The sequence below is a fragment of the Pedobacter humicola genome (genome assembly GCF_056490705.1).
The window spans coordinates 288,358-346,028 of the sequence record NZ_JBWJIG010000002.1; the positions used below are offsets into that span (position 1 = coordinate 288,358).

Consider the following 57,671-nt stretch of genomic DNA (forward strand, 5'->3'; position numbering starts at 1 on the left):
CCGAAAGCTTGATCAGGCAGATCCTTTAAGCTTCGTGAGCTTCCAATTAACCTTAAGGAAATGCATGATGCATTATGAGCAAGAACAAACCGCCTTAAGATCAGCAAAGTATCCGCATGCCAGGTATGACACCACACCATTGAGCTTAACTTGATTACGATTTGTATTTGTAAAGGAGCATTGAGTGTCAACTTACCTGGTTTTTATAAGCCTGCTTTACCCCAGGCTTTTTAAAAAACTAAACTAACAATAACCTATTTAACATTTGATTACATGTACAGGAAATTTTTACTGTTGCTTGGGGTATGCTCACTTTTGTGTGTACTCGCATTTTCAGCAAATGCCCAAACCAGAACCCTATCCGGAACGGTAACCGATATAACCGACAATTCGACACTCCCTGGGGTGAATATAACGGATAACACCAAATCATCAACTGCAACCACAAACGCCAAGGGAATGTATTCCATTACCATTCCCACAAATGCCAAAACCATTACATTTTCATTCATCGGTTACAGTTCCAAAACATTGCCGGTTCCGGCAGAAAATACACTTAACGTCACATTAAGTGCGGCTTCTAATACCCTGGATGAAGTTGTAGTGGTGAGTGTAGGTTATGGAACGCTTGATAAACGGGAAGTATCGAGTGCCATTACACACGTTTCATCGAAAGATCTGCTTGCCGTTGCCTCTAACAATCCACTGATGTCGTTGCAGGGAAAAGTCCCGGGATTGAATATCACCAATACGGCTGGCGCCGACCCAAATTCCAGCCCGAGTATCCAGCTTCGTGGTGTTTCTTCACGTAACGCAGGATTAGGTCCGCTTTACGTAATCAACGGCGTACCTGGCGGAAACATTGACAACATTAACCAGAATGATATTGAGAGTATCGATGTTTTAAAAGGTGGTGCTGCCTCTGCGATTTATGGCACAAGGGGAAGTAATGGGGTAATTATCATTACTACCAAAAGAGGAAGTTCACAATCTCGGATGTTCTATGATGGTTACGCCAGTTTTGACTACCTGACTAACCGATTGGAGAACCTCTCAGCCGATGAATTTATCACAAACCGCGTTCAGAACAAACAGGGACAGGATTATAAAGCAAAAACGAACTGGCTGGATGAAGTGACCAATTCTCCTGCTTTTGCACAAAAGCATACCGTTCAGTTTTCGGGAGGCTCTGCCAAAACAAACTATTTTGCCTCAGGAGATTACCGTGATGCCGATGGTATTGACCTGCGTGCACATAAGCGGGAATATGGGGCCAGATTAACGATAAACCATGCAACCGACAACAATATGTTCGTTGCCTCACTCAGCGTAGCACCAAGGATGATGAAGACGAATAACGCTGATCAGGGGAATTTCAACAATGCACTCACACTTAACCCCACTTATCCCATCTTCGACAGTGCAGGAAAGTATAACTATATCAATACAGGCTTTTTTTCAAGCAATCCTGTTGAAAATGCAAACCTGATCAAATCCCAGGCGGAAATAAAAGAACTGGATATGAACGGTTCCCTCAAGATGAACATTCTTTCCAACTTGAGTACTACGGTAACGATATCAGAAATTAGCCGTTCACTGAAGAATCTGGATTTTTCTCCCTCTACACTCTCATCAATTGTTCACGACAATAAGACCACGCAGACGAATTTCGGCAAGCAGGAACAGCAGGAAAACGACCAAAAGAACCTTGAGTGGACTGGAAACTACGCTTTAGATCTAGGAAAAAATCATTTTAAAGTGCTTGGGGGTTACTCTTATTCACTCTACAACTACAAACAGTTTTCTGCCCAGAACTACGATTTTCCGTTTGACACCTACGAATGGAACAACCTGGGTTCGGGACTTTACAATGGCGGCGCTGCAGGTCAGGGCCAATCGGCAGTAGGTTCTACCCAAAACGGATCGACGCTTATTTCTTTTTTTGGCAGGGTAAACTACGATTTCAACAACCGTTATATCCTTACCGCGAGTTTACGCCGTGAGGGTTCATCAAAATTTGGCACGAACAACAAGTGGGGAAACTTCCCTGCAGTATCTGCCGCATGGCGCCTGTCGGAAGAGGCTTTTATCAAAGACAAACTTCCCTGGGTTAACGAACTGAAGATCAGGGCTGATTATGGGGTAACAGGAAACCAGGATTTCGACAACTACAAATCCCTTTTGTTATATGGGGGTGCAGGGTATTTCCCATACAATGGTCAATATTACCAGGTGTACGGCCCTGCTTCGAATGTCAATCCAGACCTGAGCTGGGAAAAATCGGAAAATTTTAATGTTGGTTTAGACTTTTCGATCTTAAAAAACCGCATTAGCGGCTCCGTGGATTACTACATCAGAACCAATAAGGATCTGTTGGCAGACTATAGCGTACCTGTGCCGCCCAACCCTCAGGGAACAACCTTTGCAAATGTTGGCACCATGAAAAATTATGGTATCGAGCTTGCCCTTAGCGGAGAGGTAGTTAAACAGGAAGATTTTGGTTACAATGTTAACCTTGCCTTTTCTTATAACCGCAATAAATTCATTTCTTTTTCAAATGAACTTTACAATGGTGGCACTTTTCAGGATGTTGCCGGACTTCCTGCCCCAGGGTCCCCGGGTAATATTCAGCGCATCCAGGAAGGACGCAGTATAGGTGAGTTCTACACCCTCCGCTCAGCTGGCGTAAACGATGCCGGGGCATTGTTGGTCTACAAAAAGGACGGTTCTATTATCCAGGCAAACCTTGCCTCCAATGACGACAAACAGTTTGTAGGTAACGGACTGCCAAAATTTATCGCATCGATGGGCAATACCTTGCGTTATAAACGTTTCGATCTGAGTGTTTTTCTCCGCGGTACCTTTGGATACAAAATATTCAATACTTCCGCCTTTTATCTCGGTACTCCGTCCAGCCAGACTGATGCAAATGTGTTAAAATCTGCTTATGACAGCAGCAGTAAATATTCGCTTTTAAAAAGCGGTGCAACAACATCGATCGCCTCAGATTACTTTCTTGAAAACGGGTCGTTCCTAAAAATCGACAATGTATCGCTCGGCTACAGGCAGCCCCTTAAAACGAAATACCTCAATTCCCTGAGGATCTATGCTACCGGAAGGAACCTCCATACGTTCACCAAATTTACGGGTGGTGATCCGGATCTTATCCAGGTAAACGGGTTAACACCCGGCGTAAACACTTCGCTCAATTATTATCCTTCAACACTTCAGCTGATTTTTGGCTTACAGGTAACATTTTAAAACTGGAAAAATGAAAAATTATAAATTATTTATGTTTGGCATCCTATCGTGTTTTATGATCATCGCAGGATGTACAAAACTAGACGAACAGGTGTATGACAAGGTTGATGCGGCCAACTTTCTTACCCGCAGGGATGATGTGATCAGGGATTTTCTTCGCCCGTTTGAACATGCCTACTGGAGCATACAGGGGAACGATGTATATGCCGTTGGTGAAAATGCTACAGATGAAATCGGCACTTACAACCGCCAGGGCGACTGGCAGGACGGCGGATACTACCAGCGGATGCATTACCACACCTGGACATCACAAGACGGTTTTACCAACGGTGCCTGGCGAAATTTTTATCAGGGCATTGTACTCTCTACCAACTCCCTTCAGGATATGGAAGGAATCACCGATCCAGCCAAACTAAATGTTACGGTTGAAGAACTGAACGATTTTAAGGCAGAGCTCAGAACCCTCAGGGCCTGGTTCTATCTGCGTGCATTTGATTTTTACCGGAACATTGAAATTGTAAAGGATGTAAAAAACACAACCCAGGGCGGTGTGCAGGCACCCCCACAGGAAACCTTCGCCTATATCGAATCGGAATTAAAAGCAGCAATACCCTTTCTTCCCACCCGCGAGCAGCTCGGTGCAAACGGCATAGGCCGGTGGACCAAGGCAGCAGCAGCTACTTTGCTTTCGCGTCTTTACCTCAATGCCAAAGTTTATATCGGTACGGAAAGATACAGCGACTGTGAAACCATCTGCCGTGATATCATCAGTGGCAAATACGGCGCTTATACCCTGGATACGCGCTGGGACGCACCCTTCGATTATACCAATAAAACACTGAACTCGGAGGTGATCTACGGATTTCCGGGCACCCTTGCCAGAACACACTGGCAATATGATGGGGGAATGTTTTTCTGGGGCATGACTTATGATGCAGCCACCCTTTATTGCGGTTTTACGGATCTGGGAAAATCGAACCCCCGGTATGCCTTGCAGCCTGGCCGTGATGTGGATAGCGTAGAATATACCCATGCTTTGGGGAAACCCTTTGTAAAATTCCAGAAGTATCCTGATGATCTGCGTCTGAAAAAATACAAAAACCTTGGCGATAGTAAACGTGAGGGGATGTTTTTATATGGTTACCTTCCGTACACCGCAACTGTCAACGGCACACCAAAGGCTGATACCGTGAGGGGAAATAAAGGCCCTTATGCGCTTTTTATCCGCGATCAGGTAGGTATGTTCCTCGGAACCAAACCAGGCACCAGGATTGCCGATAAGGAATCCAACATGAACCATGCAGACCACAACTCAGGTGTTTTTCTGGTGAAATACCCATTCTATCCCACTCCAGATCCCAACCGTATTACCTCTGCATATGCAGAAATCCGGTTGTCTGAAGTCTATTATACACTAGCCGAGTGCCGTTACCGTAGTGGAGACAAAGCTGCGGCGGCAGGTTACCTGAACCAGGTAAGACAGCGAAACTATCCTGCCGGCTCACCAAGTTTATATACCCCGGGTGGCGAGCAGCTCAGCGATCAGGAAATGCTGGATGAATGGGGAAGGGAATTTATCGGTGAAAACCGCCGTAGAACCGACCTGATCCGCTGGGGCGTTTTTAGCAAGGGGACATGGTGGGATAAAAAACCAGATGCCGATGACCATACGGAGATTTTTCCATTGGGAAGGGAGATCCTGAATTTAAATTCTAAATTAAAACAGAACCCAGGATATAATTAAATAATATAAGTTTGGTTTAGTTAGGGTGTTTCCGGTAAAAGGGAAGCACCTTTTTTATTCTGGTACAATCCTGATTACCGTATGCATAGATATTTAATAAAAAAATGCAATTTAATGGGTGATATTCCGTACCCAAAATACACCTAGTAATAAACAACATGATGGCAGAAGATCACAACAGATTATTGACGGTCGAAATGCGTGAAGCATTTTTTATGGCACTTTATAAAAAGGCTTTTTCTCCCGTTGCCCATTATATAGCAAGGATGGGTGGCAGCATCGAAGAAGCACAGGATATTTTCCAGGATACGCTAGTGATCTATTACGAAAAAGTATTGTCGAACGGGACTGTAACCATTATAAACGAAAAAGCCTATTTGCTGGGTATTGCAAAAAAACTATGGTTGCAGCACTATAAGGTAAGTCACAAGAACCAACCCTTAAACGATTTTGACACAGAAGTGGTAGCTGATGAACAGCTTGCCAGCGGCAAAATACTCCACTACCTGGAAACTGCCGGTAAGCGGTGCATGGAATTACTACAAGCTTTTTATTACGATCATTTACCGGTTGGTAAGCTTGCCAGCCACTTTGGCTATTCGGGCACACATTCGGCAACAGTGGCCAAATATAAATGCCTGGAGAAAGTAAGGGAAACCGTTAAACAAAACTCATTAAACTATGCGGACTTCATTGAATAACATCAAAAAGATAGAGGATTACCTTTTAGGCCGCACCACACCGGAAGAGGCACTTTTGTTTGAGGCTAACATGTTATTGGACACAGGCTTGGCAGAGGATGTCGCCCAACAGCGCATCACCTACGAAGTGATCAAACACTATAGCCGCAAGAAGATCAAGGCAGAAATCATCGCCACACAAGAAAAATTGACTGCTGTACCAGAATACCAGGGTTTTATACAGCGCATGACCAAATTATTTAAAAAGTATTAGCTATGAATATCAACCGTAATGAATTTAGAAAATATGCGGTAAAACACCACCGTATTGGCAGTCAGTATGTAGACCGTTATCTCAACCGTTCGATAAACCTTCCAAAAAACATGACTCCCTATATCACCGAAGAACGCCAGCTGAACGTTGCACAAATGGATGTTTTTTCGCGGTTGATGATGGACAGGATTATATTTTTGGGCGAACCTGTTGCAGACCGCATGGCCAACATTATTCAGGCACAGTTGCTTTTTCTCCAGTCGGTAGATGCGAAAAAAGATATCCAGCTTTATATCAATTCGCCTGGAGGTGATGTGTATTCGGGTATGGGCATTTATGATACCATGCAGTTAATTACACCTGATGTAGGCACCATTTGTATTGGGATGGCTTTTTCGATGAGCGCTGTTTTGCTCTGCGCAGGCCAAGCAGGAAAGCGTGCTGCCCTGCAACATTCGCGGGTGATGATCCATCAGCCTTCGGGCGGGGTGCAGGGCGTTTCGGCTGATATTGAGATTACTGCGCAACAGGTGGTAAAGGTAAGGCAAGATCTGTATGGTATCATCGCGAAGCATAGCGGCCAGAGTTATGATTGGGTACACCGCGCATCCGACAGGGATTACTGGATGACTGGCCCTGAAGCCAAAGCACATGGAATTGTAGATGAGGTGTTGGGAGATACAGATTAACCATGAAAGAAATATGATAAATGAAGAAAAAATGCACGGCAATGAGACCTTAATTAAAAATGCTTATACTGCTTTTAACGCAAGAGATATTGAAGCAATACTCCAGGTGATGCATCCGGAAGTTAAATGGTCGAAGGCATGGGAAGGCGACTATGCCGTCGGGCACGAAAACGTTAGTGCTTACTGGACCCGACAGTGGAAAGAGATTAACCCAGTTGTAACCCCTCTTGGCATCCGGGAAAGAGCAAACGGAACCTTCGAAGTTGAAGTAGATCAACTGGTAAAGGATTTGGAGGGCAACATTTTATTTGACGGCAAAGTAAAACACATCTACACCATCAACGATAACCTGCTACAACAAATGGATATTGAATTAAGTTAACAGATTAGAGAATGTATAACCCTTTAATTTAAACTAAAAAACCCAAAACATAGCTTACCATGTTTTGGGTGTAATCTGATTAACAGTTCTCTCGATGATTTTACTTTAATCGTGTTGATGGGATCGTGTCAGTCCGCACGTATTCTCCGGTAACAGCATTTGCGATTTTGATCAAAGATGTACCTTCAATATCTTCTATGGTTGATGAGGTATTCAGGTCAATATTCGATTGGCTCCTGGCCTTTACCCATTTTCCCAAAGCCGGATTATAAACCCCTCCGAGCTTATTCCAGAAACCCTGATCGGCAGGTAGCTGGTAGCTAAAACTCAATGTATTCTCTCCACTTCTGTAATAAGGTTGAGGTACAAGTGTGATTGGATTAACCTTATCGTAAAAATCGGTATTGGCGATCTTGTACCCTACTGAAGGCGCATTGTATAAACTTCCGCCGCCGCCGATAAATATCACATCGATCGGTGCACTATTTACATCAACTGTTGTGCCTTCGAAAATCGCAAAGCCTGATGCATTTCCCGAATTGGCGAATAAGCCGGTGGTGTATAAACCAAAGCCATCACCGTTTCCAGCAGGTGCCTCTGCCGGAGTTGCCGTAGTGTAGTTTTTAGACCTGATCCATTTAGATGAAGCAATGGATTTTGATTTTGGACCATTGATCATTTTAGATGAACCGCCCACATAAAAGAATTCGCCCTTGGAAACCTTGCCCGAAGTTAAATTGAATTTATAGGTCCTGGCAACTAATCCCGCAGGCGTAATTAAGGCATCGGCACCAGTTGCCCATCCTTTGGTAGGGAAAACCCCTGTAGGTGTCGAAGCCCCCGCATTGTTGGTTACCACCACCGAGAATGGGGTTACAGCGAAATCAATATCTCTGGTGGCCATAAACTGCATGTATTCGTAATTTCCATCGCCTCCTTCGGCATCTGCCATATAGCCCGTGATAATTGCCGAGGCAATATCAGGTGTGGAACTCAAAGCTACCGCGTCTTTAATGGTGCGCATTCGCTGGTGTGGCTTTAGCTGGCCATTTGCACCTACAGTATTAAATATGATCCCATAATAATTTCCATTAAAATTAAGTCCTCCGGTGGATGCGAAAGTTGCCTTTGGTTCAGTGTGCAAGGTAAAATTATCGAAACCGTCATTAATCACTTTATCACCACCATAGGTCTCTTCGGGTGCAACCGCGGGCTCAAAACCTGCCTTTACAATGGCTACAAGTGTACTCTCATAATCGTTGGGTTTGGCTAAAATAAAGCTGCTCCCCACCCGATTAGGAGGTATAGTTACATTAGAGGCAATTTTGGTAACCGCACTGGCCGGAACACCAGTAATCTGCAAAATCCCATCTACTCTTTTTAACACCGCTCCAACTACTTTTATGCCAACAGAATCTCCTGGAACATATTTTGCCGCATCAGGGCCGATTGGAATGGAAATACCCCTGATCAAACCTAAACGGCGCCTATCCTGGATAATGAGCAAACCTGCAGGTAAATTATTACCAGAGTGGTCTGAAATGACCACACCGGTAACACTGCCCGAACCGAACATGTTCTCATCGTTCAGGGTAACATCAGTACCTTTATATAAGTTTCTTAAATCATACAGGGGCACATAGTCTCCTATCATACCGCCCGGATAATTAGACTTTTTGCATCCCAACCATGCCAGCGACATTGAAAGGAAAACTATACTGTAAAATATTATCTTTTTCATCTTAATCATTTTAATGGTTACTGGTTATGGTTTTTGCCACCACACATTTGTATTGATCGCATCGGCTCCCTGACCTGCTACCGCCAATTGGTAACTTGTTGGATTTGCAGACTGCACATAAACCGGATAGGTCATCCGCGCCGGCATTACACCGCCATTTCTCAAACCCGCTCCTTTTGGTAAGACCGGATGTCCGGTACGGCGGTACTCGAACCACTGTTGCATATCGACAAGAAACAGCGAGAAGTATTTCTGCAGGTGGATCTGCTCCATTTTACCCTCGGTGGATTGTGTATTGTCCCAATCGATATCGGCCCCTGTAACATATTTGCTAAAAGCATCCGATGAGGTTGAAGTCGTAAATGCCGGAACCCAGTAATTAATGGCATTGGCGATACCTGCATGATAGTAGTCGGCCGCAGATCCATTGATCCAGCCTTTTACCGCAGCTTCGGCCAAAATAAACTGAAGCTCTGCATAATTCATCAATATCCCGGTTTTGGCCGATTGCTGAAGCGATTTCGCTCCATAGGTACCACTTCCCAATGCCTGGTCGTAGGAATAAAAATAAGCCTGTTTTACTACGCCGGCCCCTACGGCATAACCACTTGGCACACCTGAATAACCCTGCGATCCCTGGGCAATCCCCAACCTGTTTACACCGCCATCTCCATTTGGTGCATTTGCATCAATCCTGGGGTCGGCCCAATCTCTTAAATGCTCAATAAAAAAGCTCCCGATGGCCGGAGACCTGAAATCCTGCACCCTTACACCGTTTACATAGGGATTAACAAAAGGATCTGTTCCGGTTAAACCTGTCCAGGTTAAAGTGGCCGATTCGCTGTTTTTGGTCATCGTGGGATAAGCGGTCGGGTTGGTATCCACAATTTCTTTAATTTTCGCGATTACCTGTGCAGAGATTTCAGATTTTCCCGACACGCGGAGCAGTAATCTCAAATATAAAGAGTTGCAGAACCTGCGCCACTTGGCGATGTCGCCTTTAAATACCGGATCGCTCGACGGGGTAATCGCTGTTCCTGCGCTCAATAGGGTATTGGCCGCTTCAAGCTGTTTGAACATATCCAGATAAATATCCTTCTGTTTATCAAAATGGGCTTCTAAAATACCGGTACTGCCCTGATTGGAATTAAAATAAGGGATATCGCCATAGGTATCCGATAACATGGAATACACCCACGACTGGCAGACCAATGAAATACCCTGATAGGATTTATTGGCTGTTTCGGGTTGCCCCGCCAGCTTGTAAAGATCTTTAAAATTGGTCAGCTGAACATACCATGCGTTCCATAAATAATCAGAAAAGGTACTCCTGTATTCGTATCTGAATACTGTTCCATCCCCATCACTTATGCTTACGGTAACTTGCATCAGTTCATTATTGAAGTTACGGTTACGGGTCATGCCGGCTGTAAGGGTATTTACCAAAGCAGGGGCCAGCAGTTTATCCGGTGTTGTTTTGATGATATTGATCGGGTCGATATTGATTTCCTCAAAATTTTTATCACATGAAGAAAGCGTTGTAATGGACAGCATCAAAATGCCGATAATTGTATATAGGTTCTTTTTCATTTTTTAAAAGATTATATGCCTATTGATAAATTGAAACCAAAAGTTCTTGTTGAAGGAAACTGACCGATCTCAAACCCGGTAACGATATCGGAACCGCTAAGTGTTCCAAATTCGGGATCGAACATTGGCCACGGCGACCAGATGAAAAGGTTACGTCCGTAAATTCCAAAGGTTACTGAAGAAAGACCCAGTTTTTTAACAAAGCGTGGATTGAACTTATAGTTTAAAGCGGCTTCCCTGAATTTGATAAAATCGGTACTGAAGGTGCTGCCCTCCGCATTATCGGCACCCATGTGCGAACGGTAATATTCATCAATATCGTAAGCAACGGTGGTGTTTTTTACATAAGAGCCATCAGCCAGCTGCACTACTCCTTCGCCCACGATACCATTATACCTACCTGGCAAAGTACTGGTGAGCTTACCCTGTTCAACCATTTTGTAGTTCAGCAAAGAGTGTGCAACCGCACCAACCTGTGCATCAAAAAGTACATTTAAATTCAGGTTTCTATACGCAAAGGTACTTCCGATACTGAATTTGTATTTGGCCATGGTATTGCCCAGGTAAACCACATCGTTGGTAATCTTCGCAAAACCTGTAGTGGCATCGTACACCACATTCCCCTGAGGGTCGCGTACATAGCCCCTGCCATATAAATCGCCCATACTGCCGCCAACTTTAGCAACAATCTGCCCACCTGCGACAGGGCCTGTCCTCAGGATAATCGAACTATCGGTCAGGGCTTTAATTACATTTGAGTTAGAAGCGAATGTTGCGTTTACCGTCCATTTAAAACCACCTTTTGTGGTGATTGGCGTTCCGTTAAGTGCGATCTCCACACCCGTGTTATTTACCTGCCCGGCATTGATGAGAGCCTGGTTATAGCCCGAAGAGCGGTCGACGATCCTGGTTAAAATCTGATTTTTGGTATTTCCGGCATAAACGGCTACGTCAAGGCCTAACCTTCCCTTGAATAAACTGATCTCAGTACCCACCTCATAAGTAGTTGTTTTAAGCGGTTTCAAATTCTCGTTTGGCAAAATAGTTGGGTTTACCAGTGAACTATCGGGATAGGTGCCGTTTGCAGCCAATGAATAGGTATAGGCCGTACGATAAGGTGTTGTGCCACCGCTACCCACTTGCGAGACAGAAGCCCTAAGCTTGGCAAAGCTGATTACCTTCGGCAGTTTAAAAAACTCTGACAGGACAAAACTTGAACTGATTGCGGGATAGAAAAACCCAACGTTATCTTTTCTGGTAGCGGTTGCCAATACACTGCTCCAATCTTTACGGCCGGTGAGTTCTACATAAAAATAGTTTTTATAGTTGGTAGATAAAACCCCGTAAAAACTATTGATCCTGTATCTACTGGTATCGGGAATGGAAATCAATGGATATAAATTATTATCCAGTTCGTATATGTTTGGGATCGCCAGACCATCAGCACGCAGATCCGATTTATTGTACTTGTTCCTTAACTCACTTCCGCCCAATGTGGCATTGATGCTGAAATCCTTGGTTATCTTTTTATCATACCTCAACAGGAAATCGATATTGGTTTCCTGTGCATTGATGTGCTGTTTACGTACCGAGCCTTGTGGCAGGCGGCTTCCAGCATCGTACGGACGTTCCTGTGCACGTCTCTCTTCAGAATAATCGATGCTTGACCTCAGCAAAAGGCTTAACTCTTTATTAAACTGATAACTGGCCTGAATATTTGCCGTGACGTTATTACGTCTGGTTTTATTGATAAACTCGTCGACTACGGCGTAAGGATTTTCGGGAAAAGAACTAAATGGGTATTTGATGGATATGTTTTCTTTACCAAGTGCCCAATAATTTTTGATCATATCCAGGCTGGCGTTTGGTTGCCAGAAAATGAACCAGTACATCAAGGATTGGTTACCATAACCCGCACCCGGCAGGTTATCGCTAAATCTGTTACCATAATTAACCTTGGTTGTAATTTTTAGTTTTTTGGTAACGTCAGTATTGGTTGATAGGGTAATAGTGGTACGCTCTACCCCTGTGTTGGGAATAATCCAGGTATTGTTCTGATTGGTGATCGAAAAACGGGCAGTTGTATTTTTATATCTGCCATCCAGACTCAAAGAGTTGGTTAAATTTTCGCCGGTACTGAAGAAATCCCTGATCTGATTTTTATAAGGCACCCAGGGTGTTCTGGTCTTGCCTACCGTTTGTGTAACCGGATCATACTGGAAGAACAGCTGTCCATCAAAACGCGGACCGTACGCAGAGCTGGTTCCACTGGTACTTGCCCCATCGGCACTTGCCCCATACGAATAATAGGATGCACCATCTAAACCCTGACCGTACTCATACTGCAGGTCGGGCCAGCGGTTAACCTCTTCGAATGATCCGTTGGATGTAAATTTTATGTTTACTTTTTTATGTTTGGAATTGCCCGATTTGGTAGTTACAATAATGGCACCGTTCGCCCCTCTCTGCCCATATAATGCCGCGGCACCCGGACCTTTTAAAACCGTTACGCTTTCAATATCTTCCGGATTGATATCATTAATCGTACTGCCATAATCGGCCGGCATATTATCACTTCCGGTACCATAAACACCGTCGGATCCGTTAGCCGTACGCCTGCCCCCACTGTTATTGATTACAACTCCATCGAGCACAATCAGTGCTTCATTGTCGCCTGTCAGGTTATTTTCACCCCTTAAAATAATCTTGTTGGAACCCGCCGGGCCACTGTTAGATCTGACCAGGTTTAAGCCGGCCACTTTACCCGAAAGCGCATCCGTCCAGTTGGTAGAAACCGCGTCCGTTAACTGGTTACTATCAATCTTGGTTACCGCATAACCCAAAGCTTTTTCCTGTCTCTTGATGCCCAGCGCGGTTACAACGACCTCATCAAGCGAATTATCCGCTGGCACGAGTTTAAGATTAACACTGGTGGTAGTGCCATTGCTCACTTTAACCTGTTGCCTTTTGGCAATTTCATAAGAAATAAACCTGGCCTCAACCGTGTAGGTACCTTGCGCCAAGTTAAAATTATATTCTCCGTCGTTATTGGTCTGGCCAATGACATTCAATTCTACAATTTTAATTGTTGCAGCCGGGATGGGTTGGTTGTTTTCATCCAAAACCGTCCCTTTAAGTCTGCCTGTTGCTGTGTTTCTGGCCGTGATGAGGATATTGCCGGCATCGTTTGATTTATAGGTGAAGGGCAGACCCTTTAAAAGCAGGTCGAGGATTTCGTTTACCGATCGGAGCCCACGGGAAACGTACACTTTCTTTTGGTCGTCAAGCTGGGTATTATTATACGCGATAGTATTGCCACTGAGTTTTTCTAAGCTTTCGAAGGCTTTTTTAAGGGTTATCCCATCAGCTTCGAATAAAATTTTCTTCCCGCTCTGCGCATTGGCGTAATGCTGGAAAGAAAGCAGGTTCAATAGTACTATGGCAATAAACACCATAACTTTTGAGGAATACTGATGGACAATTTTGATCCACCGGTTATTAATTTTCATATCTTTACTAAGTTTTGCTTTGTCAAATGAGTTTAAACAGTTTTTAGGGCTTGAGATGTGTCGAGCATTTCGAGCCATTTTTCGTTCCTGGTAAGTTTACTTCATATCTATCTTATCGTTTATCGTTCATAAATGATTACCTTATTTTCATAGATTTTGTATTTTGAGCCGGTCAGTTTAGCTATGGTTTCCATAATCTGCTTTGCCGAACATTTATCAAATTTTGCAGTAAGCTTCATGTCTTTTAAAGCTTCGGTTTTGATTAAAATATCAAGGTCGTACTCGCGTGCAATTACTTCTGCAATTTCACTTAGGGGTTTATCGTAAAAGAAAAGCTTGTATTCCCGCCAGCTGTCAAAGTCAATGGCATTAACAGACTTTTTTACTGCAGGCCAACCGCTTTTGTTAATAGTGAGCTGTTCGTTGGGCAAAAGAAACTGAGCTGGTGCTGTTTTGCCCTTATTTTCAATCAGCACACCTACCTTACCGCTATGCACGGTGATGGTGATATCTTTTAAAGACGGATAAGCATTGATATTAAATGAAGTACCTAAAACCGTTGTGCTCACCTTTCCGGTATAAACGGTAAAGGGCTGTTTGCTACGGTGCTGGACATCGAAAAAGGCCTCACCTTCCAGGTAAACTGTTCTCTTACCGGTATTAAAATCCTGGGCGTAGCGGATCTTACTGTCGCCGTTGAGATAGATATTGGAACCGTCGGGCATGGTTACCAGCCTTTTCTGACCCTTTGGGTTATAGATTTCATTGTAGGCAACACTGTTCTTTTCCGAACGGAGTTGCTTAAAATATAACAGTGGCAATAAAGCTATAACAGCTATTGCAGCCACTATTTTTAAATAATTGCGGTAATTGATCCTCCTAACCACCGGTGATTTCTCAGTGCTGTTTTTTTCAATATGCTTTTGAATGGCTGACCAACTTTTTTGCTGATGTACAGGTCTGTTCACGTAATAATCTGCGGCTTCGAGTGCCTTCAAGGTTTCCCTAAAAATCTGTTGATTCTGTTGGCTGCTATCCACCCAGATCAATAGATCAGTTAAATCTTCATTACGAATGTTTTTTTTACTGTAATCTTCTGTTAATTTGTAGTAACGTTCGTCCATTTAAATACTGTTCTACGGTAAAGACAGCATAAATGGATTCGATACGTAGCGGAAAACGTTAAGTTTTGGTTAACAAAATGTTAAACAAGCGGGGTAAAAAAAAGAATTAGTTAGTTGGCCGGTCGGTGGTTGATGACCTGAAATTTTTTACAGCCTGGTAGAGCAGTGTTTCTACCGTTCTTACGGATATACCCAAAAGATCGGCAATGATATCTTTTCCCAACAGATCGATCCGGCTCATTAGAAGGACCTCCCGCTGCCGATCGGGCAACTGATCAATCATACCTATAATTTCGGCATAAGATTCCCTGCTGGTTAATAATTCCTGTGGATTTAAATGGCTATCAGGATAATCGAGGACATCCACATGGTCATTTAAGCTAAGGAGCGTTAATTTTGCACGCTGGATTTCATTAAAAGACAGATTTTTGGCCGCAGTAAAGAGATAACTTTTGATTGATTTGATTTGAAGTTCTTTCCGTTTATCCCACAATCTCATGAACAGATCGGCAATCAGTTCTTCAGCTTTGCTGTAATCTTTAATATAAATGGAGGTAAACCTGCAGAGGGCAGGGTAGTAACGGTTGAAAAGGGTTTCGAGTGCAAGGCTGTCTTCATTGATCAATAAAGACATTAAATCTTCATCACTTTTACTTAAATATACATCCTTCATCTTGCATGCAAAATTAGCCTGCCATCGTTAGGTTAATATTAACACAGTTTTGCCTTTAAGTTACGGACGTATTAATTTGATTATAAAGGGTGCAGCAGAAGGTTAATTTCAAGTATTTAGCTACCTACCATGTGATTAAGTAAATGTTGTTAACCACACCTGCTCGACATTCACACGGGGATGCACACAAATAAAAAACAGATATTGTAATCTGTGTGCATTTATCTCCGAAATTGGTACAAATCGTAGATAAATAATGTTTGCCAGTACTTATACCTTAACTATTCCATAAATACCATTGTTGGGTCTATATCTTTAAAAAGGTAGGGTTTATGACCGGGCAGTTTATCATGGCTTATTGTAGAAGGCATATCTTCTTTCATCGTATTGATATCCTCAACGGTTACTTTACTGTTTAAAACATCATATTCAGCCCTGGTTTGCTGTCCGGCGCCCACATTATAAGTTTCCATATAGGTAAATACCAGCTCATGATCGATAAAGCGGTACCTGGTTTCGCGGTTACCTACCGGGCCGCTGCCAAAAGTAGAGATGATTAAATTTCTTTTTTGATCTATCTTGATATCTTCACTATCATATTGCTGATAATCGCCATTGATATACGCAGCACCAATGGCCTGCCAGGAGGCCGCATATAATTGGTATCCACCTTCTGGCCGCTTTAATAAGATCAAAGTTGGCCGTAAATCAGTACTGTCTGTTTTGTTCTGAAGCACTAAAACCACGTCTTCCAGATCGTCCTCATCTAAAAGCCCCTTTGTATCCATCGCAATTTCATAGGTTCCGGATACAAAATCTTCAACCGTGTTTCCCTGCTGTGGAAATTCAACTTCTGGTATTGCCCTGGGCTCGTCGGTTTTGGGCAGGGATGTTGCTTCAGGTGTATCGGCTACTGCCTGAACAACGCTATCGGGATGACTGATTGCCGCCTGCTGAGGTTTCATCCCAGCACCAAACCAATGTAATTTATACACAAACGCCATGGCGAGTACAAGCACAACTGCTAAAACGGCAACAATAATTTTGGTCTGTTTCTTCATCGCTTATCTGTTTTTGATCAGGTCTTTTGGTTTAAACCGTAAAGGCAAATAAATGTTGATTAAATTATTCAATTTTCTATTCAAATGGATATTATTTTGATTAAAACGGATTTTCAAATCCGATTAACATCCATAGCCCGAGGCATTATCTGTAAAATCAATTCTAATCCTTATTTTTGCCCCATCAGTTCCTATATAGGAGATATCCAATACTTTTTAAAACCTAATGATCACAAGAAATTTTTTCTCCATAACCATCCGAAACCTATTACCGCTACTTTTCATCCTGTTTTTTACGCGCAATACCTTTGCACAAAAGGATAAACCTGTGGATAAGGGCCAGGATGTATCTATTCTTTCAGATTCGGCCACCCTCACCAAAGGCGATTATCTGACCCATTTAGAGAAGGTATTCGAAATGGTGAATAAAGTTCCGGTTACGGTATCTTCTTTTAAAAAGTTAAAACCGATTGAAGCACATTTAACACAAGATGAAGCTGCACTGGCACTGCTAAAAAGCCGCTTAACGCAAAGCGACCGTACCATGAACCTGCAGAATTTGCAGATGGACGAAACCTTGCTCGAAGAACTCCGCAGCAACAATAAAGACTGTTTGGCCGACCTTGATGAATATGAAAAAGAACTACGGGCACTGAAAACAGAAATCCTCAACCTGCGAAAAGATACCGTACTGATCAAGGTATTTACCTTACCTGCCATGCGCATCATGTTTAAAGCTGAGTTTACCGAGTTACAGAAGAAGCGTATCGTGATGGACAGCCTGCTTAAAACCACCACCTTAACGATCAATAACTTACAGGCCAGAACATCAGCCAATCTGATCAACATTAAGGAACTGATGTACCTTACCGATAACCAGCTTGATGCGGTGAGCATTAAAGCTTTTGGCAAGGAACGCCGTTACCTGTGGGAATCGGTAAACCGCCCCGCCAATAAAAGCATGGGGTTCCGCAGGTTTATTAAAGGTGAACAGGAAATATCGGGTTATTATTTTGTGTACACCAGAAGCAGCCGCTTGCTATTGCTTTTTACCTGCGCGGTATTTTTCTTTTGGGTATTCTTCAATTTCAGGAGCGTAAAACAACGTGGCCGTTTAGAAACCCTCGATGGTTTTTCGTTGATCAGTCCACAGCCCTACCTGATTACTTTTATCATGCTTTTCGCACTGGCGCCAATCTTCGATCTGCGGGCCCCGGCACTCTACATAGAAGCCGTTCAGGTGTTACTGGCCATATTGCTCACGGTATTTTTGCGTAAAAAACTGGGGCCAAAGCTATTTTACTACTGGTGCATATTCGTGGTGCTGCTCCTTGCCCCGGTTTTCCTTCGTTTATTGGGCATGCCTCCCCGATACCAGCGCTGGCTTTTACTTGTATTAACGGTAAGCTCAGTAGCTTATGGTGTGATGGTGTGGAGAATGCTTGATGAGAAAACCAAAAGGTTTAAGATGATCCTGGCCACAGGCTTTATCTATACCATTTTTGCCATTATCGCGATCTTTTGTAACCTTTTTGGCCGTTTTACGCTTACGCAGATTTTTTATTCTACGGGGGTAAGTTCACTGCTAAATGCCATCTCGTTAACCATACTTGCCAAAGTTCTGGTAGAGGCTTTCCTCCTCCAGATGAAAAGCAGCAGGATCAGAAAAGGATTTCCGGAACATTTCGACTGGCAGCCGGTAATTGCCGGTCTTAAGCGACTTACCGGGATTGGAGCCACAATCATCTGGTTCGTCATTTTTACCACCAACCTCAATATTTTTAACGGTCTTTACGAATCGGTAATGGAAATCCTTACCGAAAAAAGAATCATCGGCAGTTTCTCTTTTACCTTCGGTGGCATTGTCCTTTTTCTGGGCATTATCTGGATTGCCAACTTTTTACAGAAATACATCGCTTACTTTTTTGGCGATACAGGAGATGACAGCTTTGACGACAACAAAGGAGAGCGTTCGAAATTATTGGTTACCCGTTTGGTATTGCTGATCGGCGGCTTTTTGATCGCCGTTGCGGCATCAGGACTTCCTATAGATAAAATCACCGTTATTCTGGGTGCACTGGGTGTGGGAATTGGGTTGGGGCTACAGAATATTGTAAGCAATTTCGTTTCGGGGATCATCCTTATTTTTGACAAGACCATCCGTATCGGCGATATCGTAGAATTAAGCAATAAAAAAGGACGTGTAAAAGAAATTGGGGTGCGTGCCAGCACCTTGCTTAGTGATGAAGGTGCCGAAATTATTATTCCTAACGGATCTATCCTTTCCAACAACATCATCAACTGGACGCTGAGCAACAACCAGATGCGCGTAGATATTACCTTATCCGTTGCCAAGCCATTTAGTTCCAGCGAAGTGGCTGGCCTGATCAGGGAGATTATTGCGGCAAACACGAACGTTTTCATCAGCAAGGAGCCGATTGTGATGATCAGTCCGGTGAGTAAGCTGAACAGCACCATCAATATCTATTTCTGGTGTAAGGATATTTCCAAAGCTGATTTAACCCGCAGCATGATCAACGAACAGATTTTTGAAGTGTTCGAACAGAAGGGAATTGAAATTTTGTAATTATATACGCTACTGACAATGACGATCTAAGTAAGCAATAAAAGTAAAACCTTAACAATCCTACCAAATATGTTCAATTTTAAAAAAAAAATGAACATATCATTCTTTAGTATTGATAATATTTTCATAATTTTATAACATGTTCACTTTTTCAGCAAATCTGAACATATAGTGGTCATATGTTCAGATTTAATGCAGATCTATAGCATTTGTCCAATTAGGGGAAAAAATATGATATGACTTACGATAGAACACGCCCTTTTAATAACCTCCCACTCTTACCTCCTTCAGAAAATGTGGAAGATGATATAGATATTTTAAAAAAATTAGTGACAGCATCGAGGGCATTAGCAACAACAGACAGTAGCCTTCACCGCTTACCAAACCCGACAATGTTGATCAATACCATTGCCCTACAAGAAGCGCAAACTTCAACCGCAATAGAAAATATATTCACTACTGAAGATGAGCTATACAAGGCGGTTGCGGATACACTAAGGGAAGAAAACATTAAGCCGGCGACAAAAGAAGTATTAAGGTACCGTGAAGCGCTCTGGGAAGGATACAAACTGATTTTAGTGAGTGGGAAAATAGATAAAGAATGTATTATTAGCACATTCAGGCAGATTAAAAATACAACAGCAGGTTTCCGCCCGCCTCAGAGCCTAACTGTAATTAGAAGGGGGCAAAGCGAATTTAGATCAGGTGAAATTGTATATACTCCACCTAGAGGAGAAGGAATCGTTGAACAAAAAATAGACAACCTCATAGAATATTTGAACGACGATATTAAGTATCCATCAGATCCACTAATAAAAATGTGTATCGCCCATTATCAATTTGAAGCAATACACCCGTTCTCTGACGGAAATGGAAGAACAGGAAGGATTTTAAATCTCCTATATTTGGTAAACAAAGATTTATTACGACAACCTGTATTATATTTATCTAAATATATTATTTTAAATAAGGATGATTACTACTATCACCTAGGAGCAGTTGCTCAACGGAATTCATGGAAACCCTGGTTATTATATATGCTTGATGCGGTAGAGAAAACCGCAGCACTAACTAACCAGCTCGTTATAAGCATACTGAATCAAATGGAAGCTACCCTAATCCATGGAAAATCCAAAATCAAATGGTATAACAAAGAAATAAACGAGGCTATTTTCAGTCAACCTTACATTCGACCAAAATTTATAGGAGACTTGCTCAAAGTTACCTCAAGAACCACCCTTACTAAATATTTCAGAGAGCTGGAAGATGCCAAAATATTAAGTGTTACCAAAGATGGCAGGGAAATCTTTTATATCAATGACGATCTTATTCAGATATTAAAAGGGTAAATATTTTCAAATAAACCGATGGCACTATAAATATCTGACTACACCTTAAATTTTCAAATACATGAAATAGGTAAATCAAAATGTGTTTTTTATCTTTAAAGCATGAATCATCTTGTGCTTTCTGAGATCAATATCTACCCCATCAAATCGCTGGGCGGCATTATCCTTACCAAAGCACAGCTCGAAGACAGAGGGCTGCAGTACGACAGAAGGTGGATGCTTGTTGATGAAGAAGGTATCTTTATTACCCAACGGAAACACTTTGAACTGGCCCTGCTGGAGGTAAGCATTACGGAAGGCAAATTAGTAGTATCACATAAAACTTCACCTGAACAGACGATTTCTTTTGCTTTGGATGAAGATAACGGCGTGCAGATTCCTGTGATAATTTGGAATGATACCGCAACCGGGCTTGAAGTGAATAAAGCCGTGAGCAAATGGTTTTCTGATTTCCTAAAGTTCAGTGTAAGATTGGTCAAAATGCCACTGGCCGAAAAAAGACTGGTAGATCCGAGGTATGCGTCCAATGAGGAAGTGGTAAGTTTTGCCGATGGCTACCCCTGCCTGCTCATTGGCCAATCCTCTCTTGATGGTCTGAATGAAAAACTCCGGGATCCAATCCGCATGGACCGTTTCCGCCCAAATTTTGTATTTACAGGCGGTGTACCGCATATTGAAGATACTTTTAAAACATTTTATATCGGAGAGACTCTATTCTCTGCTGTAAAACCTTGTGCCAGGTGCGTACTCATTACCATCGATCAGCAAACAGGCGAGAAAGGACAGGAACCCTTGAGAACACTGGCGAGCTATCGCACCATAAATAAAAAAATCATGTTCGGACAGAACCTGCTGCATCAGCACAATGGAGTAATTGCTGTTGGTGATCAGTTAAAGGTGATTGATTGGAAAACAGCAGATTAGTTTCGCGATTTCTTTCCATTCAGCATCATATAAGGAAAAACAACTCATTCGAAAACATTTCTGAAAGTCTGTACGTTTACAAATTGCTCTCACTCTTTTATTGTAGGGCGTAAAATAATTTTTCACTTGATTATTGCTCCATGACCAAAAAAATTATTATCGCAGTTCTTGCGATCTTTATTATTTTATCCGGTGTAACCTTCTGGATATTCAACACTTTTGATGAGACGACCAACGAGGCCAAAAGCCGCAGTGAAGCAGATTTTACTACCACGAAGTTTGTGGTAAAAGAGCTTTGGGTAATGCAGCAGAAACAGAACGACCGTGTATTGGTTTCTTACCTCTTCATCAAACCCGAAAAAGAAGAAATTAACCTCAGGTTGCCTTGGGGAGGCAATGCTGAAGACGAAAAAGCATTGGCCGACAAAATCAAAGAGGGTGATACCGTTGAAGTGAAAGTCCTTACCGCCCAGCTTAACGATGCCAGAAAAGGAGGTGTGTTTAAAGCGATATCCCGTTTTATAATGGGCGACAAAAGGGAGGTAACTATTTTTAAGCTTTCGGTAAAAAACGAACTGCTGGTGGAGAAGGGAATACACGACTGGGATGATGCAAAGATCACCTTATTGGGCAGATTGGCAGACAATCCGTGGATCCTGCTCGTTCCGTTTTTTATCCTGATGTACATTATCGGCCTGGTAAAAAGAAAGCAGGCAAAAAAAAAACGGGTTTAACTTATGGCAAAATATTATCATATCACGGCTGATTCCATTACCATCAGGCCACTTGCCTTTTTGGTTCCTATCGGGATCGCCATAGTAACGCTGTTGCTGCTTTTACCTTTAAGTACTATCCTCATCCTGGTTAAAGGCCATTTAGGAGATATTGAAACAAAATATTTCGCCAGCTATTTCTTTATGTTGCCACTCCTTTTCGCCTGTATCCCTTTTTTCACCTACGGCAAAAGACAGGTCATATTTGATGCTATACAACAAAGCATCAGCCTCAAAACTATTTTTGGCAAAAAGAAACTGATGGATTTTAATGAGGTGGCATCAATTGATCTACAAGTCCGTTTTGGGCTGGTATATTATCTGAAAAGCAACGCCGATCGCTATGGCAAAGGGTATCGCATTTCCCCGTCCTTTACCGGTGAGCAGGATAAGGACAAAATACATTTCGACAGCCGGGTGCTCGGGGAAATTAAAATGATGCTCGACAGGGTTCCAGAGCGCCAGGCAAACAACATCCTCCAGCCCATCAACATGGGAATATTGACACATTATGTATCGGAGAATGACCGATATCGTTTAAAAAGTGCAGGGATTGGAAAGTTTCTGCCCATGCTGATCTTCTTTGGCCTTTTTGCCTCTTATTTCTGGTATAACCTGTTCACCAAAAATGAGCCGAGTGGTAGCGATAAACAACTATCGTTCATTATATTGATCCCGATATTGATCTTTTTGCTGAGCGTGACTAAAAGAGTTGTTTTTGAAATCAGCACCCAAAAAATAAAAGTTTATCGGTTAGGTTTCATATTTAAAAGTTATGCACTCGAGCGGTTTGCAGGCTTTAATATTGTGCGAAAAACCACCAATGGACTTTATAGTGGTACCGATGTACGCCTAAAGTTCAGTAAATCATCCGAGCTCACCCTGGCAGATTTTGGCAAAACCAATCCGATAGAAACTTTTATCGCTGAAACCGAATATGTATTAAAAAAAATGGAAACTGGTGCCGGAGGCCGCAATTGAAGGATGAATATTAAACATTCTTAATGATCAGACAGTTCAGCTTTAGCCAAATTTTTCATTAACATTACATCAAGATTTTTTAACAGGGGCATGTCCGGAAATATCATTGCAAAACTTTTATTGGCTATCGTAGTTGGCAGTGCTTTTGGCCTGTTTTATTCGCTATTGCTCAATCTGCATGGTTTTACTAAAATCAAATTCAAGCATGTGGCAATCACTATCGGCAGCATCCTGTTTTTACTTGGGCTGTATAGTTTCGAGGCCGCGGGGATTGGCTGTTTTATTATTGGTATCGGAATCTTTATCCTCGCCATAGCCCTTATGGCCAGGGGCACGGCAGACTCACTTAAAGGGCTCTCGGCTAAATTCTCTTCAGGAAACACACAGCAGGATAATGAAAACGCGCAATTAAACCAATCCGGATTTGCGAACTATGTTGGTGTAATATTTCACTTTGTGGTGATCGTATTGATTTCACTCTCGATATTTACCTATTCCGATGATACGGTTCTGGATCAGGCTAAAATGGATAGCTTGATTGCTGATGCCATCTTTCAATTTACAAGCACTGTTTTACTCATACTGCTTGGCGTATTTAATCCGTTCGTAGCGCCCTCACCAAGATTATTGGGGATTGCCGACCGCATTGATAGCTTGAAATACCCAAAACTTTATCTGATGCTCTCGGGTAAAAAATTCTGGGTCGTGTTAAAAACATTCATCTGTCTGATCATCATCTTCTACTTCTTTTCTAAAGGTTATTTTGGCTTACTGGTATGGAACAATACAACGCCATATATGAACGTTTACATCTTCTTGATCGGCTTTTTTATTCTTGCCAATTTAGTGCAGATGGTTAGAAGCCCGGAATATTTTTTTCAGAAAAACGTATTTAGAATTACCATGCTGTTACGTTCGGCCTTTGTCAGTATCTTTTTAAGTGCCGTCCTGGTTTTTTCCACGCTGTTTGTTTCATCCATATTAGGTGCAGATATTGATAAACTTAAGGTCAGTTCGGAAGCGATACTTTTCCTTGGCTTTAATATCATAATGTGTTATAACGAATTTAGACTGGCAAGGACCTAGACCTTATTTCAAGAAATTAATCCTAAAACAGTCATCAGACTGCCTATCTCTTACCATTAAAGAGGTATAAGATCATTTAAGTTGGCAGGCCCTTTTTTTATAGGGTTAAGCCTAGATGCCGTTCCTAAATACGATGCTTAAAAAGCATATCTAATCCACCAACGGAGAAACCTTGACCGATTTAAAGCTTACCTTTCCATGCTTGGCATAAAACCATAAAAAACTCCCTTTCTGTTCTGGTGTGCGGTTAACAATACAGCGCCGGCCATCGATAGACATATCGATGATATCCCCTTTCATGATCAGGTCGATTTTTATAGGCTTATTCAGGCCACTTACGGCCTTTATTTCGGTATTGCCCAATGAAACGGTTTGATTGTTAGCCGAAAAACTTGATTTATATCCATTATCGGCCCGGTTATCCGAACGGAGATAAAAGCCAAATTCATCATTGCTTCCCAGGGGTTCTACTTCCAGGGTAAGCCTCACATTTTGTGGAATATTTTCTAAATAAGCCGCCCCGGTTCCGTTAGGGGCATTGATTGTAATCGAGTTTTCACTGTTTTTGGTTGAATACAAACCATTACTAAAGCTGATTTTTAAAGGCGCTCCGGATACGGGGATCATTTCCTCCGGAAAGCGGGTTTCTAAAGTACCGTCAGGGAGCTGGATCACTTCTCTAAAGAGCGCGTTACCACCAAATATTTCCCCGTTATTATCCTTATTTTCATGCCTTGAAGGAATCCAGGAAGCGGAAATCCGTCTGTCATTTTTAAAGGATGCTGTTTTGAGCACATTAGACCAGGACTCGTTGAGCGCCTGGAATTTCGGTTCCTCCCATGGACCATAAGGTTGCTTAGACTTTACATAATAGGTATCTCCATTATCCCCATAAACCAGATAATACCAACCCTTCCATAAAAAATAATCAGGACATTCCGGTACCGATGACTGCCCGGTAAGAACAGGTTCTTTTAGATCCCATTTCCTGAGGTCTTTGGATACCAGATGAACCAGGCAGCCTCCCGCACGTGACAATACCGGATTTTCCTGCCAGCTGGATACAAAAAGATGGAATTCGCCCGTCTTTTCATCAATAAATACTTTCGGATCCCTAAAGTCCCTCTTGCTATATCCGGGGGCTGAAGTATAAAATGGATTTGGCTTCTGCTTGTCGAAATGGATACCATCTTTACTAGTTGCATAACTGAGCTGCTCGTTTACCCTTCCGTTTTCATCAATTAACCGCGTAGCGTAAAAAGCATAGTATGTGTTATGGTAAAAAGCTACCGAACCTGTGCAAATGGATTTTTCCCATTCCTGATCGATACCCAGCACTATGGGTTCTTGTTTCCAGGTTTTCAAATCAGTGGTAGTGCTCAAAGCCCATTGATGTCCGCCCAAACCTTTCAAACTGGCATGATGGGCCGGATCAAGCAGCCAATAGAAAGAAAATTTTCCATTCTGGTAATACGGCATGCAATCGCCTACAAAAAGGTTTCCCTTTGGTCGCCAATACTGCAGGTTTCCTTTTGATTGAATGGCAGGGTCGTATTTTACACCCAATTGGGCATAAGTAAAAGAAGCTGAAAGAATCGATAACATGAAAAATAGCAGTGTTCTCATAATTTATATTTTTGGTTACAGTAGCTATTGCTATGGTTTGGTCTGTTTTATTGTTAATTTTTGTCCGATAATTTTCACCGGCCCTAAAAGCCCCGATTCGAACAATGGTGAATCGGCATAATACTGTTTGGTACTGGTAAAGGTAAACCTGCCGCTGGTACGGGGCTGTCCGTTTAATAACCATTGCGGCCATTGATCACCTACAATACCGTCGTCTGGCTTTTTCTCATCTCCGATCAAACGGTTTGGCCACAGATTGGCAATTTCAACCCTGAGTTCATTTTTGCCCAGTTTAAGATAAGCAGAAATATCAATCTTCCATGGTGCGGTCCACAATACGCCAACCGCTTTACCATTTAAGGTTACACGGGCCAGGTTTTTAACTTTCCCCAAATCGAGATAGATCTCTCCATTAGACTTGGTAGCTTTGAAATCAAATGTTTTATGGTAAGAGGCAATGCCTGAATAATATTTAATGCCTTCGAGTTTATTTTTAGACCAATCAGATAATGAATCGAAGACTGTTGTTTTAGGTCCGCCCCATTTTGGATCGAAATTAACTTCCCAGGTCCCATTAAGGTTAAGCAGCTCCTCAGATTTGTGTTCATATAAACCTGCTACCGGCTTGGTCTGATTTCCTTTTCCAAACACAATAAAACAGCTCTGATAAGGTGCAAGTTCAAGCGGAATCAGTGTTTTCCCTTTGGTAACGCTAAAATTTGGGAGCTGTTGAATTTTACCTGTTATGGCATCCCAAAGCTGAGGACTACCTTTTAGCGACCGAAAAGCCGCCTTGAAATTGATGAGCGTATTACTCGTATTCGAAACAAAATAAATATCCCAGTCTTTACCGGTGCGGTGGGTATACCGAACAGGCGCTGTCGTACTAAAATCTTCTTCCAGGGCCAATTGATGTAATACCTTAGCTGTGAGGTCATAAGAGGGATAAAGATGATCCGATTGTTCCGATAAAGCTCCGCCCCAGACGATTTTTCCTTTACCATAACTTCTCCCCTGCTGCCCCTTGGGCAAATCTCCAGATCCCCAGATTTGACTCGCCATTTCTTTTATCTGCTTATCACAAGCAGGATAACCAACCAAACTTGGTGAACGTTTTGGTGGGTTTCCGATAATGGTTGCACCACTGCTGATTAGCCCTGCTATTTTAGTGAGTAACGCAGGCGTCATGGTTTCACTTTCAGGAAGGACCACGACACGGTACCTCGCACCACTGGGAAATACAATATATTCATTTTCCACCCGTGCTTTCATCAACTGCGCAGGTGCACAGCCATCGAAATTATAGCCTTTACGGTCGGCCAATGTATCGCCTCTAAGCGCAGTTGACGGTGGAACAAAAACATGTGGAGAACCTTCTGGCGTGAGATAAAGGATATCGGCAACTGTTCTGCCCTGTTGCAACAAATACTGGCACCTGCTTACATATTGATGATAAGCATCTACCATGGGCCACCAGGTCTGGTTCCTGTCCCAGTGTACACCATATGGTCCCATTGTTGCACCTGGCCGGAGCGAATCTGGCAAAAACTGGTTCTGAAAGGTATGGTATACAAAACGGTTCACGCCGGCAGCAAAGGCCCAATCGCCCTGGTTTTTCATACTGGTGGGATGTTGTTTCCAGCCTTCATTATCCTGGGCAGTAAAAGCTTCAGCAGGAATGAGCGAGCGGCCCATTACATGTCCGATAGAAGTAGCTTCAATTACGCTGTAAGTAGAATTGAAACCAAATCCTTTACTCCAGAATTCGGCCATAGGCACATCAGCCACCGCTCCAAGCCGAAGATCGGCGGTTGGATTCATATCGTAAGGCTCAATCGAAAGCGACAAACCGTGGTGATGCGCATAGGCTTTTACCTGCTCCGCATGGTTTTTCAGGATGAGTTCCTGGGCAGTTTCCCTCAAATCCCATAAAAATCGTTCGCTTTCTTGCAGGCTGCCCACAATATTGCCCGAATAGACCGGAAAATACTTTAATGGATCATAGCCCCTGCTTTTGATAAAAGCCTGCCTAAAGCTACCCGTCCAGTTCTGGGCACCCATTTCCCAGCTATCCATATGTAAGCGTTTAAGTCCGCCAGGGATATCTTTTTGCGGTTTTCCGATAGCACTCAAAAGTCTACCCACGTAAGTATTGAGATGATGGTTTAGCGCCAGTGTATCGAATTTATCAGATTCGAAACCCAGACCCGGAATAGGTGCTGGCCTGGTAATAGCACCATTGTTCCGCGCACCAAAGCGCATCACTATCCATTTACCAGATGGTGCGGCCCAGTTAAGCGAACCATCTTCCGACATTTTGGAAGTCAGGTCCAAAATTGCTGTTTTTTCAATGCCTTTGGCCTTCCCACCCTCACCAAGCGGAGCTGGAAGATAAGGTTTAACCGTTCCAGAACTGTAAGGCGCCCGGTAATAAAGAGCCTTTTCATCCACATCTGTTATTTTAACAGGCTGCTCCTCATAGGGAAAGGCTAGCACGGCCACGTCCTTATAGTAAGCCTTCCATTCCTTTTTGAATTCTGTAGAAAGGTTATCTTCTCCAAAAAACGGTCTTTTGGGCATTGGAAGGGGTAACATGATCTTCCCCTTATCTACGGAAGAAACTGTTATCTGACTGGAAACAAGATGCTGCATTGATTCTTCTGCCTTTACCCAGGGGCCGCCACTTCCTGTCCACCCGGGCCCTATACCTAAGGTAATTTCGATTCCGAGGCGCCTTGCTTCTTTTTCTGCATGAGCAAAAAGACTGACCCACTGCGGGCTTAAAAAATCAACTTTACCTCGGGGAATCCCCACGTTAACTTCAAGAAAAACCAGGTTACCGATACCCGCTTTTTTCATGGCCTCCAGATCTTTTGTGATCGATCCGGCAGAAAGGTTGCCATCCATGAAATACCAATATACTCCAGGTTTATACCTATCCTTTGGACTAATGAAATCAATTTTCATTTTGGCCACTTGCGCATGTGCAGAAAGGAAAAATGGCCCAATCAGAATTACTGTCTTAAGCAAAAGCAAACCAGCATTTTTGAATATCTTTTTCATATCCTTCAGTATAATCTTATTTTATCAAATTGATCTTCACAGGGCCCAAAAGCCCTGACTGTTGCAGACCTGCACCCTGATCAGGCCCAAATAGTGCCGCGGTTTTTCGCTTTTCCCTTGGTAGCATTGCATCGCCCATCAAACGGTTTACCCAATTGTTCACCACCCTGATCTCCAGTTTATTCTCGCCACTTTTTATTGTGCTGGTAACATCAAGCGCATATGGAGGCGTCCACACGCCACCTAGCTCTTTACCATTGAGGGTAATTTTGGCAATATTTTTAACCAGGCCAAGATCGATGGTATAATTTCGGCCCTTTTCTATTTTAGCAACATTAAAAGTATTATAGTATACCGCTGATCCGGAATAATACCTGATGCTATCGTTTGGATGAACAGACCAATCGGAAAGTTCATTAAAAATCACTGGTTTTCCTGGTCCGCCGCTGTTTTTATCAAAAATTACACTCCAGGGCTTTTTTACTTCGATGCTTTCCGCAACTAAAGGATAATTTACTCCGGTCGTATCGCCTTTCGAGCCTTCATTTCTGAAAACAATAAATACACTTCCATTTGCCGCCAGGCGGATGGGCACCATAGTACCCTCAGCAGTTTGACTAAAAGCAGGCATCTCCCGCACCCTGCCCGTTACCGCATCCCACAATTCGGGTTTTTTGCCCTTAATACGGAATGTTGGCACAATATCAATGGTTTCATTCTTCTGGTTGGAGAGAAAATAAACTGAGGCATCACCCACCTGCCGGTGGATGAAAAGTACAGGATCATTTTTTTCAGTCTTAAAATCAGGGATTATTTTAACCGTGTTCAGAGCCTCCTGCATATCCATAGCACTCAGAACCATTCCTTTGCCATAGCGGTTTATCTTTTTACTTTTGCCGTCAATAGCTCCCCATAGTTCATTAGCTATTGCTTTTACCTGCTGATCGGCCTTTGGATAATTCTCCAAACTTGGTGATCTCTGCGGTTTTGGCCCTAATACCACCGCGCCTTGTGCCACCAGCTCCTTTATTTTTTTTAGCAGTTCCGGCCGCATGCTCTCCTGTTGTGGAAGCACCAATATGCCATAACTGATGCCATTGGGCAGGAAAATCCGCCCATTTTTCACTGTCAACCTGCTTTTAATCACCTCAGCATTAATGTAATCGAATGAATAACCTTTTGGCAGTTCGGGCTTGGTAGTTCCCATCAGTTTTGGGGCATCTTCGCCGATAAAATAAGCCACGTCGGCTACATACCTGCCCTGTTGCAACATCAGGTTACAGCGTTTAAGATATTTTACAAAAACATCCATATCAGCAAACCAGGTATTTCCCCGGTTGAATTCGGTACCAAACCATGCACTTATGCCCGGTTTTGGCAAGGTATCGGGCTGATGGATAAAAACGTGTAGCAAGGTATTGTTGATCCCATCCGTAAAAAAACGGTCGCCCCTTGCTTTCAGCGATGCCGGATGTGCACGCCATGCTGCCCCTGCCGAAGTAAATGATTCGGCAGAAACCTTGTTCTTTCCATAAATATGTGCTGCCGAAGAAGCGGCCCTATTTTCTACAGTCCCTAAACGTCCGTCGAGCCAAAACTCCCCGGCAACTTCATCCGACTGCCCGCCATATTGTAAAAACTCGCCCGGAAAACCAAAATAGCCATAATTCTCAAGCCAGGTAGTCAAGCCATGTTTATGGCTCACCTCGGTTAAACCTCCAACATATTTAAAGGCGGCATCATCTGCAATCAATCTTCTTAAATCCCATAAAAAGCGGTCTGAAAGTGTGTTGCTTCCCACTACTTTTCCCTGTAATACCGGTATAAAAGGCAAGGCATCGTAATGATATTTTGCTTTAAATTCGCTGAGCAAAAGATCGGTCCAGTTCTGGCTACCGGTTTCGTAACTGTCTGCCACCACAACTGTTAAGGTTTTACGGTCTTCAGCAGGGATCCGTTTTAACACCTGACCGATATAGGCATCGAAATGACTGGTAATGTGCTGTTTGCTCATCTTATCGGTTTCCAGTCCTGTTGCTTCTGGTGTTGCAGGAACATTCTTCGTATTGGTGGTAGTCATGCCAGTGCGTTCGATGATCCAGTTGCCTGACGGAACTTTCCAGTTTAACTTTCCATCTTTCTGCATGTATCGGGAAATATCGATCACTTTAGCGGGGTCTAAAATAGAGTTGGATGCATCATTTTTTTGCTCGCCCCATACATACGCATTCCAGATCAGATCTTCCGTTTGCCAGGCCTTAGCAAGGGTTTTCTCTGAATATGCATCAAGCATTGAAGTAGAAGAAAGTTCCAGTTCACTGATTCCCGAATCGCCTGTAACCTGGGTAAAGGAAATCCTAAAATCTGTTGAAGTGCTAACAGGCACCGAAATTACAGCTCTGGCCCAGGGCAAAAAGCCAAAATTAAGGCCTGGCGCACGTCTGTCAACGGTAAAATGTTTGATGGTCACGTAACCGGTTTTTGTTTTCACCTGTATATCCCCTTCCAGATACACGGCCCGGTGTTGTGTTGACAGGATAATGCTGCGCAAAGCATAAGGTTGTTGCGTATGGAGATCTAAGGCAAATTTTTCCCCGTTTTTAAAATGTATACCCGTCTGATGGTTATGATCCATTAGATTTTCCAATGAATCGATAGTTTGTGGGGAGGTTATTTTTGGTTTCAATACGCTCAAACCTTTTCCGTAATCGGCAGGAACAGGATAAGCAATCACTTTAACGTCCTGAAAATTTTTATCCGGTTGTGCAAGCCGGCCATTGAACAACTGTGGCCCTTTTAGCTTGATCTCTGAAGAAGTGAGATAGCGCATCGCCTGTTCGGGGCGCACCCATGGGCCACCGGCCTGGCTCCAGCCCGGGCCATTGAACAAACCGATCTGGATATTTAAACGGGTGGCGGTTTTAAGTGCAAGGTGCATAATTTCCCACCATTCTTCAGAGAGGAACTTAACCTTTCCATAAGGTACATCGTTCAATCCGATATCGCCAATAAAAGCCCTGTTGATCCCGACCTTTTTCATTGCCTCCAAGTCCTTTACCACACCTGCTTTCGATACATTCCCCGAAAGCCAGTACCAATATACACTGGTTTGGATGGAATCGGGTACCGCGATAAAGCCTTTCTCCAATGCCTTTAAAGTATCAAAGCGTTTGACCTGATTTGGGCTGGCTATACCCGACTGCCCTTTAGCTATACTAACGGTAAAAAAACATAAAAGCAGGCAGTTGTATTTATTCCTCAAAAATGTCATGTTGTTCGGTTAATCAACCTGTAACGATTACAGTTGCTGTTATATCTGGTTAAATCCGATTCCTAAAATAATGGGCCAGCATGCTGTATACACCAAATTAGTAAATCGTTTTATTAACAAATATATCATAATAATCCATTATCTGTTTTTACTCAAATGGAATTTATTTTGTATTTTTTGATACATCATAATTCTGCTATAATAAAAAAAGCTGGACCGGTTTACACCGATCCAGCTTTAGCTAAAATATCAATATTGCGCTTATTTATTCACAGGTACATTGATCTGATACAATTTATCGTGTAAAGCTTTCATCTGTGCTTCCGAAAACTTAATGTCTTTTCTATCATAGGTCATCAAACCGTTGGTTTCTACTTCTACGTCGGTTGTTTGGGTATAAACCCCTGCAGATAATCCCAATGGGATCAATTGTTCCAAACGTTTGGTAAACTCAGCGTATTTGTTGAAAAGATCGGTTTTGTTTTTGAAACTCTGGTAACCCCAGTTGTTTTTCTGTTGCCACACGTGTCCATCGATAGGAAGACCAAGACCACCAAACTCACCCAGAACAAGCGCATAGTCTTTTCCGAAATAATCTGGACTAGGCATCGCCGGATGCGGATAATTGTGTAGATCGATAATATCCCCTACCGGATGGAAGTTACCTCCACTGGCGGTATTCACCAATCTTGACGGATCCTTTTCTTTTGTCCATTTGGCGATTTCGATGGTTTTAAACTGACCCCAGGCTTCGTTGAAAGGCGTCCATACTACGATAGAAGGTACATTGTAAAGGGCATCGATAATCGCATTCCACTCTTTTCTGTAATATCCTTCCGATTCGGCACTTCTGTTCTGATCCGATCCGTGGTCTAAAATACCCGGACGGTTTTCCCAGCCGTTACCCAAATCGCCGCTAGGCATGTCCTGCCAAACCAGCATACCCGCTTTATCGCAATAGTAATACCAGCGTGCAGGTTCTACCTTAATGTGCTTTCTGATCATATTGAAGCCCATTTCTCTGGTTTTATCCACATCAAACTTTAAAGCGGCATCTGTTGGTGCAGTATAAAGCCCATCTGGCCACCAGCCCTGATCTAAAGGACCGTACTGGAAAACAAATTCATTGTTTAACAACATCCTTTGAATACCGTTCTGGTCTTTACCGATAGAGGTTTTGCGCATCGCAAAATAACTTTTCACCTCGTCTACCTTTTTATTTTTAGAGATCAGCTCTACTTTAAGGTCATATAAAAACGGGGTTTTAGGACTCCAAAGTTTCGGGTTCGCGATTTTCAAGCTTATGGCATCAGTTCCATTGCCTGTTTGTTCGGCTACCTTTGTAGTGCCATCCCATGCAGAGACTTTAACCTGATCACCTGTTGCGGCACCAGTTAAAACAGGTGTAACAGTTAACGATTGCTGATCGATATCAGGTGTTACCTTGATGTGATCGATATGTGCTTTGTTTACCGCCTCGATCCACACCGTTTGCCAGATACCGGTTACTGGTGTGTACCAGATGCCTTCAGGTCTTTTAACCTGTTTTCCTCTTGGCTGAGGACCTTCATCAGTTGGATCCCAAACTTCTACAGTTAAGGTCTGGTTACCACTTTTGGTTAAAAATGGGGTGATGTTAAAACTGAAAGGATCAAAGCCGCCTTCGTGTTTACCTACTTCTTTACCATTGATACTTACGGTACTTCTCCAGTCGACCGCACCAAAATGAAGCAAAATTTCTTTGCCTTTCATATTCGAAGGTACAGTAAAGCTGGTTTTATACCAGAGCAGACTGTCTTTGCCAACCGTTTTACCAACACCCGAAAGTGAAGATTCTACCGCGAAGGGTACCAGGATTTTGCCTTGATTGATAGCTGGCTGCTGTGATTTTCCGGATATGGCATAGTCCCAAAGTCCGTTGAGGTTTTTCCAGTTGCCTGTACGCTCAAACTGCGGACGTGGATATTCGGGAAGCACATTTTTTGGATTTACCTCCTGTGCCCATGGTGAGGAGATTTTCCCTTTAACCATCGACCATGACTTGTCCTGTTGCTGCGCAGAAAGGGAAAGCGAGATTCCCAGTAATGAGAAAAGAATGGATACTTTTTTATTCATCGGTTTAAATTTGTGTGTTAAGGCCGGCTTCCGCCGAGCCATATTAGGTTTATTTGTTATTGAGTTTTTTGATCAGGTTAACCTCATCCAGACGGTATGGTGTTCCATCCGGCTGAAAGATTTCGTGAAACCACTCAATCGGATCAGATCCATCGGCCAATGGCGTATCCCATGCGTATTTGGTATTGGTTTTACCCGCAGCAAAACCCCAGTTGATGGCACCTACGTTTTCTTGTTTAAGCATAGGTAAAATGTTAGAAAAACGGCTGTTGCGTGAGCGGGCCATATATTCGGTACAGATTAAGGGCCTTCCGCTGGCTTTTAACAGATCGATTGTTCTCTGGTGCCAGTCTGGTGCCTCGTAGTTGTGATAGGTTACAATATCGGAATTGGCCAGCTGGATTTCGTTCAGTTTTTCAAAACCCCAGCTCCATAATCCGATAGAGATGGGCTGATCTGGATTTACCGAACGTGCCCAGCTGATGGTTTTGGTTAATAAAGGGATCGTAGCTTCCAGCTTTCCGCTGTTTCCCGGTTCGTTGTATAAATCCCAAAGCAGGATTCTTTTATCGTGTGCGAAATGGGTAAGCACATCTTTTACATATTTTTCGAGTTCAGGGAAATTTGCCTCTTCTTTAAAGGCAGGATCGCCCGGATCTTGCAACCAACCTGAATTGTGGATACCTGTTTTTGGTTCAGGCTGTTTGCCGATAGCTGAAGTTTTATTCCAGCAATCATCAAAGAAAACAAACATGGGTTTAATGCCGTGTTTTTGGGTGATGGTTAAAAACTGGTCCATGCGTTTTTTAAATCCTTCAGGATCCTGGCTCCATGCCTTGCTGAATAGAAATACACGCAAAGTATTAAAACCAATTCCTTCCGCCCAGCCCAATTCCTTATCGATTAAATCGGGAGAAAAGGTATCAGCCTGCCACATCTCCAATTGATTAATGGCGTTAGAAGGAATATAATTTGCCCCTGTTAACCATTTGTTTTCCTTATACCAGGCATTGGCTTTTTCTACCGACCATACCTTGGCAGGTTCGGCGGCTCTTTTAGTTTTTTGCGCAAATCCCATACTCACGCTAAGACTCAGCGCAGCAAGGATAACATAGTTTTTTAAGTTCATATCGGTTTTATACGGTTTAGTTTTATTTGTTGTTTGATGGTGCATTTAAACTTTCACCTGGTTTTACGGGCGTACCAAAATTGGGCGTACCATCGGCATTCCAGCTAAATTTTTGTGCCCTTGGCGAGCGGAAGCCTCCGCAGCCTTGCCCTGGTTTATCATTGGCGTGATATAAAATCCAATATTCCTTTCCATCGGGTGATTTAAAAAATGAATTGTGCCCCGGCGCATAAACCCCATCTTTTGGCGATTGCTGAAAAACAGGTTTTTCAGATTTTGTCCAGGATTTGGGATCCAGCAGATTGCTTTTGACCGGGGCGGAAAGCATGCCTAAGGCATAAAAATCTGTCCAACAGCCACTGGCCGAATAAATGACAAAAATTTTATCGCCGTGCAGCAAAAACTGAGGGCCTTCATTAACATCCACGTGCGCACCACCGCCTAAATCTCCAATTTTTTCCCAATCAAATTTTGGCGTAGAGATTTTAACCCGTTGTCCGTCAACAGTCCATGGGTTTTTAAGTTTGGCCATAAAAATTTCCTGTTTTCCATTCCCATCTCCTTCCCATCCCGACCAGATCATATACAATTGGCCTTTAAAATCGATTACATCGCCATCAATTGCCCATTTATCCGTTGGATCAGCAATTTTACCCTTAAACACCCATTCTCCCTGCATCGGGTCGGCAGAAGCGTTTTCCAAAACATACATGCGGTGATTATCGTTTTTACCATCATCGGCAGCAAAATAAGCATACCATTTGCCTCTTAAAAACATCACCTCCGGTGCCCAGATTTCTTTGCTGTACTTTGTACCCGCAGGTGCTTTCCAAATCGTCTTCCGCTCTGCTGTTTTAAGTCCGTCGAGCGTCTTGGTTTTCCAAAGATCTATGCGGTTTCCTGTGGTATGGGTATAATAATAGTAACCATCTTTATAATAACTATAGGGATCGGCACCTGAAGGCAGCAAGGGATTGGTAAAGGTCTGTGCATGCAGATTGCCTACAAAAAGCAAGAACAAGATGGCTAACAGATATTTTATTTTCAATATATTCATTTTTAAAGCTTTACGCCTTTTATTTTTTCAATTAATGTGCAATCCCTTAATCTTTAAAAAAAGCGATTTCTTTTGTCAAAGCGGCTCATTTTTGTTTCAATATTTCTACAAATGCAGTCAATTTCATTCCTATTATGGCGTAGCGGTCAGGCTTTCCTTTAAATAACGGAAACTTTTTGGATCGATCTGCAGCTGGCCGTTACCCTTTTTATCTTTTACGAAAGTGCCTGTTATAATCGCTGTAGCCCTTGGCGATACTTTCTTGTTGGAATGATGGGTATGGAATACATACTGCAGCTGGCCGCTCCGATCGGTAAAGAAATCGCCATGTCCGGTTCCGTTTATGTTGAGCAGATTCCTACCGATGATCGGATTGCCTGCATATTTTGTCCAGGGGCCCAAGGGTGATTTCGACGTTGCGTAACCCACGGCATAATCGGGATTCCGGAAATCATTTGCAGAGTAAAAAAGGTAATACAATTTGTCCTTTTTTAATACAGTGGGTCCTTCGGTTACCGGCCAATCGGTTCTGGCTGTATTTTCCCAGGTTTCCGTTCCCGATAAACAGGCTTTTGTGGTGTTCGGGACGACGTCCGAAAAATCGTCTTCGAGTTCTGCCACAAAAATCCGGTTACCTTTATCGAGCTTTACATGATAGAGGTAGTTTTTGCCATCGCTATCGGTAAATACAAAGGGATCGATCTGTTTTCCAGTTCCTGAAATGGCTTTTAATTCTTTCTGTACAAATGGTCCCAACGGATTATTGCTATGGGCAATGGCAATCTCCTCATCTGCGGTATAGGCCATATAATAAATATTGCCTCTTTTAAATACCTGGGGTGCCCAAAAACCTTTGTTTCCAAAAGCCTCACCTTTTTTTAATGCAAAACCGTTGTTTGTCCCGGCAGGTTTACTCCAGTTTTTAAGATCTGTGGAGGTATAAACCAAAAACCCTTTATCGCTGCTGGTCCCATATAGGTAATATATGCCCTTATCTAAAAAAATAGTTGGGTCGGCAAGATAAACCGTATCACTTAATACTTTTTTAGTTGGATTGGCGCTTACTTTCCGGCCTAACGAAAATATCGATAAGTACAATAAAATAGCAAAGAGAGGTTTCATTCAATAATGATTAGCGGGCCAGTAAGATAATGATAATTGAAGTGATATAGTGTAAATCCTATATAAAATGTCATCCTGAGCCTGTCGAAGGCTTTGCTTATATATAAAGCGCATCGACAAGCCCAACACGACAATTTCAAATGTTTAAAAACTTATTTTAGCTACAGGCGTAAAGATCATGTCATCAACTCCTGCAATTTTAACTCCGATACGGGCAAAAATATAATTCTGGGCAGGTACGATTGCGGGTATACTCACACTCATATTTAAGTTATTGAGATCGGCGAGATCAGCTCCTCCCAGATCCTGAAAGGCAAGATTATTTCCGCCATCAACAAACTGCGTTTTATTGATATACAGTGATACCCTTTCGATATCTTTTGCATTAACATCGGTAATAATCTTTTCGAGTTTACAGAAACCGTTTACCTTACCCGCGGCAGCTGTGAGTGTTGCGCCACGGATCATATAATATGGCATTACCTCAATATCCATGGTTTTACCCCCATTAATATTTACGGCAACGGTATCCTGTCTTCCAGCAGCATTCTTTTTCCAAAGAAACGGACCCTGATTTGGCGAGAACACAAGTTTATAATTGCCATCAAACAATTTCGCTGAATAGCTGCCATCCTGACTAACGTTAACATTTAATGCTGAATAATTACCAAAACCAGATTGCCAGAGTTCGAAATTAACCTGACCATACTGAACATTGATCGGCTCCCCCTTATATACAATCCTTCCTGTAAAATCTGCTGCAGGCGCATCGTAATTATCTTTTTTACATGATGAAAAAAGTACCGCAACCACGGCTATGATGAAATAAAATCTATTTTTCATGTCTTTTACTGATTAGGGTTTCTAACAATTTTTGGATTTCCGTTAAGTACCTCCTGCGCGATAGAGGAATAGTAATTGCCTAAACGGAAACGGTGAGCGGCCGTTACTTTACTTGGTTTGATTACTTTAAAGATATATTTTCCATTGTTAGCATTGCCCGGGTCATAATATTTATATGGCCACAAACCAAATACCTGTGTGCTGGTGCGAGTGGCACTGCCAATATTGGTGGCATTGATAAAATCAGCTGGCGACATATTATTGCCGTTCCATACTTTATCAGCCAGCCTCCAGCGTTTCATATCCCAAAGTTCATGACCTTCGAAGGCAAACTCCACCTTACGCTCATGTACAATTCTATCGAAAGTGATCTGTGCAGGTGTTAAGGCTGTGGTTAAACCCGCACGGTCTCTTACTGGTTTGATATAATTGGCTGCCCCAGCTAAATCGCCCAGTTCGAAAGACGCCTCAGCGGCATTTAACAATACTTCGGCATAACGGTAACGTACCCACCAAACCTCGCTCCGGGTGCCGATCTGACCTGATCCCTTAGCAGGATCTAAATATTTACGGACATAAAAGCCTGACTGTGCACTGAACTCCAATCCATCGATAGGGCCATCGCCGCCCACTACCTGCACGGAACCGGTATTGCCCGGAAGCACATCGCTTTTACTCTGTGCAAAATTATCTCCGGTTATAATGGTACCGTTGGCCAATTGGTAACCGGCCCAGATATCAACGGTTTTGCCTTTAAACTGTGTTCCAGGAAGGATTACCGTACCTGCCAAACGCGCATCGCGGCCTGCAAAAATATCGGTAACATTGGTATAATATACCGGATTGCCACTTCCATCAACTGAGGCCAGTGATGCATAGGTATTATCGAGTTTTTCGAACGACTGTACCAAATTTAACGATGGATTTAAACGTCCGCCCTGTGCTTCCTCTGCAGAAGAACGTGGCTGGTTATCGATGGTAAAGCCATGTACTTTATTGGTTTTTAATTTGAAGTCTTTCACGAAAATCACCTCAGGATTATTACTCTTATCCGTAAAAAGTGCAGCAAAATTGTCTGACAAAGTCGGGTTCTTTTTATAGAGCGTGTATTTCCCGCCATTAATAATTTCATTTGCTGCGTTTAATGACTTTGTAAAATAGCCATTGGCCAAGGAAGAAGAAATTCCTACTTCACCTCCCGGTAGCGTTAACTGCGAATTGCTGTATTTTGCTATCGAACCCGCATAAAGTGCAGCCCTCGATTCCATAGCAAGCGCGGCCGCCTTGGTAGCCCTGCTTTGAATGGTAGGATCATCGGGTAAGATGGTTTTGATGGCTTCAAGCTCTGAAATCACAAAATCGTACACTTCGGTTTCTTTCGACCTTGGAAATTGAAGGTTGCTCACATTATCGCCATTGTTATACTCCAAAGGAGTGGTCAGCAAAGGGACACCGCCCATTCTTTTCACCATTTCAAAATAGACGCCAGCTCTGATAAAACGGGCCTCTGCAAGGAAACGGTCGCGGTCTTCTGTTTTTAATTGGGTAGATTCCTGTCCACGTTTGATAAACATATTCAGGTCTCGGATATAACCATAAACACCTAAATCCCAATATCTCCAGGCATCATAGCCATATTCTAAATTTTGGTGCCGGCCATAATCACCCCCGGCTGATGCAAATGCCTCATCAAAAGAGGCAAATGATGCCCAAGCCTCTATCGTTTGATCGTCGGGATAGCGGTCGTAAAGGTCTCCTACTACTGTAAGTACCAGATTGGGGTCTTTCCAAACGGCGTCGATTGGCAGCACATTGGTAGGCTGTTTATCTAAAAATTCTGAATCTTTTTTGCACGACTGCCCAACACCCAATAAAACGATGGCAGTAAAAGCATATATAATTTTTTTCATCTGATTAGTCTTTTTCATGTTACAGCGTTAATTTAAGACCGATATTATAGAACTTATTCTGTGGATATTGCAATCCATTATCATCCGCAATTTCAGGATCCACGCCATAATCGCTCAGGTTATCAAGCGAAAACAGGTTGTAACCATTAACATATATCCTGGCATTCTGGATCTTGATTTTTTCGGTCCATCTTTTTGGGATCGTGTAACCGATCTCCAGCGTCCGTGCACGGAGGTATCTCACATTATGCAGCCAAAAGGTCGAGTTTCTATTATAGTTGCTGTGCGCACTATCGTTGAAGCGCAATGCAGGATATTTACCTGCAACCCAAGGACTGCTTAGGTTGAAAGGATCGGTACGGTGCCAGCTATCGTCGGCAAAATTCTGTAATAAAGCCCCGGTGTTCTGGAATGCCCAGCGCTGTTCCCAGTTCTGGTTCCATGAGTACATGGCACCGCCAGAAAAATCGGCTGTAAAGTCGAAGTTTTTATAAGAACCTCCTATCGTGAAGCCAAACATTACGTTTGGTTGCCCGGTAGTGGTGTAACCTATTGGCCGCTCATCCAGTCCGTCGATAATACCATCACCGTTCTGATCTTTATAAATTAAATCACCCGGCAATAGTGAACGGTTTCCCTTTCCATCAATGTTCACTTTGTAATTGTTGATTTCATCAACGTTCTGGAATTGCCCGGTTACTTCATAACCCCAAAAAATATCGGTGTACCGTTGGTTTTGGCTGTTTCTATAATTATCCCACGAGTTACCGTAACGCGGTTTGTATTGATCTAAAAACTTTCTTCTGCTGATGGAAATATTTCCCCCAACATTATAATTAAACTCTCCGATTTTATCACGGTAATTCACTGCAAACTCGGCACCATACTGGGCATCACTTTCCAGATTTTCGGGAGGCAGTTGATATCCCAGTTCGATCGGTACCACCACATCATTTTTAATGGCCTTCAAACCCGAACGTTTTCTATAGAAATAATCAGCGGTTCCGGTTAATTTGTTACCGAACATGGTAAAATCCAAACCAACATCGGCAATTTTGCTCTTAAACCAGGTGAGGTTGTTGATCACAGGGCCTTTATCACGAGAAGTGGTAATGCTTTTTCCATCTAAAATAGCTGTACCCGCGTTGTATCGGTAACCGGTAAGATATGCGAAAGGATCAATACCTAAATCGTCATCCCCAAGCACACCATAAGAAGCACGAAGTTTTAAATCATTTAAAATTGTGCTTTCGCCTAGAAGCGATTTCATAAACTGCTCCTGGGTAATTCTCCAACCTATGGATGCTGAAGGGAAATAACCTACCCGTCTGTCTGGTGAAAATTTCCATGATGCATCTCTACGGCCAGAAAGTTCTAGGTAATATTTATTATCATAATTATAATTCAACCTGGCTACATAACCAATACGGGCCTCTTCTTCCTGAATGTCTGCGAAATCCTGTCCATCCATATCAGCAAACTGCAAAACAGGCAAAAGATTCGTCTGTGGTACCGCATGTTGGAAAGTGTAGGTCCTGAAACGGTCTAAACGTTCCGCAACCAATACCCCACCAATGGTATGTTTACCAAATGTCCGGTTATAATTGGCCTGTAACTGATAGGTATTGGTGTATATTTTTTCATTCCGGCGTTCTCTATAAGGGTTCGAACTGCCAACCTTTTCTTCATAAACACCGGTTTCAGGGTGGTAGGTATATACATTGTAAGTATATTCATGTCCGTTGATGATGTTATCGGCTATGTAATAAGAATATAATCCTCTTATCTCCAGGCCTTTTATCGGTGTATCATAACTTGCTGATAAATTGGTCTGTAAAACCCTCCAGTCTGATTTCCAGTAACCGGTAAGGGCTTTGCTCTGCACGGCAAACTGTTCGGTATTGTGCCCGATATCATTCGGATAATTCGGGTTGCCATTGGCATAAGCCTGTTCAGTTGGTCTGTTTCTCAGCAAGGCAAAACGGGCGGCGAAATAATCATCCCCTCCGGGTACCCCTGGCTGATCACGGCTTTCGATACGGCCGTTGATGAGCATACCCACTTTGAAACGGTCGGTGATTTTAGCCTCAATATTACTCTGGATATTGGTTCTGTTGAAATCAAACTCACGCTCGGTTCCATAAACACCTTTCTGATCCAAACGGGTAGCCGAAAAATAATAGTTCACTTTATCTGTTCCCCCAGATGCACTAAGGTTTACCGAACTCTGCGGTGCATTTGGTGCAATAATGATATCTTTCCAGTTTTGGCTTTGATAACCATACTCGGTACCTGCTTTCCATTTATCGAGTTCTGCCTGCGTAATATCTGTTTTTCCGTTTGCATTCAATTCAGCTGTAGCTTTTCCCAACATCCAGGTATAAGCGTCGGTGGTTTCAGGAAAGCGTACCCAGTTCTGCCAACCGGTATAGGCATCAACAGTAAACGTATTACGTGTGCTGTTTTTACCTCGTTTCGTAGTGACCAAAATTACACCGTTTGCCGCCCTACTACCATAAATTGCCGCAGATGCATCTTTTAACACACTAATGGTTTCGATATCGTTTGGAGAAATATTATTAAACTGGCCGGCATCCTGCTGTATACCATCAATAACATATAGCGGGTTGCCCATGTTACGGATCTGGATGTTGGCACTCGATCCCGGTCTTCCATCGGGCATCCTGAATGATACGCCTGGTAATTTCCCCGCCAAGCCGGTGCTTACCGTTGAGCCCCCATGTACTTTTTCGAGCTCTTTACTGCTAATAGAAGAAATGGCACCGGTAATGGCCTCCTTTTTTTGCGTGTTGTAACCTACAACCACAACTTCCGAAAGATCGTTATCGGAAGGTTTAAGTTTAACGTTAACCTGCGTTCGGCCAGCGATCGCAACTTCCTGATTGGCATAACCAACATAAATAAAAATCAGCGTAGCATTTTTATCCGCTACCTGAATTTTGAATTTTCCGGCTCCATCAGTGGTTACGCCTGTGCTGGTGCCCTTCACTTTAATACTGGCACCAACCACGGTTTCACCTTTTTCGTCAGTTACTGTTCCGGTAACGGTGGTTTGTTCCTGGGCACTAAGCTGAAAGGAGAGTGAAAGTAGTGTGAGAGAAGCGAAAATAAAAGAGAGTACCTTGCGCTTCAAGAACATTTTCTGAAGGAGGTACCAATCCAGGCATACAAAGCCGCCGTAAGAGAATAAACTTCTTTTCATATGGGGTTAGATATTTGGTTAGTTAAAGAAGTAAATGGTTTTAGTTCGATTTAATTCTTTTCAAAGATTCGGTTTTTAGCTGTAGTGGGGGATACGCATTTGTATCAATATTTCTTCATTTTGTCTCGATTTATGTTTGTGACGAAAAGTTTTTGTTATTATTTTTTTTGCCTGTGAAACACTAATGGTACGGAAAACACAAGCGCTGTGTCATCCTGATCCGATCGCTAAGGAATGGAGTGAAAAGATCCTTTAGCATTGCTTTAACCCACATTCTATTAGAATTTATCATAAAATCGCGGTCTCCTTTTATATATTGCGCTTTCCAGACTTTGCTTTTATTATTTATATCCGAATGTATTATCATCCCCTGATACAGTAAATGAGCATAACGCTCATTACAAGTTTGAAATCACTATTATTTCCAGACCCCTCAGGAACCTGGTTATAAACAACTATTACTAAAAATTATATTTTAAAAACGCCAAAAGGTGATATGTGAATGCCATTAAGGCTGCCCCAGATAAAAATCAAAGGGTTTATCCCTGTCGCATACCAGCGTTCCCTCTTTAAATTCGAGTTCGGCAACATGGATAGAGGTGCGTTTATTGGAATAGGAGAAGGTATAATCCTGGTCTAAGCTACCTTCGAAATGGGTTTTTCGACCGGGATGGGTAAAATAAAAAATGTAGGCCTTCCCTCCCACCACCTGTACATCGGCATGCGCACCCGTTGGTGTATCTTCAGGCCGGTGCCCCGGAACATCCAGAACCATGCCCTGTTTTTCCCAGCTTTTGCCATCCTTCGACCGGTATACCCGTTGCCCGTGCCATTCGTCGGTAATCATCCAAAACCAGTTGTTAAAGAAAAACGCCTTTGCACCTTCGTGCGGGGCACCGCCAATGGCTGGTTCGGCCTGCGCAGTCCAATGTTTCAGATCGTTACTTTCCGCCGTCATGGTAATGCTTCCCTTCGAACTGTCCTTATACCACATGTGCCATTTTCCATCGGGCATTTTCAGCAAGGTAGGATCAATCACCTGATCTGAATTTAGTGAGATAAAGCCCTTGTATTTCCATTTCAGTAAATCTTTACTGGTATAATGTGCAATTTTCGCCGTGCCTCCCCAATGGTTACGGACGCCCTGAATATAGGCAAGGTACATGTGGTAAAGGCCCTTCTCATAAATCACATCGGGTGCCCAAAAGGTGTTTACACCAGGCTCGAAATCTAAATCGAGTGCGCCCTTATATACAAAGGTTTGCCCATTATCGGCGGAGGTGGCCACACCGATGTTGGTTCCATAACAATAGGCTACATCGTTGGTCTGTGCATTTGCCCTGCGCTGGGTATAGAGCATCCACCAGCTTTTTTCGGCATTGTTGTATACCATAACCGGATCTGCAGCACCGTCGTATATCGGATCGCGGTACAAAGGCGAGGGTGCGATCCGCAGCTGTTGCGCAAAAGCATTAGCTGATAAACACAACAATATTGACAAAGATATAGCTTTAAAATTTTTCACCTCGGGTTGATTTGGTTAGAAAAGCACAAATAATAGAATTTGCTCCGCAGCACAAAACCGATCTGTCTCAATCTTTCTACTTATCCTCTCAAATGCGATTTCAGTTAAAATCAAAACAATTCTTTGATATATTTGAGGCTGCTGACCAAAAATCTATTGAAAAAACTCTTAATCCTTTTATGTCTCCTGTTTCCGGCCAATCTGCTCCTGGCCCAGCCTTACTATTTCAGGCATTATCAGGTAGAAAACGGACTCTCGAACAACACGGCTTTTTGCAGTGTTCAGGATGGAAACGGCTTTATGTGGTTTGGCACTAAAGATGGTCTCAACCGTTTTGATGGTTATTCTTTTAAAACGTATCGGCATGATCCGGATAAGGCCGGCAGTTTGGGGAACGATCTGATTTATGCCCTTCACCACGACCAGGACAAAACCCTGTGGGTAGGCACCAACGACGGCGTTTACCGCTATCAGCCCTCAAAAGAAAGTTTCAGTATGATCAAAGGCACCAAAGGGATGCGCATCATCGACCTGGGCAGTGATCAGGAAGGCAATTTATGGATCCTTTCGTCCTTTAAAATATACCGCTATCACAAAAGCACAAGAAAGATAGAGGTTTTTGGCAGCAATGCCCCTTTTGATGCTTCGTTGGTTAGCGTTTTAAAAAATGGCAGTGTATGGATCAGTACCGGAAAAGGAACAGTAGAAAAATATAACCCCAAAGAAAATAACTTCCAGAGTTTTAACATCAACGGCAAGAATCAAAAGCCCGAATATGGCTGGGTATCAAGGCTCGTTGAAACCGAAAACGGCAAATTGTTAATCGGCACCACCAACCAGGGTGTAAAACTCTTCGATCCGCTTAGCCAGCAATCAAAGAATATCTTAAGACTGAACGACGATCAGACCCCGATTTTTGTAAGGGACATTAAAAAAACAGGTTTACATGAGTTTTGGATTGCGACAGAATCGGGGATTTACATTTATAACGATTCGACGGAAAAAATTACACACATCCAAAAACAGTATAATAATGACTATTCGTTAAGCGATAATGCTGTTTATACCATTTGCCATGACCGTGAGGGCGGTGTTTGGACGGGCACTTATTTTGGGGGTGTAAATTACTATTCGAGCCATACTTCATTGTTCACCAAATATTTCCCACAAAAGGGCACCAATTCCATCAGCGGCAGCGATGTGAGGGAAATTACCCGAGACCAGGCCGGAAATTTCTGGATCGGGACTGAAGATGCGGGCTTGAACAAACTTGACATCAGAACCGGACAATTTAAACACTTCCTGCCGGATGGAAAACCCGGGAGCATCGCTTATTCCAACATTCATGGTTTACTGGTTGATGGTGATAAACTCTGGATTGGAACTTTTGAACATGGACTGGATGTATTGGACCTGAAAACCGAAAAGGTAATTAAACATTATCAGGCAGGAATAGGAAATGCGCTGCGCACCAACTTTATTGTTACCTTCTGTAAAACGCGATCGGGTGAAATTTTGGTAGGCACCATTAATGGCATTTACCGTTACAACCGAAAGCGCGATGATTTTGATCCTATCGGGGGGCTTCCCTTTCTTTTTTACGATTCGGTTATCGAAGATCGAGATGGCAATATCTGGGCAGGTACTTTTAACGACGGCGTTTTCCGCTTTAATTTATCCAAACCCGGATCAGTGAATTATCGGAATAGACCAGGCGATCCAAAAAGTTTAAGCCACAATACGGTGAATAGTATTTTTGAAGATAGCAAGCAAAATATTTGGATCACTACCGATGGTGGAGGGCTTTGCAGATTTGATCAAAAAACACAGCAATTTAATCGTTATGGCACAAAGACCGGTTTTCCAAGCAACTATCTGTTCCGCATAGAAGAAGATAATGCGCATAAATTCTGGATCAGCAGTACAAGAGGACTGATCCACTTTGATCCGGCTACAGGCCTGAGTAAAACTTACAGCAAAGCAAATGGATTGCTAACGGATCAGTTTAACTACAATTCGGCTTACAGGGACAAAATCGGCCGCATCTATTTTGGCAGTGTTAAGGGCTTGATCAGTTTCAATCCGGCCGATCTGGCGACCACCTCGTATGAAACGCCTGTATTTTTAACCGGATTTCAGATAAACAGCACCGAAAAAAGCGCAAATGGTGCAGATGCCGTATCTGATAAATCGATTGTTTATGCCGATACCATCGAACTTAATTACAACCAATCTTCTTTTAGCATCGACTTTGCGGCGTTAAGCTACCGTTCTCCCGAAATGACGGAATATGCATACAAAATGAGTGGCCTTTATAAAGATTGGGAATATTTAAAAACCAACCGAAAGGTATACTTCACGAAACTGGCCCCTGGTAAATATACTTTTGAGGTAAAAGCATTGGTGGAGGGAAGCAATACCTGGAGCAATAAAAACGTAAAACTACTGATCATGATCAGTCCGCCTTTTTATTTAAGTCCTTTTGCTTATTTTATTTATTTGATTAGTGCAGGCGCGATTATTTTCTTTTTGGTATCGCGTTACCACCAAAAAATTGCCCTAAAAAACAGCAGGCGCATGGAGGTTTTTGAACATGAAAAACAAAAGGAAGTTTACCAGGCAAAGATCGAATTTTTCACCAATGTTGCCCATGAAATCAGAACACCGCTAACGCTGATTATCGGCCCAATGGAAAAACTGATCAAACAGGCCGACGCCATACCCGCCATCGAAAAGAACCTCCGGATTATGGGACGAAATACCGATAGGTTATTAAAACTGACCAATCAGTTGCTTGATTTCAGAAAAACAGAAACCAGCGATTTCTCCTTAAACTTTGTGAAAGCTGATATTGCGGAGATCCTCAAAGATGTATTTCTCCAGTTTCAACCGGCAGCCGATCAGCGAAATATCAACTACGCCATCCATTTGCCTGAAAAAACATTTCTCGCCTATATCGATGTAGAGGCTTTTTATAAAATCATCAGTAATCTAGTTGATAATGCCATCAAATATGGAAAAACGACTGTCGAAATCACTTTAGGAAAAACAGCTGAAAATGATAAATTCAGGGTGTTGGTCAAAAATGATGGCAATAAAATTCCATCGGAAATAAAAGAGAAAATTTTTGAGCCTTTTTTCAGGGCTAAAGAAACGGAGATCACTGCCGGAACAGGAATAGGACTTTCGATCTCAAAATCGTTGGCACAGCTGCACAACGGCGAACTTTATCTGGATTTTAATCACCACGATTTTAATATATTTGTACTGGAACTACCCATTCATCAACTTATAGAGTTTAATCTGAACGGAAAATGGAAGAAATTGTAGGTACGCAAGTGATAAAAGATTCCCAGGAAGGCGAAAAGGCTGTAGTACTACTGGTAGATGACAATGAGGATATCCTCGATTTCATATCGGACGACCTGGAGGAGAAATACCATGTGCTGCAGGCCAGAAATGGTGTAGAGGCCTTAAAAGTTTTGGAGCATGAAATAGTACAACTCATTATCAGTGATGTAATGATGCCTGAAATGGACGGTTTCGAATTCTGCGCAAGAGTTAAGTCGACACTAGAATTTAGCCATATCCCTGTGATTTTGCTTACCGCAAAAAATTCACTGCAATCCAAAATCGAAGGTTTGGAACTGGGCGCCGATGCTTACGTGGAAAAACCATTTTCACCAGAGTTTCTTCAGGTGCAGATTTCCAGTCTGATCAAAAACAGGAATAAAATCAAAGAATACTTCTCCAGCTCGCCCCTGTTGCATATCAAGAGCATTGCGTATTCGAAGGCGGATGAGATTTTTTTGGAAAAACTTCAGGATACAATCAACAAAAACATCAGCAACCAGGATTTGGACGTAGAACATCTGGCCGAAAAGATGAATATGAGCCGCCCTACCCTCTACCGTAAAATCAAGTCCATCTCTAACCTGAGCCCTAACGAGCTGATCAACCTGGCCAGATTGAAGAAAGCTGCAGAGCTTTTAAATGAGGGCATGCTGAAAATATATGAAATTTCCGAAATTGTAGGTTACAGTTCCCAATCACATTTTGGAAGAAACTTTGCCAAACAGTTTGGGATGTCGCCAACGGATTATTTAAACACTAAAACCACAGATAAAAAAAGACCTTAAAATCAAATAGTTAAGCATTGTTATTCTATTATTTTTTGCGTAGATTGTGATAACCAAAATATAGAAGTTATGAACATGCTAAAGAAAATCCAAAACTGGGGCGATCAGCATCACCCAAAATGGTTAGATTATTTTAGAATCTTATTGGGCCTTATTTTAATTTGGAAGGGTATTGATTTTTATATCAATATGCAAACCTTTAGCAATTTGATGCGAGGAGCATTTTTAGGCACTGCTGTAAGCATCAGCATATTGGCACACCTCATCATTATGCTGCACATTATCGGAGGTCTGGCCATTACCTTAGGCACACATACCCGCATATTCTGTTTGGTTAACTTACCAATACTCATTGGTGCCGTATTCTTCATCAATATGTCTGGAGGTATTTTTAAACCTTACTCAGAATTCTGGTTTTCGGTTTCAGTGCTGGTTGGATTGGTCTGTTTTGCTATTGAAGGGAATGGGATATTATCTGTAGACAGAGACAAAGTTTATCCCAAACAGGCGGTGTGACCGTAATAAATATCCATCAAAAAGCGGATAGATAGCACATTTAAGCTATCTATCCGCTTTTTTTTATTTTTTTTCACCAGCTAACTAAATGATTAACAACACATAGAAACTTTTTTAAAAAATTTAATTAGAAATCATTTGCAGATTTGCTTCAAGTTTGTACTTTTGCGGCGGAGAGTTGGCAGAGTGGTCGATTGCGGCAGTCTTGAAAACTGTTGACTTGTTAAAGGGTCCGCGGGTTCGAATCCCCCACTCTCCGCATGAAGGGAGTCAATTATTTCCCTGAGAGGGTTGCTCTAAAAATGGCAACCCTTTTTCTTTGATTATCAATACTTTATGTTCAAATTCGGGATTAATTGAGGGTGTTCTAAAAGTACCCTCTCTAAAGGCGAGGTCTTGTTTGAACACCTGGTTCGAGATAGCGTGTTTCTGCCCCAATGAAGAATCTTTAAAAATCTTAGGCTTATCGGTATCCTGAATTTAAGAGACTATCCCTAGCATATTCCAGTTTAGTGGAATTATACCTACAGGCATACGAAAGAGTGTGTTTATTGGGTCGCCCTCCAGAGTTTTTAATTATCCAATAAATATTACCGGTAAAATTTGTTAATTGGTACACTTATTTTAAATGTCTTTTGGTTTTCCTGAAAATATCCTCGTATTTATCCAGGTCATTGATCTGATGCCGGAGCTTACTTTCCCAATCCCTTCCAAATGCGGCTTGCTTGGTGATTACTTTGCTGGAAAATTCTTCTGGATTATGTTTGTGCCTTGCCGCTTTTTGTTCAAATGCCCCCCAGTGTTCATCGAGATCCATTCTTTCAATTTCAAGAAAATACCAAAAGTCATAGAAGTCACGTGGCTCAGTCCGGCCCATCAAAGCGGCCATTTTTTCTATTAACACCTCGCTCAGGGGATAGCATTGGAGCCTGACCTCCAAGTCTTCCATGTCGGAGTAATCGGTAAAAAGGGTGCGTTCTTCTGGTTCATACACCATTACCTCTCCCCGTGTGATGTCAACTTTAATATCACGGCTCCCCAGATTTCCGCCAAGCGGACCAATATAATTAATATAAAACTGAGAACTTCCACTAGCTTGATGAACATTTGCTTCCTGAAGCTCAAGGTTGATGTTGGTTTCCTCTTTGACCCAATCGAAAACTTACTCAAACGCGGTTATCATATCCTCATGTGTTAACGCCTCGTTAAGCAAAGTGAAATCCAAATCTTCCGAAAACCGGTAATCCTCGAAATAGCATTTTTTAAGTACTGTACCGCCTTTAAAAACCAATGCTTGGGAAAGGGCTTTCTGCTTGGTTACCCCGATCAGAACCTAGGTCAACACATAGTCCTTTTAGATCTGCCTATCACTTACCCGGTTGTCATTTGCCCGTTTGTTAATTTCTTTTGATGTAATCATTTCTTATGTATAAAGCGGCGATAGAATAGATTGTTTGTCAATGTTTTCCTGAATGTGCCACCTGTTTTTTCTTTTTCCTTCTTCCGGTCTCGAAGGGTCTAACAGATAATATGCCGTGGCTTTCTTTTCCTGTAGTTTTTCTATTATAGGCGTATTAATTTCCAGTAACTCCAGCAGATAACCCAGTCGCTTGATAACAGCTAACGTATCAAATCGTATGGCATAATCAAACAGCTTCTGATAGTCAAACTTATCCCTGCTCTTATATATTGCTTTGGTGATTTCGGTAATTCCTCCGGCATACTCCGGTTTGGACAGGGCATCAATTATGGTTTTTTCCAAGTCTGAACAGATGACCTTATTGAAGCTATCCACCCATGTTTTTTTACTACCGAAAAAACGTTTGTCATTGTGATAGATGAACTGGAACGATATGCCATTCACCCTGATCACCGCAGGCTTTATCTGTTTGTTGGTCACTATCTGTTCGATAAGCGCAGGCTGGGTTATCAGGCTGTGTAACTGCATAGCTGAATAATAGCCGATATAGTATTTTGCATCTCCCGCAAGCAAGGCGCCAAGCATGTGCCAGTCAGGCATAAAACTATCCCCATCCTGGTCATAGGGTATAATATGATAGAGACCATCCCTCAGCCGCATCAGCAACTGCCTCTTTACCATCAGGCTAATCATTTTCCGGACTGCTCCCCGGTCACTGTCCGGTAGCAGCTGATACGCGTCTTTCAAAACAAACGCTTTTTTACCATCTTCATTCAGCTTTGCCAGCAGCGAAGCGGATTCTTTATTCAGTGTTTTAGCATTTATATCTTTCATGTTACCTCCCAAGTAACATCTAAGATATGAAGTATAATTCATTTTTACAAAAATTATGCTTTATATATCGAATGTTACCTTGTAAGTCACAATTAAGATATAAAAGATAACCTTAGTCTGGATGCTTGTGTTTCAATGAACTCCCTTCTCCCCGCAGAGCAATTTTAAGACCAACATTGTCGGGCTTTACTATTTATAAGGATTTTGCATGAACTTTAGGTATTCTAATCTCCCTCATGCTATAAACGTTTTCCCAAAAAAGAAATGGCATCAATGATTAAAAATGAAATTATCCCCGTTGAGGTGAAATCTGATGAGAATGTACGTAGTAAAAGTCTTTCGATATATAATAGCCTTTATGAACCGCCAGTGAGGATAAGAGATTCGCTAAAGAATCTGAAAAGAGATGATGGGTTAGTTAATATCCCCTTGTTTTTGGTCGACTACACGGAAAAATTACTTACACTTAATTAGCCGTCGATTTATAACCGACCCATGTTTCCATAGGCATCTCTTATTATCCGTAAAAGTTCCCGCAAGTGTTCAAATGGACTCCCTTTTTCCCCGCAGAGGTATCAACCCCTGGATAAAGCCTGGAATCATAAGATTTCAGGCTTTTTTCGTTCTGAATCGTATCAATTTGCGCGAATTCTAATATTTGAATTCCTCACCTACGCATTGTTAAAAGGCTAAGCCATTATCTAATCAGTTTGGAATCTTTCAAGGTTACCAGCCTTTATTACTATTACCCAGGCAGATTGTCAGCTAAAATCTGATTTTACGGGTAGGGCTTTCGTCGAGAAACTACAATAGCTTTGTTTAGTAAACAAAACTATTGTAGTTTTGTGTCAAATGCTTTTATTATGATACCACAGAATATCCTTTACCAGATCATCCGGGCGCAAAGCCTGAACATAGCTAACAAGGACATAGGGCTAAAAAGGGACACCCTTCCATTGTTGCCAAATTTAGCAGCCCATGCCCTAATTGTATCAGGCATAAGGAGATGTGGAAAGAGCACTTTGCTAGTTCAATTATTAAATAGTAAATACCCTGGTGCACTATACCTCAATTTTGAAGATCCCAGATTATATGAATTTGAAAACAACGATTTTTTAAGGTTAGATAATTTGATTCGGGAGCAGAACCTTTCAGTGCTAATGTTTGATGAAATTCAAATTATTCCCGAATGGGAAAGATACGTACGGCAGAAATTAGATGAAGGTTATAAAGTTGTTGTTACTGGCTCAAATGCCTCTCTATTGAGTAGAGAATCAGGAACCAAACTTACAGGAAGACACATAACCAAAGAGTTATTCCCATTTTCCTACCACGAATTCATTTCCCATCAGAAAATAAAGCCTTCAACTGAATCATTAATTGACTATCTGAAAATCGGTGGCTTTCCGGAGTACATCAAAGAAAGAACCGACGATATCCTAAACCATCTTTTTGAAGACATACTGATTCGTGATATCGCAGTGCGTTACAATATCAAAGACATCAGAACACTTCAGCGCCTGGCTCAGTATTTAATTTCAAACGTTGGAAAACCTATATCCGGTAATAAGCTTAAAAACATTTTTGAAGTAGGTGCTACCAGTACCGTATTGGAATATCTGTCACATATGGAATATTCATATTTATTACATTTTGTACCTAAGTTTAGTTATTCTCTAAAAAAACAGATTGCAAACCCGAGGAAAGTATATGCAATTGATACTGGCCTCATCAATGTCAATTCAGGATCTTTTACCGAAGACAATGGGCGTAAATTCGAAAACCTCATTTATTTACATCTTCGCCGAACCTATAAAGAGATTTATTATTTTTCAGAAAAAGGGGAATGTGATTTTATTGCATTTAAAAACGGGGCTTTTCATCAGGCGATCCAGGTATGTTTTGAATTAAATCCAGATAATCTGGACAGAGAAGTTAACGGTATGGTTGAAGCCCTGGAATTATTTAATATTAAGGAAGGAACTTTAGTCACCATTTCACAAAAAGATCAGTTCGAAAAAAATGGAAAGGTTATTCATGTCATTCCTGCTCATGAATACTTATTGAAGTGGCACTACAAGACTTAGAATATTATTATTTTCAGTAAATACGCTTCAAAATCAAGAAAATACCACTTAAGTGTTCTAATAAACTCCTCCTACCCGCTGAGCTATCAAAACCCAGATCAAGCCTGAAATCGGAAGATTTTAGGCCTTTACAATTTACGGCGCCTCAAAACATACCTAAATCATCAGAGTCCTGAAGGGTGATTCGGCGAGTAAAACGAAAAATTGAAATGACTCACCAAGGAATAACTCAAAAATGCAGTAGAACTGTTTGAGACCAATAGTTAGCTCCAAAGATGCTATGGTCGATACGCTTAATAAAACATTTTGTTATAGCTTTTTGGCTATATTTGACATTTTCATCTTTTAGTTATTTGATTAACTTTGAGTTTTATTTAACACCGTACCATGTATCGCAAACTCCAGGTATTGCTCACCTTCCTTATTCTACCATTCACGTTATGTGCACAATCTGCTGATGACATTTATACACAGGCCCGTAACGCTGCATTTGAGAACAAGGACTATGCAAAAGCAATTCAGCTGAGTAAGATTGCCCTTGAAAAAAACCCTGAATACTCAGAGATACGTGTCTTTTTGGGTCGTTTGTACACCTGGAGCAAAAAAACCGATAGTGCCAGAACAACTTTAAAAACCGTTATCAAACAAACACCAAAATTTATGGATGCCTATTTAGCACTGGGCAACCTGGAATATTGGAACGATAACAATGTTGAAGCACTACAGGTAGTTAATAATGGCCTGGCTCAGAATCCCGAAGCGCAAGAGCTATTGTTATTAAAGGCAAAGATTCTGGATAATGAGAAAAAATGGGCTGAAGCAGATGAATTGCTGAGCAATTTCATAAAGAAAAACCCATCTAATACCGAGGCCAGAGCGCTGGCCATGAGAATTAAAGATCATAGTGCACTAAACAAAATTGGAATTGGTTACGACTTTGTCTATTTTGACAAACAGTTTGACCAGCCATGGCACCTCTCCTATTTAGACTACACCAGGCAAACCAAACTGGGTTCAATTACCGGAAGGTTTAATTATGCTAATCGCTTTAACAACAACGGAACCCAGTTTGAAATAGATGCTTACCCGAGAATATCTTCCAACTTACAGACTTATGTGAATTTGGGTTATGGTGGCAACAATGGCGTATTTGCCCGGTATAGGGCCGGAGTTTCCCTTTTTGCCAGTCTTCCTTTAAGTTTTGAAGCAGAGGCAGGCTTTAGGTTCCTCCGTTTTTCTGACAATGTCTGGATATACACCGCTTCGGTTGGAAAGTATTATAAAAATTTCTGGTTTAATTTCAGAACCTATCTCACCCCATCAAATGAATCTATTTCCCAGTCGTTTTCACTCACTACCCGGTATTATTTAGGGGGGGCAGATGATTATCTGAGCATTGCATTGGGTACGGGTGTTTCTCCTGATGATCAGCGGAACAATGTATTGATAGGCGCGCAAAACTACAAGCTCAAATCAAATAATATTTCCCTTTCCTACCGCATGTCCATTAAACGTTTAAACATTCTCAACATTAAAGTTGGATTAGACAACCAGGAATATCTGCGGGATACCAAAGGGAATCAGTTAGATATTGGTCTTGGATATATCAGAAGATTTTAATGAAGAAAAGAAGGATCCTTTGGGGTATTACAGCTGTTTTTCTTATTCCTATAATAATGTTTATCATTTGGGCTATAATTCCCAAAAGTAAACTTGTTGTTGCCATAATAGACAAAACCGTGCTAAATAAAGCGGGACAGGAACATGTTTCTCTCACCTGGATTCTCAATCATGAAAAATTCACGAAAACAACCCGGTTACCATATAAAATTTCGAATGACTATTTTGGCTTTTTCCCAAAAAGCCAGGATAAATACCAGATCAAGGGACTCGAACGCTTTACCCTTCCGCAGCTGGAGCAATTGAGTACCGACGCCAATGCTGTTTATTTTACCGACACCTATGGTATTTACCAAGACGACTGGCATAATAAGACACAAAAAACAATTCCAAATTCTTTAATTTATGGGGGCTTAAGCACTCAGGACTTATCCTTTCTGGAGTTTATGAAAAAAAAACATAAACTGATCATCACCGAGTACAATACGATTGGTTCCCCTACTTATGTAGAAAACAGAGTAAAATTTGAAAAACTGTTTAGTATGCACTGGACAGGCTGGACGGCCAGGTATTTTAGTAGTCTTGATACATTAGTGAACAAGGAACTTCCCAAATGGCTGATCAGAAACTATCAGTCTACACACCATAAATTTTGGAAATTTTCACGGTCGGGGATTGCGTTTGTTAATGACGGGGGAGAAGTTGTGATCTTAGAAGACAAGGTCCACCTTTCAGATCCCGTACCACACATTGAAACGGGTATCGAAGGCCAAAAAAAGTATGATGTTCCCGAACGGATCAGATACCCTTTTTGGTTTGACGTGATCGTACCGGATACCAAAGTTAACCATGTTGTGTCAACATTCAACATTTCCACCAACAAGGAAGGCGCCAGGGAGTTACAGCGGTATCATATCCCCAACAACTTTCCCGCTGTAATTAGCCACCAGGGAAACGATTACCGCTTCTTTTATTTTTCCGGCGACTTTTGCGATAACCCGATATCAATTACCTCGTCTTACTTTAAGGGCATCAGTTGGTTTAGTTTTTTATTTTACGACACTTCAGATACCATGGATCGCAAAAACTTCTTCTGGAACTTTTACCGGCCTATGTTAACTGAGATTTTAACTTCATACAAACACTAAAAAATCTTTTATTATTTTTTCTGTGACCTGTATTTTTTGATCAGTGAATCTGGCAAAATCGCTTGTTTGCCGGGTTGTACAACACTGTTTCGTTTTCTAAAATCCTCAAAACCCTTTCTTAAACGGCCAGAATGCAACTCATCCTCTACAGGCGTTTCCTGCATTTTATTATCCAGTTTAAAAAGCTGCTGTCCGTTCAGATGGTATTCATCCATAATAAAATCCAACTGGTCCGTTTTGGTCTGAATTAAGGGGTAGGCGTGAATATTCCGGAAGCTTACGGAAGTATCGAGCCCCGACCCCATCCAGGAAACCGGGTCAGGAGTTTGAATTTGGTAGTGTTGTTTTAAATAGCTCAATAAACTCGGCGCAACATCAAAATGAGTTGATATAGATTCCATTCGGGATGTCCGCTTCAGCTGTGGCGAATAAATCAAAAGCGGCACGTGATAGCGGTCGATCTTAGTAGACATTGGAATCTCCGGCATACGGTGATCACCAGTTATTACAAATATCGTATTGGCAAAATCAGCCCTCTTCCGGTAATCCGCAAAAAAGCGTTCGAGTGAGTCATTAAGGTAGAGAATACTGGAAT

The 57,671-nt window shown here is 42.2% G+C and carries 37 protein-coding genes, 1 tRNA gene and 1 pseudogene (1 of these 39 running past the window's edge); 19 read left to right on the forward strand and 20 right to left on the reverse strand.

Annotated features, from left to right (window positions below; translation table 11 throughout):
- Nucleotides 1–273 precede the first annotated feature (273 nt).
- From AC04Q1_RS04835 to AC04Q1_RS04860, 6 genes are all read left to right on the forward strand, one after another.
- Nucleotides 274–3,261 (forward strand): SusC/RagA family TonB-linked outer membrane protein, encoded by a 2,988-nt coding sequence (locus AC04Q1_RS04835; RefSeq protein WP_478362345.1) that lies wholly within the window; start codon nucleotides 274–276, stop codon nucleotides 3,259–3,261.
- 10 nt (nucleotides 3,262–3,271) lie between these two features.
- Nucleotides 3,272–5,005, forward strand: coding sequence for a RagB/SusD family nutrient uptake outer membrane protein (locus AC04Q1_RS04840; protein WP_478362347.1), 1,734 nt, complete (start codon nucleotides 3,272–3,274; stop codon nucleotides 5,003–5,005).
- Between the two features lie 158 nt (nucleotides 5,006–5,163).
- Complete coding sequence (locus AC04Q1_RS04845) at nucleotides 5,164–5,706, forward strand: RNA polymerase sigma factor (protein WP_478362349.1); 543 nt, start codon at nucleotides 5,164–5,166, stop codon at nucleotides 5,704–5,706.
- Complete coding sequence (locus AC04Q1_RS04850; RefSeq protein ID WP_478362352.1) at nucleotides 5,699–5,959, forward strand: hypothetical protein; 261 nt, start codon at nucleotides 5,699–5,701, stop codon at nucleotides 5,957–5,959. The genes AC04Q1_RS04845 and AC04Q1_RS04850 overlap by 8 nt, the downstream gene beginning before the upstream one ends.
- Nucleotides 5,960–5,961: 2 nt before the next feature.
- Nucleotides 5,962–6,648, forward strand: coding sequence for an ATP-dependent Clp protease proteolytic subunit (locus AC04Q1_RS04855; RefSeq protein WP_478362354.1), 687 nt, complete (start codon nucleotides 5,962–5,964; stop codon nucleotides 6,646–6,648).
- A 13-nt stretch (nucleotides 6,649–6,661) separates the two neighbouring features.
- Nucleotides 6,662–7,030: a nuclear transport factor 2 family protein gene (locus AC04Q1_RS04860; RefSeq protein WP_478362356.1), complete on the forward strand. Its 369-nt coding sequence runs from the start codon at nucleotides 6,662–6,664 to the stop codon at nucleotides 7,028–7,030.
- A gap of 100 nt (nucleotides 7,031–7,130) precedes the next feature.
- Here AC04Q1_RS04860 and AC04Q1_RS04865 read toward each other — a convergent pair whose 3' ends face one another.
- From AC04Q1_RS04865 to AC04Q1_RS04890, 6 genes are all read right to left on the reverse strand, one after another.
- The gene (locus AC04Q1_RS04865) at nucleotides 7,131–8,771 is read right to left on the reverse strand and encodes a DUF5689 domain-containing protein (RefSeq protein WP_478362358.1); all 1,641 of its coding nucleotides are present in this window, start codon (nucleotides 8,769–8,771) and stop codon (nucleotides 7,131–7,133) included.
- Between the two features lie 24 nt (nucleotides 8,772–8,795).
- Nucleotides 8,796–10,361: a SusD/RagB family nutrient-binding outer membrane lipoprotein gene (locus AC04Q1_RS04870; RefSeq protein WP_478362360.1), complete on the reverse strand. Its 1,566-nt coding sequence runs from the start codon at nucleotides 10,359–10,361 to the stop codon at nucleotides 8,796–8,798.
- A gap of 11 nt (nucleotides 10,362–10,372) precedes the next feature.
- Complete coding sequence (locus AC04Q1_RS04875) at nucleotides 10,373–13,870, reverse strand: SusC/RagA family TonB-linked outer membrane protein (RefSeq protein WP_478362362.1); 3,498 nt, start codon at nucleotides 13,868–13,870, stop codon at nucleotides 10,373–10,375.
- 119 nt (nucleotides 13,871–13,989) lie between these two features.
- Nucleotides 13,990–14,994 (reverse strand): FecR family protein, encoded by a 1,005-nt coding sequence (locus tag AC04Q1_RS04880; RefSeq protein WP_478362364.1) that lies wholly within the window; start codon nucleotides 14,992–14,994, stop codon nucleotides 13,990–13,992.
- Nucleotides 14,995–15,100: 106 nt separating this feature from the next.
- Nucleotides 15,101–15,667, reverse strand: a complete 567-nt coding sequence (locus AC04Q1_RS04885; RefSeq protein WP_478362366.1) for an RNA polymerase sigma factor — start codon at nucleotides 15,665–15,667, stop codon at nucleotides 15,101–15,103.
- A gap of 281 nt (nucleotides 15,668–15,948) precedes the next feature.
- Nucleotides 15,949–16,728 carry a hypothetical protein gene (locus tag AC04Q1_RS04890; RefSeq protein ID WP_478362368.1) on the reverse strand — a complete coding sequence of 260 codons (780 nt, stop codon included), beginning with the start codon at nucleotides 16,726–16,728 and terminating at the stop codon, nucleotides 15,949–15,951.
- Between the two features lie 226 nt (nucleotides 16,729–16,954).
- On the opposite strand from AC04Q1_RS04890, the gene AC04Q1_RS04895 reads away from it, so the two are divergent.
- The 6 genes from AC04Q1_RS04895 (at nucleotide 16,955) to AC04Q1_RS04920 (ending at nucleotide 24,428) form a co-directional block, all read left to right on the forward strand.
- A complete protein-coding gene (locus AC04Q1_RS04895) occupies nucleotides 16,955–19,315 on the forward strand; it encodes a mechanosensitive ion channel domain-containing protein (protein ID WP_478362370.1) in 2,361 nt (786 codons plus the stop codon).
- 236 nt (nucleotides 19,316–19,551) lie between these two features.
- A complete protein-coding gene (locus AC04Q1_RS04900) occupies nucleotides 19,552–20,664 on the forward strand; it encodes a Fic family protein (protein ID WP_478362372.1) in 1,113 nt (370 codons plus the stop codon).
- Nucleotides 20,665–20,766: 102 nt separating this feature from the next.
- Complete coding sequence (locus AC04Q1_RS04905; RefSeq protein WP_478362374.1) at nucleotides 20,767–21,588, forward strand: MOSC domain-containing protein; 822 nt, start codon at nucleotides 20,767–20,769, stop codon at nucleotides 21,586–21,588.
- A 140-nt stretch (nucleotides 21,589–21,728) separates the two neighbouring features.
- Complete coding sequence (locus tag AC04Q1_RS04910; protein WP_478362377.1) at nucleotides 21,729–22,322, forward strand: hypothetical protein; 594 nt, start codon at nucleotides 21,729–21,731, stop codon at nucleotides 22,320–22,322.
- Nucleotides 22,323–22,325: 3 nt separating this feature from the next.
- A complete protein-coding gene (locus AC04Q1_RS04915) occupies nucleotides 22,326–23,342 on the forward strand; it encodes a hypothetical protein (protein WP_478362379.1) in 1,017 nt (338 codons plus the stop codon).
- A 90-nt stretch (nucleotides 23,343–23,432) separates the two neighbouring features.
- Nucleotides 23,433–24,428, forward strand: a complete 996-nt coding sequence (locus tag AC04Q1_RS04920; protein ID WP_478362381.1) for a hypothetical protein — start codon at nucleotides 23,433–23,435, stop codon at nucleotides 24,426–24,428.
- A gap of 150 nt (nucleotides 24,429–24,578) precedes the next feature.
- Here the strand turns inward: AC04Q1_RS04920 and AC04Q1_RS04925 are convergent, their stop codons facing one another.
- The 11 genes from AC04Q1_RS04925 to AC04Q1_RS04975 form a co-directional block, all read right to left on the reverse strand.
- A complete protein-coding gene (locus tag AC04Q1_RS04925) occupies nucleotides 24,579–26,054 on the reverse strand; it encodes a family 43 glycosylhydrolase (RefSeq protein ID WP_478362383.1) in 1,476 nt (491 codons plus the stop codon).
- A 30-nt stretch (nucleotides 26,055–26,084) separates the two neighbouring features.
- Nucleotides 26,085–29,117 (reverse strand): glycosyl hydrolase, encoded by a 3,033-nt coding sequence (locus AC04Q1_RS04930; RefSeq protein ID WP_478362384.1) that lies wholly within the window; start codon nucleotides 29,115–29,117, stop codon nucleotides 26,085–26,087.
- Nucleotides 29,118–29,133: 16 nt separating this feature from the next.
- Nucleotides 29,134–32,388 (reverse strand): glycosyl hydrolase, encoded by a 3,255-nt coding sequence (locus AC04Q1_RS04935; RefSeq protein ID WP_478362386.1) that lies wholly within the window; start codon nucleotides 32,386–32,388, stop codon nucleotides 29,134–29,136.
- A 261-nt stretch (nucleotides 32,389–32,649) separates the two neighbouring features.
- Entirely contained in the window at nucleotides 32,650–34,503 is a 1,854-nt protein-coding gene (locus AC04Q1_RS04940) for a glycoside hydrolase family 2 protein (RefSeq protein ID WP_478362388.1), read from the reverse strand.
- Between the two features lie 49 nt (nucleotides 34,504–34,552).
- Complete coding sequence (locus AC04Q1_RS04945) at nucleotides 34,553–35,632, reverse strand: glycoside hydrolase 5 family protein (RefSeq protein ID WP_478362390.1); 1,080 nt, start codon at nucleotides 35,630–35,632, stop codon at nucleotides 34,553–34,555.
- A gap of 22 nt (nucleotides 35,633–35,654) precedes the next feature.
- On the reverse strand, nucleotides 35,655–36,689 hold the full coding sequence (locus tag AC04Q1_RS04950; protein ID WP_478362392.1) for a glycoside hydrolase family 43 protein: 1,035 nt from the start codon (nucleotides 36,687–36,689) through the stop codon (nucleotides 35,655–35,657).
- 132 nt (nucleotides 36,690–36,821) lie between these two features.
- The gene (locus AC04Q1_RS04955) at nucleotides 36,822–37,811 is read right to left on the reverse strand and encodes a glycoside hydrolase family 43 protein (protein ID WP_478362394.1); all 990 of its coding nucleotides are present in this window, start codon (nucleotides 37,809–37,811) and stop codon (nucleotides 36,822–36,824) included.
- Nucleotides 37,812–37,955: 144 nt separating this feature from the next.
- On the reverse strand, nucleotides 37,956–38,654 hold the full coding sequence (locus AC04Q1_RS04960) for a DUF3823 domain-containing protein (RefSeq protein ID WP_478362396.1): 699 nt from the start codon (nucleotides 38,652–38,654) through the stop codon (nucleotides 37,956–37,958).
- Between the two features lie 5 nt (nucleotides 38,655–38,659).
- Nucleotides 38,660–40,582, reverse strand: coding sequence for a RagB/SusD family nutrient uptake outer membrane protein (locus tag AC04Q1_RS04965; RefSeq protein ID WP_478362398.1), 1,923 nt, complete (start codon nucleotides 40,580–40,582; stop codon nucleotides 38,660–38,662).
- A 1-nt stretch (nucleotide 40,583) separates the two neighbouring features.
- Nucleotides 40,584–43,787 (reverse strand): SusC/RagA family TonB-linked outer membrane protein, encoded by a 3,204-nt coding sequence (locus AC04Q1_RS04970; protein ID WP_478362399.1) that lies wholly within the window; start codon nucleotides 43,785–43,787, stop codon nucleotides 40,584–40,586.
- Nucleotides 43,788–44,295: 508 nt separating this feature from the next.
- A complete protein-coding gene (locus AC04Q1_RS04975; RefSeq protein WP_478362401.1) occupies nucleotides 44,296–45,312 on the reverse strand; it encodes an exo-alpha-sialidase in 1,017 nt (338 codons plus the stop codon).
- A gap of 156 nt (nucleotides 45,313–45,468) precedes the next feature.
- On the opposite strand from AC04Q1_RS04975, the gene AC04Q1_RS04980 reads away from it, so the two are divergent.
- The 4 genes from AC04Q1_RS04980 (at nucleotide 45,469) to AC04Q1_RS04995 (ending at nucleotide 50,226) form a co-directional block, all read left to right on the forward strand.
- Complete coding sequence (locus tag AC04Q1_RS04980) at nucleotides 45,469–48,642, forward strand: ligand-binding sensor domain-containing protein (protein ID WP_478362403.1); 3,174 nt, start codon at nucleotides 45,469–45,471, stop codon at nucleotides 48,640–48,642.
- Nucleotides 48,627–49,451, forward strand: a complete 825-nt coding sequence (locus AC04Q1_RS04985) for a response regulator transcription factor (protein WP_478362405.1) — start codon at nucleotides 48,627–48,629, stop codon at nucleotides 49,449–49,451. The genes AC04Q1_RS04980 and AC04Q1_RS04985 overlap by 16 nt, the downstream gene beginning before the upstream one ends.
- 69 nt (nucleotides 49,452–49,520) lie before the next feature.
- Nucleotides 49,521–49,967, forward strand: a complete 447-nt coding sequence (locus AC04Q1_RS04990) for a DoxX family protein (protein WP_478362406.1) — start codon at nucleotides 49,521–49,523, stop codon at nucleotides 49,965–49,967.
- A 172-nt stretch (nucleotides 49,968–50,139) separates the two neighbouring features.
- Nucleotides 50,140–50,226 (forward strand) — tRNA-Ser (locus tag AC04Q1_RS04995).
- A 360-nt stretch (nucleotides 50,227–50,586) separates the two neighbouring features.
- Here AC04Q1_RS04995 and AC04Q1_RS05000 read toward each other — a convergent pair.
- Together AC04Q1_RS05000 and AC04Q1_RS05005 are read right to left on the reverse strand one after the other, a co-directional pair.
- Nucleotides 50,587–51,297: pseudogene (locus tag AC04Q1_RS05000) on the reverse strand (nucleotidyl transferase AbiEii/AbiGii toxin family protein).
- Nucleotides 51,298–51,390: 93 nt separating this feature from the next.
- On the reverse strand, nucleotides 51,391–52,221 hold the full coding sequence (locus tag AC04Q1_RS05005) for a type IV toxin-antitoxin system AbiEi family antitoxin domain-containing protein (protein ID WP_478362408.1): 831 nt from the start codon (nucleotides 52,219–52,221) through the stop codon (nucleotides 51,391–51,393).
- An 863-nt stretch (nucleotides 52,222–53,084) separates the two neighbouring features.
- On the opposite strand from AC04Q1_RS05005, the gene AC04Q1_RS05010 reads away from it, so the two are divergent.
- The 3 genes from AC04Q1_RS05010 to AC04Q1_RS05020 all read left to right on the forward strand — a co-directional run bounded on the left by AC04Q1_RS05010 (nucleotide 53,085) and on the right by AC04Q1_RS05020 (nucleotide 57,076).
- Nucleotides 53,085–54,308: an ATP-binding protein gene (locus tag AC04Q1_RS05010; RefSeq protein ID WP_478362410.1), complete on the forward strand. Its 1,224-nt coding sequence runs from the start codon at nucleotides 53,085–53,087 to the stop codon at nucleotides 54,306–54,308.
- 387 nt (nucleotides 54,309–54,695) lie between these two features.
- A complete protein-coding gene (locus AC04Q1_RS05015) occupies nucleotides 54,696–55,928 on the forward strand; it encodes a YaiO family outer membrane beta-barrel protein (protein ID WP_478362412.1) in 1,233 nt (410 codons plus the stop codon).
- A complete protein-coding gene (locus tag AC04Q1_RS05020) occupies nucleotides 55,928–57,076 on the forward strand; it encodes a hypothetical protein (protein WP_478362414.1) in 1,149 nt (382 codons plus the stop codon). Before AC04Q1_RS05015 ends, AC04Q1_RS05020 begins: the two co-directional genes overlap by 1 nt.
- Nucleotides 57,077–57,087: 11 nt before the next feature.
- On the opposite strand, the gene AC04Q1_RS05025 is transcribed toward AC04Q1_RS05020, so the two are convergent.
- Nucleotides 57,088–57,671: the 3' portion of an LTA synthase family protein gene (locus AC04Q1_RS05025; RefSeq protein WP_478362416.1), read on the reverse strand. It continues 1,471 nt past the right edge of the window; only the last 584 of its 2,055 coding nucleotides appear in the window; the start codon falls outside the window, past its right edge; its stop codon occupies nucleotides 57,088–57,090.

Bases quoted from the DNA above. Each gene is read 5' to 3' on its own strand.
- AC04Q1_RS04835 (WP_478362345.1), top strand. From the start codon at position 274: ATGTACAGGAAATTTTTACTGTTGCTTGGGGTATGCTCACTTTTGTGT.
- AC04Q1_RS04840 (WP_478362347.1), top strand. From the start codon at position 3,272: ATGAAAAATTATAAATTATTTATGTTTGGCATCCTATCGTGTTTTATG.
- AC04Q1_RS04845 (WP_478362349.1), top strand. From the start codon at position 5,164: ATGATGGCAGAAGATCACAACAGATTATTGACGGTCGAAATGCGTGAA.
- AC04Q1_RS04855 (WP_478362354.1), top strand. From the start codon at position 5,962: ATGAATATCAACCGTAATGAATTTAGAAAATATGCGGTAAAACACCAC.
- AC04Q1_RS04860 (WP_478362356.1), top strand. From the start codon at position 6,662: ATGATAAATGAAGAAAAAATGCACGGCAATGAGACCTTAATTAAAAAT.
- AC04Q1_RS04865 (WP_478362358.1), bottom strand. From the start codon at position 8,771: ATGAAAAAGATAATATTTTACAGTATAGTTTTCCTTTCAATGTCGCTG.
- AC04Q1_RS04870 (WP_478362360.1), bottom strand. From the start codon at position 10,361: ATGAAAAAGAACCTATATACAATTATCGGCATTTTGATGCTGTCCATT.
- AC04Q1_RS04875 (WP_478362362.1), bottom strand. From the start codon at position 13,870: ATGAAAATTAATAACCGGTGGATCAAAATTGTCCATCAGTATTCCTCA.
- AC04Q1_RS04880 (WP_478362364.1), bottom strand. From the start codon at position 14,994: ATGGACGAACGTTACTACAAATTAACAGAAGATTACAGTAAAAAAAAC.
- AC04Q1_RS04885 (WP_478362366.1), bottom strand. From the start codon at position 15,667: ATGAAGGATGTATATTTAAGTAAAAGTGATGAAGATTTAATGTCTTTA.
- AC04Q1_RS04890 (WP_478362368.1), bottom strand. From the start codon at position 16,728: ATGAAGAAACAGACCAAAATTATTGTTGCCGTTTTAGCAGTTGTGCTT.
- AC04Q1_RS04895 (WP_478362370.1), top strand. From the start codon at position 16,955: ATGATCACAAGAAATTTTTTCTCCATAACCATCCGAAACCTATTACCG.
- AC04Q1_RS04900 (WP_478362372.1), top strand. From the start codon at position 19,552: ATGACTTACGATAGAACACGCCCTTTTAATAACCTCCCACTCTTACCT.
- AC04Q1_RS04905 (WP_478362374.1), top strand. From the start codon at position 20,767: ATGAATCATCTTGTGCTTTCTGAGATCAATATCTACCCCATCAAATCG.
- AC04Q1_RS04910 (WP_478362377.1), top strand. From the start codon at position 21,729: ATGACCAAAAAAATTATTATCGCAGTTCTTGCGATCTTTATTATTTTA.
- AC04Q1_RS04915 (WP_478362379.1), top strand. From the start codon at position 22,326: ATGGCAAAATATTATCATATCACGGCTGATTCCATTACCATCAGGCCA.
- AC04Q1_RS04920 (WP_478362381.1), top strand. From the start codon at position 23,433: ATGTCCGGAAATATCATTGCAAAACTTTTATTGGCTATCGTAGTTGGC.
- AC04Q1_RS04925 (WP_478362383.1), bottom strand. From the start codon at position 26,054: ATGAGAACACTGCTATTTTTCATGTTATCGATTCTTTCAGCTTCTTTT.
- AC04Q1_RS04930 (WP_478362384.1), bottom strand. From the start codon at position 29,117: ATGAAAAAGATATTCAAAAATGCTGGTTTGCTTTTGCTTAAGACAGTA.
- AC04Q1_RS04935 (WP_478362386.1), bottom strand. From the start codon at position 32,388: ATGACATTTTTGAGGAATAAATACAACTGCCTGCTTTTATGTTTTTTT.
- AC04Q1_RS04940 (WP_478362388.1), bottom strand. From the start codon at position 34,503: ATGAATAAAAAAGTATCCATTCTTTTCTCATTACTGGGAATCTCGCTT.
- AC04Q1_RS04945 (WP_478362390.1), bottom strand. From the start codon at position 35,632: ATGAACTTAAAAAACTATGTTATCCTTGCTGCGCTGAGTCTTAGCGTG.
- AC04Q1_RS04950 (WP_478362392.1), bottom strand. From the start codon at position 36,689: ATGAATATATTGAAAATAAAATATCTGTTAGCCATCTTGTTCTTGCTT.
- AC04Q1_RS04955 (WP_478362394.1), bottom strand. From the start codon at position 37,811: ATGAAACCTCTCTTTGCTATTTTATTGTACTTATCGATATTTTCGTTA.
- AC04Q1_RS04960 (WP_478362396.1), bottom strand. From the start codon at position 38,654: ATGAAAAATAGATTTTATTTCATCATAGCCGTGGTTGCGGTACTTTTT.
- AC04Q1_RS04965 (WP_478362398.1), bottom strand. From the start codon at position 40,582: ATGAAAAAGACTAATCAGATGAAAAAAATTATATATGCTTTTACTGCC.
- AC04Q1_RS04970 (WP_478362399.1), bottom strand. From the start codon at position 43,787: ATGAAAAGAAGTTTATTCTCTTACGGCGGCTTTGTATGCCTGGATTGG.
- AC04Q1_RS04985 (WP_478362405.1), top strand. From the start codon at position 48,627: ATGGAAGAAATTGTAGGTACGCAAGTGATAAAAGATTCCCAGGAAGGC.
- AC04Q1_RS04990 (WP_478362406.1), top strand. From the start codon at position 49,521: ATGAACATGCTAAAGAAAATCCAAAACTGGGGCGATCAGCATCACCCA.
- AC04Q1_RS05005 (WP_478362408.1), bottom strand. From the start codon at position 52,221: ATGAAAGATATAAATGCTAAAACACTGAATAAAGAATCCGCTTCGCTG.
- AC04Q1_RS05010 (WP_478362410.1), top strand. From the start codon at position 53,085: ATGATACCACAGAATATCCTTTACCAGATCATCCGGGCGCAAAGCCTG.
- AC04Q1_RS05015 (WP_478362412.1), top strand. From the start codon at position 54,696: ATGTATCGCAAACTCCAGGTATTGCTCACCTTCCTTATTCTACCATTC.
- AC04Q1_RS05020 (WP_478362414.1), top strand. From the start codon at position 55,928: ATGAAGAAAAGAAGGATCCTTTGGGGTATTACAGCTGTTTTTCTTATT.